The organism is Caldanaerobacter subterraneus (assembly GCF_004345675.1).
GTDB lineage: Bacteria > Bacillota > Thermoanaerobacteria > Thermoanaerobacterales > Thermoanaerobacteraceae > Thermoanaerobacter > Thermoanaerobacter subterraneus.
The window spans coordinates 56,512-114,182 of record NZ_SLWU01000001.1 but is presented as its reverse complement, the minus strand read 5'-3'; the positions used below and the strand labels follow the sequence as shown (position 1 = coordinate 114,182).

Here is a 57,671-nt window from a genome sequence, read left to right as displayed (position 1 = left end):
CTTTTCCCTTCTTTAAAATGCATATTGCCAATGTTTATTTCTTTTATTGGTAACCCCTCTTCTACAAGTTTCAGTAAAATACTCACATCCCGAACAATGATCAACACTCTTTTATTAAAAGATATTTGAGATATTTTTTCTAATGTCCCATCCACCGTCAAGTATAGTGTCTCTACATCTTGTGGCGCTGCTAGGTCTAGCAGCATCTGTTGAGTAGGGTCTCCTGCTACTTCATCATCCACCACTATTATCATATCTGCTTTCACATGCGAAGCCCAGACCACTGCTACCTGCCCATGAATTAATCTATCATCTATTCGCGCCAAAACTATGTTCCCCAATAATACTCATCTCCTTTTACTTTAGGTTTTATCATATTCAAGTCCTTTTGTAAACTAATTTTTTTCTGAATATTTAGCGATTTCTTTTAATAGCTTCTCAGTTAAACTTTCTTCCGCTCTCAAATTCTTGTATCTCAAATAAGCGTAATATGCCGCTCCAAAACAGGGCTCCATCCGAGGAGGAATTAATAGAATTTCATCGCCCAATTGCCCCAGAAAAGTCCTCAATGGCTGTAAAATTAATTCCCCTGCTTTAAATACTCCTCCTACATATGAAACCAAAATTGGTTTAGAAAATCTCATCTTTTTTGTCAACCCCTCTACATGCAGAAAAAGTTCATACGCTGCCTTCTCAAAAATCTCTGCAGAATATCTGCATCCTTTCTGCGCCGCCTCAAATGTGTACAAAGATAGCTCTGCTATTTTATCCCTCTTTAATTTGAATCGGTTGTGCATTATATCGATTATCTCAAATTTATCTTTTATCCCGTATTTTTCATCAATTATATCCACAAGCACTGTTTTTGGTAACCTTCCGTCTTTCTGTTTGCTGTACACTTCCAGTGTTTTCTTCGCAATCCAATACGCGCTCCCTTCATCTCCTATAAATTCTCCCCATCCCCCAATCCTTTCCCTGCGACCTTCTTCATCCACTCCAAACGCAATAGAACCCGTACCTGCTACTATATTAATACCTGGCTGACAGGCAAGTGCTCCTGCCCATCCCGCTTCCGCATCGTTTACGATATGATAATTTGTAAATCCAAATACTTCTTTTACAGCCCTCTCAATTTGGGTGTCGTTAGTCTTAACTTCGGTGTAGCCCGGCATTCCCAAAACTGCATATTTTATTTCTTCTTTGCATATCCCTTCTTCAAAAAGTACTGACTTCAATCCCTCTTGAAGAACCCTTACAACCCCTTCTATCCCTACCTGTGCTATGTGGGATGTGGTCGTTTCAAAAGTACTATAAATTTCCAATTGATCATCAATGAGTGCAAATTTTGTTTTCGTTCCTCCTCCATCTACTCCCAAGAAAAACATCCTTTCAACTCCCCTATCTCAAGTTACATTAAAAATCGACATTTCTACTCATTATCTTATAACAAAAAATGTGCCAAACAGTGTAATAAAATTCTTTATCTCCCTTATAACTAGATTATTCCTCCTCTTTACAGCCTATTTAAAGATTGCAGACTATGACACTGATAAAAACAGGATAAGAATTTCTATGTGTCTATGACACTAGGTTAAATGTGTTAAAAGATACTCTAAGCAGCAGGCTCAAATAATAACATCACTCACTTCTTAGGAGTTACACTTGTTATAATATAAAAAGGTCAAGATAAAGCTTATTCACAACCTCAATACTAGTCTGCCTGAAAACCAGGTCTACCACCCTATATAATGTAAAAAACAAAGAGTAATTAAAGCTTCCATATCTGCTTCATAATTTGCAGGTACTCCTTCATTGTTTAGCATGAAAAGAGCTAAACATGGACTTATTGGCAATTTCCTATGCCTGTTCGGTTAAGGCATATCTATGAATTTTTGGTTGCAATAATTTTATTTTCTTATATTTTCCCCTCAAAAATTGCACTAAAAACAACTGAAAAGCAGGCGCTTTGGAAAGTTTAGCACCCGCCTTCTTTGTACATTTTTTAAACAAACAATGACAAAATATACCCTGCCACTATTCCTCCTAAAATCCCTCCCACCAAATGAGGAAGAGCTTTTTTGAATTTCCCACCACGCACTATTGAAGCAGTAAAAAGGCCTGCGCATAGTCCCCATGTCATATCAACCCATGGCCCCATTTGGGGTATCAAGTTCAGACCATGATTCACTATCCATACTGTTCCCACAATGAACCCTGCACCAATCCATCCCCCCATCGGTCCCCACAATCTTACCATCTCATGCCACAATAATTCTATAAGAAAAGGAAAGATAAATCCCGCTACAAATGCAGTGATGATGCATTCATACTTCATACCTTCTCCTCCTCCGTTTCTTTTGCCATCCCTTGTTTTACAAACACCGCGAGATAGCCTCCTACAATTCCTCCTGCGATGACTGCAAGCAAAACTGGCAAGACTTTGAAAGCAAAGCTGAAAGAATGAACCTTAAATAGATCTCTCACCAGCCCCGCCACAGCAATGCCTATTGCCATATCAATCCATGCTCCATCCTTTTCATTTTCAATCAACCCCAGGTAATGATTTAGAAACCACATAGGACTTATTATGATGAAGGCCGCAAACCATCCCCCTATAAGCCCGTAGGCCTCTACCAGCGCTACCCATGCACTTTGAACTATTAACCCTGTCAAAAAACATCCAAGGAATGTTCTCAGTATTTTCATGAGCATTTTTTCTCATCTCCTTCTTCTTATACGTTCCATACTACAGTACAGTTAAGTAATATAATATATTATATATCCTTCACCAACTCTACCTCACTGGAAATTGAGATTTCCAGGCCATACAAAAGGCAATGGAAACACTCTTGAGAAAAATTCTTTTAGGCGAGGTCCTACTCCATCAAGGGCTATTCCAAATCCTTTGTCTCCAAAAACTAATTTTGTAAGTTTCTCTACCCCATCCAATGTCAGAGTTTCTCCATTGAATTCTATAGTATATTTACCCTCATCCTCGACAAATTTCAAATTTTTTATAATTTCTTTTTCTACATACTGAGAAAAGTATGGAACTAGTTTTTCCATTAGTTGTTTGAAATTCAAAACTTTAACTGTTCCTAGAAGATTAATTTCTTCAAAAGGAATATTTTCTTCTTTTATGACTTCTACCATTTTTTCATTAAAAGTACAGGGTACTCGAATATGGGTCAGAGAATGTACTACTGCCATCTTTTTTAAACTCTTAAGCACAGTCCTCTCGTCGCCCCCGTATTCAACTACATATCCTCTTTCAGGGTTTTCGTGAATTATACGAAGAACTACATATCCTTTTAAAACATCTCCTCTCTTTACAAGATAAGTCTTGTAAGTGAAATTTCCCCATGGTGTAGTTGCACCTTTTAGAAGGTTTTTGAATTCAAACAAGCTTCTATAATATCTAGTAGTTTGTTTATTGTACATTTTCGCCATTTCAATCAAATACTTATCTTCAAATTCCACAAGCTCAATATCCTCTCCCAATTCTTCAGGGTATACATCAAATCGGATTGCCCATCCAGCTTTACAATACCCCCTTCTCAAGTACAGGCTTCTATCTCCAGAGACAAGCACAACATCTACTCCCTTTTTCTTCATCTCTTTTTCTGCATCATCCAGTAACAGGGAAGAATATCCCTTTCCTCTGTAGTCCTCATGAGTACAAACTGCTCCTACTGAAGCAGCTTTTATAGGAGTTCCTTCTATTAGAATCGTGGTGATGTAGAAATTTACAATAGATACTATTTTCCCATCCTCTGCAATTACCCTCATGTTTTCCAGATTATCTTCGCTGAGAAGTAGAGGAAACTCCTGCCCCATCGTAGGCTCGTGACCCTGAGTAATGCGAAATACGTGGTTAATAAGATCTAATGCTTCTTTAAATTCCTCTTTTCTACAAGCTCTTGGACCTTCCATTACATTTTTTACCTCCTTATTCAATAACGATAGTTTTATTTATATTTCTATCTTTACAGGCAAAACTCCTTCACATTTTATTTCTCCTTTTAAAACTTTTCTAACACTTTTCACCGATAAAGGAGTATGTTCATAAGCACAAATGCAGGTAGAAACATATTCCTTTATCAGAAGAAAATCATATGGATTTCCAAGTAAAATCGTTATTATATCTTTTCCCAAGCAAGATAACCTGCGCACAAGCTCTACTTGCCCCGGGTTTAAATTCAGCGCGGAAACTCCTATTACTATTTTGTCACTCTCTCTACACTCCTCAACCACTTTTTCTAGCTCATTCTCCTCCGGATTGAAGGAAATCACTATTGATTTTCCTCCAAACTCCTCCTTCAAAACTTCTGATAGAGTATACTTCCTTCTGACAGCCTCCCATATCCCTCCCATAAACATTTTCGGCTCTGGAGAAATGAAGACAATTCTCATATCTTTAGCATCACCAAGAGGTATCAGCCCTTTTTCATCTTTTATGAGGGTAATACTTTTTTCACTGAGTTCTCTAGCAAATTCTATATACTCTTTGCAACTTAACACTTCTTTTGCTCTGATCAGGTCAGGATAAGGATTTTCAAAGAATCCATACTTTTTCTTTATCCTCAATATCCTCTCTACTGATTCATTTATCCTTTCCTCAGGAATTTCTCCGTTTAGAACAGCTTCCTTTATAGCCTCTATGCACCTTATCTGTACATCCAGATGATGGGATATAACTACCATATCAGCACCAGCATTTATCGCCTTGACTGCTCCTTTTTCCGAACCGAATTTCTTTGAAATTGCATTCATCTCTATACAATCAGTTATGGTAATCCCCTCAAAACACATATCCTCTCTCAAAAGCTTTGTGAGGATGTTGTAAGATAAGGTAGCAGGAATTTTTTCAGTATCCATTGCCGGAAAATATATATGAGCTGTCATAATTGCATCCACACCAACTTCCACTGCTTTTCTGAAAGGATAAAACTCCATTCTTTCAAGCCTCTCTCTGTCATAAGGGACAACAGGCATATCAAGATGGCTGTCTACCGACGTATCTCCGTGACCTGGAAAGTGTTTTGCTGTAGCAATTACTCCTTTGCTTTGCATGCCTTTTATAAAATCAATCCCTAGTCTAGCTACTCTCTCAGGGTCATCCCCATATGACCTCACGCCAATTATGGGGTTTTTAGGATTGTTATTCACATCCAGTACAGGTGCTATATTAAGATTTATACCCAAGGCTTTGAGACCTTCTCCTACTATCTCTCCTTCTTTCAATGTGCTTCCTTCTATATTTGCAGCGGATACTGCCATATTCCCTGGAAAAAATACAGCCTCTTCCCTAACTTGGCTGACCATCCCTCCTTCTTGATCTGCTCCTATAATAGCAGGTATACCTGATTGTTCAAGGACCTTTTTTTGAATGGTCTCGGTAAGACTGACAATCTCTTCTACAGAACCTATATTTCTTGTAAACAATACAAAATTTCCTACCTTGTACTTGCTTACAAGTACGTCAATGTGCTCATCATAATAATTAGAAGGGAAACCTGCCATAATCATTTGACCTATTTTCTCATCCAAACTCATCTTATTTATTTCCACTTTTACTCCCTCCCTATGAGTCCATAAAGTAAAACCCCATTAAAAAGCACAAGCCAAGGGAGACCTTTGTGTCTAAAGCCACAAAGGTGCTCCCCATCAATCTCTTAGTATTGGTTGTAGACTCTTACTTCATAGTACTTGTCTGTTACGTAAAATCTAACCTGGGCAGGTTCTACATCCTTGGGTTCTTCCCCTCGAACTGATATGGCAATTTTCAATGTTCCATTCTGTGGTATACAAGGATTACCTGTTATTATAACTACTTTTCCACTCTCAGAAATTTTGGCAGAGATTTCTGAACTTGTTTCCACGATCTCCTTTGCTACATAGTTTCCTTTAAGCTCTATTTCAACCTTCGTAATGTCGACATTCGGTGAATTATCCTGGTTTAAAGGATTTGTCATAATCACGGTCATCACTTTTTCGCCATCTTTCGCCTCTTTCACTGCAGTTTTACTTAAGCCAAAAGTCCCAAACCTGAAGAAAACTATTCCTTCGCTTTCACTTTGTCTTATATAATTTACTGCATCACAAAGGTCATAAGTTTTAACAGGACTGTATGCCTGTAATCCAGCATATACTCTCTTATTATTATCAAACATTTCTACTGCATTGTTATAAAGTACTGCAGTCCATTGGGGTGATTTGCCATAGTCCCCCCAATAAAGCATAGGCACCGCAAAGTCATAAATGGAAGAAGCATCTTTATAATCCTGTCCATAATGCACTAATGCAAAGGTTCTAGAATCATTCTGGGCTGTTAAGAAGTTAGAATCATATGCTCCTTCTGGCATCAATGCAGCAGAAAATTTCACTTTTCGACTGTAGGACTTCACTACTTCCTTTATTTCCTCTGCAAAAGATTTTACGGCGTTTTTCCTCATTTCTATCCATCCAACAACATCTTTATCTCCTCTATCATACGCTTCAAATATAGATTTGCCATCTTTATCCGTATAGAAAGTGCGATCTATCAAAGATTTTATTTTATTCATATCTATTCCTATTTTTACTGCTTCTGTAACCTCATAATTCTCATTAAATCCAAATACCACGTGTGGATATCTTATATAATCCAGGTGAATTCCATCGACCTTATAGTTTTCCAAGACTTCTTTTACAAGATTCTTTACATATTCCCTGTAATTTATAGATAATGGAGATATCCTACTATCATCGGGCCCTTTCTTGATGTGTACCATCCTATCTTCGGGATGAAGCGTTGCCCACTGTTTATCAGAGTTCACAACAAACCAGGCATGAACTCTTATTCCCTTTTTGTGTGCTTCCTCTACTACTTCTTTTAATATATCCCTATCGGGATGAGCTAGTCCCAAAGCTATTCTGCTATTATAATCAACTCTCCCTGCCGTCCCTTTTACAAGAAGAAATATATCGGTAAAACCATATTCTTTCATCTGATCTGTTATTATCTTCGCTCCATCTACTCCCAAATTGTACACTGTGCTTCCCCACAGCCATGCCCCTTTGACTTTCACATCATGGCTTTTCTTTAACTTGAGAGGATACTCTTCGGGAGAAGTTTTTGCACACCACAATACCGCTTGCATAAGCATTTTTCCCAGCCCCGCAGTATATTCGGGATGAAAGCTGAAAAGTACTATTCTTCCTTCACCATATTCTGAAGCAATTAAAGCCAGAGTGTTAGGCGTAATTCCTTCCGGTCCGTTGTCATGAATATCGCTGATGTAGGAAGCCAATTCTACGTAAGATGGCATACCTGGTACATCAATTTTTTTCAAAATAGGTCCGTTTTTATAGTGGACGGTGAGAGTTCCATAATAACCAGAAATCACAGGATGCTCCAGCGATTTTACCTTAATTTGGACGTCACCACATCCCCTGTTCCAGTGTTCAATATCAACGACTTGAGCATTCACAATTCCAAGATAGGAATCATATTTACCCTCGCCCTTGGTAGCGAGATATGTCCCTGCACAAATTCCGATGTATCCTCCTCTTCTTTTAACAAATTCCTTAATAGCTTCCCGACCCTTCTCTCCCAGGGCTTCTGCCTGATTGAGAGACCTTCCTCCAGGTATGACAATTACATCGAATTTCTCTAGTTTGTCCTTTGCAACCTCCTTTGGTGAAATTTTTTCAGCTTTTATTCCATATTCCTTTAACACGTGAATGACTTGTTCTACACTTTTTGGAGTTGTAGCTTCCTTCGCTTCTAATACTGCTACTCTCACTTCTTCTCTCCCCTCTTTTTCTTTGGCAATGGCACTGCTTTCTTTCAGACTGATGAAAGTCATCACCATACATACCGAAATAATTAAGCTTACAACCTTTTTACACCATTTCATAATATACCCCCCCCTCAACGCTTTTAATCTTTCACAAAACCTTTATTCGAAGCCTGTACTTTTCAAGAAGGTGTTGGTTAAACTTTTCACCTTCGTCCGTATTGGCACTTATGAATACTGGAGGTGTTATACCCCAGGACAATAATTTCTCCACTACGTTGGTTATTATAGTGTTTATTATAAGAATTCCAGCAATAGAAGAAGTAGGTCCTACCTTCTGAGAAAAGCCTTCGTATTCCACTATTGCATCTCCAGGAATTCCACAATTATCTATTACATAATCCGTAAGTTCATAGAGGTTTTTGCCACTTCTGTGCCTGGAAGAGAAGGTCTTTGAATGTTTTAGAGATGTAATGGCTACAGTGATAATTCCCTTTTCTTTTGCCTCGATAGCCATTTCTATTACTGCAGAATTTCTACCGGAATTTGAAATCAAAAATAGTACATCTCCTTCACTTGGCCCACTGTTTTCCAGAAGTATCTTCCCTATCCCTTCTACTCTCTCCATCAAGGTGCTTTTATATCCTCCCTCGTGGAGCATAAGAGAAGGTTCCAATATTGGATATACACATGCAAGGCCACCAGCCCTGTAAAAAGGCTCTTCGCACATCATATGTGAATGTCCAGTCCCAAAGAAATAAAGAAGTTTGTCGTTTTTTATTGCCTGTGCACATACTTGGGAAACCTGTTCTATTACCTGCCACTGCGTCTTTTCAATCTCATCTATTAATTTTCTGATACTCTCTATATATCGGGTATTCACCTAGAACCCTCCTTCCGCTATCCTTAGTATAATTCTGGCAGCCAGAGCTACTTTAAATGGGAGGCTATCCACCAAAACAAATTCTGCATCTGTATGAGAATCTTCCCCCTCTGGTCCAAGTCCATCTAGCACCGGTATACCCCATACTGCCGCAAAAGAGGCATCCCCCCCTCCACCAGTTTTTCTTCCAATAATTTCTCTTCCCAATTTTTGAGCTTCTTCTTTAGCAATTTCAAATAACTTCCTACATCCCTCATTGGCAATTAAAGGAGGCCTTTCTGAAAGTATGACAATATTTGTGCTTGTTCCTTCAACAAAAGAAGTAGCAGTTATTTTCTCAATTTTCTCTTTTATCTCCCTTTCATGTTCTCTTTGAAAATACCTTACTTCCACTTGGGCCCTTGCTTCTTCTGCAACTATATTTATTTTGTCTCCTCCCTGCACATATCCCACGTTCACACTTATACCTTTTTCTAAGTCTCTCACTTCATCGTAAAGAGTACATATTTTGCGAGATATTTCTTCTATCGCACTTTTTCCCTTTTCATAGTTTACTCCCGAATGGGCTGGAATTCCTTTTACAAACATTTCAAAGCTAAAAATTCCCTTTCTTTCTACTGTAAGAGTCCCGGGTTTGGCAGGTTCAAATGAGAGACACGCCACGGCCTCCTTTGAAAGGTCCATAATGTAATCTTTGCTGTAAATCGAACCAATTTCTTCGTCGCTGTTTAAAAAGGCCACAAGTTTTACTCCATCTGGAAGGTCATCAATAACTTCTTTAAGGGTATACAGAAGAACCACAATTCCCCCCTTCATATCAAGTACTCCAGGCCCGAAAGCCATGCCATCTTTTACCCTGAAGGGCCTTTTTGAAAAAGTACCTGAAGGAAAGACTGTATCAATATGCCCCAAAAGAAGAATCTTTTTCTTTCCTTCTCCTATAGAACATTCTAAAAAATCCCCAACATCTTGCTGTTTTATTCGCTTTACATTCATTCCCAGATTATAAAATTCTATTTCCAACCGATCTACAAATCTATCAGTATACTTTTTTTCTCTACTTGGACTCTCTATTCTGCTAAATTCTTCTAACAACTTCAATGCTTCTTCCAGCTGAAAGTATTTCATTTTTCACCACCGCTCTAATTTAGTTCTTTTCTTAGCGCTTCAAGCATTTCTTCTTCTGCATCTTCTTCAAAGGGAGATGCGATTACTTCATAGGAAATTCGAGAAAAATTCTCTGAGGGAGGGATATAACCTTCATACCCACCACAGTATCCCAGTACCAGTACTACAGCTTTTTTATATTTTTCCTTCACCATTTTTTCAATTTTAAGCCCCGTATCATAATAAATTTCAAAAGGAACCCCTACAAAAACAATATCTCCCATTTTCCATAGACTTATTTTTATTTTTTTTAGAAAATCTTCCCCTCTTTTAATAACTTCAGGAATTTTTGAAAAGTCCCTATCCGGCCTTTCTAGAACTATCAATGCAGACTCCAAGTCTCTTCTGGCCCTCTTATCATTTATCTGAGCAAGAATTTGCAGTATTTCAGCTTTTTTGCGCTCTTTTTCTTCTTTCGAGAAATTCCTTTTGTATTTCAATAAAAGCTCAATTTCTTTTGCCCATTTTGGCTCGTTAATCTCAATTTTCTTCATCCGCGGTCTTTCACCTAATATTTCTTTCCCCAGTACACGCCCCAATCTTTCCGCTTCTTCAAACGTAGATTCCTTTTTGTAAAATCGGGTACTTATATCCCCAGCAGCTCCATTTATAAATACAAACTTTTTTATCTTATTTTCCTCCAGCTCCAACTTTAATCCCTGGACTAAATCTTTGGAATAGTAAAGATTATTTTCATCTAATACTGTAAGGTGGCAAGGAAAATTAACTATGGCAATCTCATCTTTTTCCCTTCTTACTTCAAAAAATTTGCATTTAATGCCTTCTTCTCTTCTTTCAGCGCTGTACGCATTTCTTTTTGAACCAATTCCATAAATTTCCTTCTTTCCGTACCATAAAGCAGACTCTTTCAGGTCATTAAGTGCTTCTTCAAAACTATTCTTACATTGTGAAACTACAAAATTCCAGTATTCAGGGTTAAAATTATCTTTTCCCCAAAATATTTCTGAAGGACCGCTATGGGTATGAGTAGCACATACAAGAATGTGCTCGCCAGGGATATTCACAAGAGATTTAACCTGCGTTTTTATTTCGTCAACAAGTTTTTTGTCCACCCCTAAAACGTCAAGTGAAAATAAAACAAATATTTCCTCTTCTTTTTTAAAAACCAAGCATTTAACATAAAGGTCATCATGAACTCCTTTTGCCGGGCTTTTTCTTTTATCATATCCTGCCATAATTCCCAGGAAAGGAGGTGTAATCACTCTTTCTCCATATCCTCCTAGAATACGCAATTTTGATCCACCTCATTGTTGTTTTTGAATCGGCATAAGATAGCCTGCTTTATCTTCTCGTAATCTTGATGTTTTACTTGGCTGTAAGAAAGTAACAGCGCTGAAACCTCAGGAGGTATGTGAGGGAAGGTGAGGCAGAACTTTTCCACCCCACGCTCTATAAGTTTACTTTGAAGAAGATCTAGTAATTTACTTCCTCCTCCGTAAAATACTCCTCCCGATACTCCTATTTTGATAAATTGGTTTCTTAAATCCAGCGAAGAATAAACTGCATATATTGAATCGGCAATCTGAGAAACTGCCTTATCTATGAGTTCTATCGCTAAACAATAGTTGGCATCGAATAATTTAAAAACACATGTGGCAGCAGAAGCTACTATCTTCACTCCTTTGTAGGGGTCCTGATACAACATTCCTACAAGGTCTCTCATGGAATCCAAATTAAAAAACTTTGATATCTCCTCTTCAAATCTATTTTTTTCAATTATTCCATCATATGACTTCACTGCTAATTGAAGAGCTTTCCTCCCTAACGAATATCCTGAGCCGTCATCTCCTATAAGATATCCCCATCCTCCTACCTTTTTCCAACTCCCGTCTTCGCGTATTCCGTAAGTCACTGCCCCAGTACCTGCTATTGATATGATTCCTGTACTTCCAAAAGTAGTCCCATACCAAGCTATATAGGCATCGTTGTTTATCCCCAGATGCTCTGCATTAACACAACTCCTGAAAAAGTTATAAATCCTTTCATTTTGAGAAAACAACTCAACAGATGCTGACCCTATATAGGCACTGTAAATTTTTTGATCTTCTTCCAAACCCGCCTTTATTAGAGCCTGTCGGGTGCATTCCTTTATGGATTTTCTTGCAATTTCATAACCGCAAGAAAGAAAATTTGAAGGCCCCTCTTCCGCACTGGCCAAGATTTCTCCATTTTCATCTGCAATAATGCACTTTGTTTTACTGCCTCCGCAGTCGTACCCAGCAAAAATTTTCATGCTATTTCGACCCCACTTTTTAGCCTTTTAAAGAGCCTGCTATCAAACCACTTGTAAAGTATCTCTGGAAAAGCAAGTATACCAAAATAGTAGGCAGTGTTGCCATGGTCATACCTGCTGTAAGAAGTCCCCATTGAGTCACATTAAGACCCCTAAACATTGTAAGCCCTAGCTGCAATACCTTCATCTTGATATCTGTAGTAACGATCAAAGGCCAAAAGAACATGTTCCATGACCACAAAAACTTTAAAATTCCCATTGTTGCAAATGCTGGCTTGGCAAGAGGCACTATCACTCGGGCGTAAATCCAGAAGTCTGAATAACCATCTATTTTTGCAGCTTCCTCCAATTCAATAGGAATTGTCTGGAAATATTGTTTAAACATGTATATCCCAAACCCAGATGATAGGAAGGGAACAATTAAACCCTGATAGGTATTAATCCAGCCCAATCCTTTAACTATAAGAAACATAGGTATTGCTGTAACATAAAAGGGAATCATAAGGGTTATAAGGGCAGCATAGAAAAACAAACTTCTTCCCGGGAAATCCTTTCTAGCAAGAACATATCCCGCCAGCGAGTCAAAAAAAAGTCCTCCTATAACAAGACATACCGTCACTATTATGCTATTCAAAAAGAATGTGCCAAAAGTCACATCTTTATTGAATATACGAGGAAAATTCCATGCTTTTACATAATTTTCTAAAGTAAATTCTTTTGGGATAAGGCTTGTAGATACAATTACAGAGTCCTTAGAAAGCGAAGTAGATACCATCCATAACAGTGGGGAAAGCATCAAAAAGGCAATTAAAGTCAATATTAAATAAAGCAACAGTTTTTTCACTTTGCATCCCTCTCTTCAGGTAAATTTTCGTATTCTCGTCATTTAGTCGTAAGATACTTCTTCTGCTTTAGAAAGTTTGTTCTGCAGTATGGTTAAAACAAGTAACACCACAAATAACAGGTATGCTACTGCACATGCAATTCCCATCTCGTATTCTCTAAAACCTTTATCATATAGGTAATTTACTATAGTAGTACTACTATAGCCCGGTCCTCCTTCTGTCATCACATAAATTGGAGTAAATACCTGGAATGAATCTATCACCTGGGTGATAAGTATAAAGATCGTTGTTGGTTTTAATAAAGGCCATGTAATATACCAAAATTTCTGCCACGAGCTCACGGGATCTAATGCCACCGCTTCATAAATTTCATCGGGAATTGCCATAAGCCCTGCTAAGTAAATTACCATAATATAACCCAAATCTTTCCATATTACTAGCAACATCACTGTAGGCAGCGCAAGTTTAGAATCTGCTATCCAACCTAGCGGCTGAATTCCAAATTTTGAAAGCAAAATATTTACTACTCCATTTGGACCCGGGTTGAAAAGAAGCATCCACACGATGGAAATTGCTACCATAGAGACTACCACAGGAATATAAAAGCAGGTTCTGTAGAAAGCTTTAAATTTCAAATCCTTTCTATTGAGAAGCATTGCAGCCAAAAGGCCTAAAAACATCTTCACAGGAACAGTACCTATCACAAAAAACAAGGTGTTTTTGCAACTTATCCAGAAAACCTCGTCTTTGAGTAAATATAGATAATTCCTCAATCCCACAAATTGTGGAGAAGTAATTGTAACTATGTTATATTTGAAAAAAGAAAGATACAAAGAGTGAACCACAGGCCAAAAAATAAATACTGCAAAAATCAAATAGGCTGGCAACAAGAATAAGTAATATCCAACTTTCTCTTTTCTATTTGTAACGATCATCTTTTCCTCCACCACTTTCCTAATATGAATTCTCTCTTCCGCAAATTTCTTCTGGAAACAAGATCAATTTGTAGGCACCTAAATTTATTACAGGAGAGAGGAACAAATTCTGAATTAAGGCTCCCCTCTCCCTCATTTACTTGAAGTGTTAAGAATTTAGAAGTAAATCTATGGCTTGTTTTGCATCTTCCAAAGCTTTTTGGACTGACTTTTTACCAGTAATAGCATTCTGAATCTCTGCACGCAGTATCGTAGTTATACCATTTGCCTTGTCTGACTTCACATAGAATTTACCATGTTCAAGAGCCTGCAAGAAGCCTTTTTTAACAGGGTCATTTGTAAAGTAAGGATCGCTAGCTGCTGACTTAACTGCAGGTAAGAATCCCACAGTCTTACAATACTCTAGCTGGTTCTCCGTGGATACTAGGAATCTTAAAAGTTCCCAAGCTTCTTTTGGATGCTTAGATTGCTTAGTAATCACAAAAACATCTGCTCCAGCAAAAGCTGTCTGATATTTGTCATGAGGCATCTGTCCAACACCTATTTTATCTTTTAAGTTGGGATCTTTCATGAGCTCTTCTACATAGTCCTGTGTGGTTACAAACATTGCTACTTTTTCCTGTGCAAACAATTTCTGAATCTCTGCCAAGTTAACATTTACCGAACCCGGCATACTAGCTTTGTTGATAAGCTCAATGTAATATTCCCATGCTTCTTTCCATTCTGGAGTAGTAATAGTTGCTTCTGTCATTTCCTGGTTGAGTATTTCTCCACCTTTGTCCCATACAAATGGCAACCATTGGGATGCATATCTTCCAGAAGTGCCAAATCCGTACACGCCATCTTTTGTGAGTTTCAAAGCATTTTGCTTAAATTCTTCTAATGTCCAAGATTCTGTAGGCTCAGGCACTCCTGCTTTCTTGAAGATGTCTTTGTTATATACAATCGTTCTAACATCACCAAACATAGGTATAGAGATTAATTTGCCATCAAGGTCCTTGTTCTTGCCGTGATAAATTCCTTCTCTTGAAAAGACATCCATCAGATCTTTTTTCAATTCTTCATCTATAAACTGGTCTAAAGGAATTATCGCTCCACTGCTTGCGAGAACGTGGTCAAAAGGAGATCCTACTATCAGCAAATCAGCTACTTCACCGCTTACTATAGCTGTCTGGAACTTATTATGAGGTTCCTCTGCCCATGGAATTGCCATATACTCTACCTTAATGTTTGGATGTTTCTCTTCAAACTTTTTGATGAGTTCAGACATTTTTTCAGCTGCACCTGCTGTGTCTCCACCAGCCTGCCAGAATTTTATAGTGACTTGCGGCTGAGTGGGCTGTTGAGCCTCCTGAGAAGGCTGCTGCTCTTTTTGACTGGTTTTAGTAGCACATCCTGCCATAGCACCAATTATCAACGCCATCACTACTAGTAAAGCAATAAATTTTCTCATTATAAATGGCTCCCTCCTCATGTAAAAATCTTAAAATTTGAAAAATCTAAAATGTTTTTCTTCTTCCCGCCCTTCTCCCTCCTTTTTCTTCAAACTGTCAATCGTTTACTGAAAATACTTGCTGTAGTCCCACACTTTCTCCATAAAATAAGCATATCACATTTTCCGCTAAAAAATAATTGCAAAAACCATGCCAACAAGTGTAGTAACCGTTGGCATGGTCTATATCTATTTAACAATCAACAATTTTTTATTACACTGCAAAGAAATTTAAAATCCCGAAGAAAAGTGTCTATGACACTGTTCTGCTTTCTCTCCCTCCCTCAGTATTACCAAAAGCCTAAATCTCGACCATGCTGTATCGAAGGACAAGGGTGTAAATTTTTAGGATTAGCCCCACTTGCCGGATCATTGACTACTACATATTTTACATTCCCATTTTCATCAGCTTCCAACCCACAAACAACTACCCAGTGTCCCCCTGTAAAATTGGTATATACTGGCTTGTCATCCAGATAATACCGTGGATAATCTCCCGCTCTTATCCTGAGATATACAATACAGGGATTTCCTGAAGCTATGGATTTTTTCAATTCCTCCCATCCATATTTTAATTTCGCCTCTTTAAACCCAAAATGCCGAGCAGCCTCTACTATTGTATCCCCTCCTACACCTCCATAATATAGGCTGTTTCCAATTTGCTCCATATAAAGTGCAATTTCTTCTAATGAATGCCATTCATTGTAATACCCCATAAGCATTCTGAGAGAGGTAGGACCACAGGTAAAGGAGTAAAAAATATGCCAGACAGTGTAACACTGCTGGCACTTTCAAATAGCTACATCTTTTACCTTTGAGCGGATTATATCGTATATAAACCCAATTTCTGATAGTGGAATATCCACTTTGTAGGTTTCTTCTATTACACTACAAGAAGATTTTACACCTTCTATGAAGTGTCTATGACACTTTTCAAATTCTTCAATATTTTCGTAACAATTGATAGGGTCTTTCATTATCAATCTTTCTATCATACAACTCACATGAATATAAAGACTTATCTTAAGACTATTTGGAAATTTGAATCCCAGATAAATTTCCAAATCACTGATAGCTTTTTCTACCTGGTCAATTATTTTAGCAGGATTAAGGAACGTAAGATATTGAAGCACATTCTGCAACGAAAAGTGTTTGACTATTGCCTGATTTACCTTTTCTATAACCTCATTATCGACAACCCCTTCTAAAACCCTCTTTAACAATACCTCCCCGTTCCCTGTGATTAAATCCTCTAAAGATAAATAAGGTACATCCTTTATTCCCGGATCCGCAGTACCTATAATTAGTTTCACATTATAGGCTTTGAAAATCTCATCCCCAATACCATTTCCTCTTAATCTGTTAAAGTCGTATGCAATTATTTCTATTTTTTCACCTTTTAAACATTCGTATAGTAAATCCCTTATCTTAACTGCAGTTCCAATTCCTGTAATACAAGTTGTAAGTATAGAGATTTTCTTTCTCTCTGTTTTAATAAACTTATAGGTAATACTGTTCCTCTGTATCGCCTCTGTAACAATCTGCTCCAGAGGCTGATTTTGAAGTATTCTATTCCCAACATCCAAAGCCAGCTGCGTTGTTATGTTGTTTATAATCGCTATATCTCCTTCCACAATGTCAGTTAAAGATTTGTATATCTCCTCTAAAGAACCCATGTCAACAAGAATGATAACTCCTCTTGAGGTATCAATATTTTTTAGATACTCCTGAACCCTTGCCATTACCTCCTGTGTAGACATCTCAATTGGCATGTCAAAAGCTTCAAAGACAAACTGTCCCAAAAGCCTGTTAGCAACGCTGGCAATGCTGCTGGCAGTAGAATACCCGTGAGCGATTATTATGGAATTTATCAAATTTGCTGACTCAGTCTTGTTTAAACTTCTTACATAAAGTGTAAAATATGCCACAGCAATCTTGTTGAGTTTAATATCGAGGTTTACCTCTATCAGATCCGCCATTTTGTTTGCTATTATAAACTCTTTCGGGAAGATATTTTTCAATATCTCCAAAGCTGACTCTATGCTCTCAGAATACTTCTCATAAGTCACATCACTCAAAAGGTAATTGATAAAATGAGACAGGACAAGAACAGAATTGCCATAATATTTAATTCCATACATGTTTTGCATTATATTGAGAACATTTTCTACAACATTTTTGATAGCGTTAAAGACTATTGAATCTATATAGCTGCTGTCATTCTTGAAAATTATAGTATCCGTCAGTTCGTTTAAATAAACCAACACGTTTTTCTTAAACTCTTCAGAAGCAATGCCATTATTTTGATATTCCTTAAAAAGTTCAAACATTTTGTTTAAAGCACTGTATATCTCTCTATTGTCATCCTTTTCCCAGGACAAACCTTCATCCTTTTTATTGTGAGAAATGAGCATTCCATTGAAGTGGAAGTTACTTTTTACTATATCAAGGTCCGTCTGCATTTCCTTAGGAAGGTCATAAAGGTGAATTCTTAAAATATTGGTTTTGCTCTTGATAATATGGCTGTAAGCCTGGGCACAGCTATATTTTATGACATTTATAAGTTTACCGATATTCCCTGAAACCTTTGTCTTTAAAAGCACATTCAAAACCTGTTTACTTATTAAAATATCCATCCCTAAATTTCTTGCTTCATTTCTGTAAAAATTGTAAATTAATTGCAATCTTTCGTGCAAAGGCCTTTCATCAAAAGAAGGTATGTGGACCACCAAAGGAATCCTTCTTAAAAAAGTTTTTGTAAAAGTCTTTTCAGGGTCTTCAGTAGTAGCAAATACAAATCTTACCTTTGCCGTTCTCCAGTTGTTCGTCTCTCCCAGCCTTCGGAATATGCCTTTGTCCATAAAGAGGAAGAGTTTTTCCTGCCCTTCAGGAGGTAACCTGTGCACTTCATCTAAGAACAGATAACCTCCATCAGCCTCTTCTAAAAGGCCTGGTTTGTCCCTGTCAGCCCCTGTAAATGCCCCTTTTACATAACCAAATAAATTAGCAGACAAAAGTTCAGGATTATTTGCATATTCTGCGCAGTTAAATATCACATACGGCGCATTTTCATCTATAACTCCTATATACTTGGCGTACTCATAAATTAGCTGAGCAATATAGCTTTTCCCTACTCCTGTACTACCAGTAAGCAAAATAGGAAGTCCGTTTGGCGGGTATGAAGCAGCAGATTTGCACAGTTTTACCTGTTCTTTTAAACTGCCGTTGTAGCCTACAAGCTTTACAAAAGGATCTTCTGATGAAGATTTCAAGGAAGTGCTTACATCCTTTGTAGTATCCTTAAACTCCTTTGCCCTCTTTTCGTAAATTTCCCTATCTACAAAATACACAGGCCTTGTGTTAATTTTTATTAACTTACCTTCCTTGTGAAGTTCGTTTAGAAGGTGACTTGCTACATTTCTTCTCAGATTTAATTTCCGGGCTACCTCCTGAGCAGTTATGCCCTTTTTCTCCTTTACATTTATATTCTGGGATAGCTCTTTGACCAGATTAAAAACTTTCTCCTTATTTGTCAAGGAGAATCTCCCCTTTTTTCGTGTATGTTTAATAAAAAGTATACCATAGAAAGCGAAAAAATTTTAGAGGAAAATAAAACTGCCCCTGCCTATAAAGCAGGAGCAGCGTAAAACTCCCTAAATCTTGTAAATTTATTTACTTCCTGAGCAGCTCTTTTGCCTCTTTTACTATTCTGTCCACTGTAAACCCGTATTCCTCCATCAGTTTTTCTCCCGGAGCAGAAGCGCCAAATGTATTTACCCCCAATACTTTACCCTCATCTCCTACATAGCGCTCCCATCCAAGAGGTGCTGCCGCTTCAATAGCCAGTCTCTTTTTAACATTTGGAGGCAGTATGTAGTCCTTGTAGGACTTGTCCTGTTCCTCAAATCTATCCCATGAGGGCATGCTCACCACTCTTGCGTCTATCCCTTCTTCTTTTAACTTCTTTTGCACTTCAACTGCTAAAGATACTTCTGATCCAGATGCCAAAAGAAGGATATCAGGAGTTTCCTTTTCGCCGTCTGATACTATATAAGCACCTTTTGCCACGCCTTCTTCAGCTCTTTCTTTTGTTGTGGGAAGAATTGGAAGTTTTTGCCTTGTCAAAATCAAAACCGTGGGTACATTCTTAGACTGCACTGCTAATTTCCATGCAGCTCTTGTCTCATTCCCGTCTGCTGGCCTTATAACTGACACATTTGGCATTGCGCGAAATGCCGCAAGATGCTCTACTGGCTGATGTGTAGGCCCATCTTCTCCTACAGCGATTGAGTCATGTGTAAATACATAAGTTACAGGTACTCCCATTAAAGCTGAAAGCCTTAAAGCGGGGCGGAGATAGTCGCTAAATACTAGGAATGTTCCGCCATAGACTTTAAGTCCTCCGTGGAGTGCCATCCCATTCAAAGCTGTAGCCATTCCAAATTCCCTTACGCCAAACCATATATTTCTTCCAGTGTAATTGCTGGTAGGCCCAAAGGGCTTTTCTCCTTTTATAGCTGTCTTGTTAGAACTTGCAAGATCTGCGCTGCCACCTATGAAGTAGGGGATATTTTTTGCTAAAGCATTTATCATCTCTCCAGATACATCTCTCGTCGCATAAGCCCCTTTATCATAAGAAGGCATGTCTTTGTCCCAGCCTTCTGGAAGGTTTCCATTTATGGCATCTTCTAACTCTTTTGCTAATTCAGGATATTCTTTTTTATAAGCCTCAAACAGTTTATTCCATTCTTCTTCTGCCTTTTTGCCTCTCTCAAGAACTTTAGCTCTGTAATGCTCGTATATTTCTTCTGGAATAAAGAAAGGTTCATACTCCCATTTATAATATTCTTTTGCCAAACGAGCCTCCTCTTCACCTAGTGGAGCCCCGTGTGCATCAGATTTGCCTGCTTTATTGGGAGCCCCGTAACCCAAGACGGTCTTTACTTCAATTAAGGTAGGCTGTTCTGTGTTTTTCTTAGCTTCACTTATAGCATTTCTTATAGCGTCAAGGTCATTGCCATCATCGACTCTTAAAACCTGCCATCCATAGGCTTTGAACCTATCTGCAACACTTTCTGTAAAGGATAAGTGCCTGTCTCCATCCAAGGTTACATCGTTAGAATCGTAAAGCACAATCAGTTTGCCAAGCTTTAAATGGCCTGCCAATGAACCTGCTTCGTGAGATATCCCTTCCATTAGGTCTCCATCGCTTGCAATTACATATGTATAGTGGTCTATTATGTTGTAAGAACCGCGGTTATACTTATTGGCAAGGAAACGTTCAGCCATTGCCATTCCTACTGCCATCCCAAGGCCCTGCCCTAAAGGTCCAGTCGTCGCCTCTACTCCATCAGTAAGGCCGTACTCCGGATGCCCAGGAGTTTTTGACCCCCACTGGCGGAAATTCTTTATGTCTTCCATGGAAACTTTGTAGCCTGAAAGGTGCAAAAGCGCATACAGAAGCATTGAAGCATGTCCTGCTGACAGGACAAACCTGTCGCGGTTGAACCATTTAGAATTGAGAGGATTGTGATTCATAAACTCTGTCCAAAGCACATACGCCATAGGAGCTGCTCCCATTGGCATCCCGGGATGGCCTGATTTCGCCTTTTCAATGGCATCAATAGACAGCACTCTTATAGCGTTTATGGCCAACTGCTCTATTCTCTCTGCCATGTTTTCTCCTCCTTGAACTATATTTTGCCTTATTTCTTTAATATTATTATACACGAAAACTGCTGAAAAACAATGTAAAATTCCCTTCCCCATTATTATAAGGGAAGGGTAGATTTTAAAAAAATCATTGTTATATATCTTTCCTTCTAATTTTATCAATTTGTTCTTTAACTTCCTCCAGAACCCTGTACGGCTTAGTGACAATCCTTATGGGAAGTGAAAGTAGAAAAGCAGTAAGGTCTTTTTGCAACTCCTCAGTCATACGTTGTGGTTTTGTAAATATTCTATTTATAAAATCTTCTGTATAGTTTTTCTTCGCCTTTTCCTTGTCTATCTCCAATTCTGTTCCACATTCATCGCACTTTATCTTTTTTATCATATCTCCTTCATAGACTATCGTATGTTCAGTCTCCTTTTTGCAGTAAAGGCAGTAAAGCATTCCTTTCATGTAAGTGTACATAAAACTCACATCCTCGCTTTTTTTACAACATAAACTGTAAGGGATCTTCTAAAATTTCTTTTATCCTTCTCAAAAATTTAGCCGCGAGAGCACCGTCTATTACTCTATGATCTGAAGATAAAGTCATTTCCATTATCGGCTCTATTTCGATTTGTCCTTCTTCTACAACGGGAATTTCCCTTACTTTACCTACAGCTAAAATCGCTACTTCTGGAGGATTAATTATGGCTGTAAATCTTACTACATCAAACATACCTAAATTAGAGATTGTGAAACTTCCTCCAGTATACTCATCAGGTGTTAATTTTCCTTCTCTTGCTTTCTGAATAAGTTCTTTTTCTTCCCCTGCTATTTCTTTCAATCCTTTTTTGTCTACTTCCCTTATAACAGGTACAATTAGTCCTTCATCCAAAGCTACCGCCAATCCTATATTTATTTCATTCCTTAAAATTATCTGGCCTTCCTCTACATAAGAATTAAATATCGGATAATCTTTTATTGCTATTCCAGCAGCTTTCATAAGCAGGGTATTAAGGCTAATTTTTGCTTCATCCTCTTTCAATTTACTATTTAATGTCTCTCTCAATTTTAAAATTTCTCTCATCTTTACTTCCATAGTAACATAAAAATGAGGAGCTGTATTTATACTTTTTTGCATTTTTTCTGCTATTATTTTTCTCATTCCTGTGAAAGGAATAACTCTATAAGAGGGTATTTCTTCTTTTTTCTCTACTTTTTGTTCTACTGTTACTTGTGAAGGCACTATTTCAGTACGCTTTCTAATATATTCTTCTACATCTTTCCTATGAATTCTGCCGTGAGCTCCAGAGCCTATTACTTCTGACAGGTCTATCCCATGTTCCCTTGCTATTTTCCTTGCTGCCGGTGTAGCTCTTGGTTTAGATATTTCTTCTCTTTTCACCTCTTCTGGCTTCTCCTCTATTTTTACTTTTATCTTCTCTTCTTTTTTCTCTTCTTCAACTCCCTCAGAGACTTTTAACGTTTTTAGTATCTCTTCTATGTCTTCTCCTTCTCCTCCTATTATAGCTATAGGCTGATTTATAGGAACTTCTTCTCCCTCTCTTACAAGAATTTTTAAAAGAGTCCCTGTGTAACCTGCTTCTTCTTCCATTGTAACTTTGTCAGTTTCTATTTCCAAAAGAGGCTCTCCTGCTTCTACTTTTTCACCTTCTTTTTTCAACCATCTAACTACTTTGCCAGCTGTCATAGTCATACCTAACTTAGGCATAAGTTTTACATTTGCCATCCTTCAATCACTCCTTGCCAAATATAGCTTTTACTGCCTCTATTATGTCTTCTACTTGAGGTACAGCCGCTCTCTCTAACTTGGGATTGTAAGGAATTGGCACATCCTTCCCACCCAATCTCTGTATTGGGTAGTCGAGATAGTCAAAAGCATCACTTTCTACAATTCTCGACAAAACTTCCGCACCCCAACCATAGCTTTTGTTGTCATCCTCTACTATCAGCACTTTACCTGTCTTTATTACTGAGTTTACTATAGTTTCTGTATCAAGTGGTGACAAGCTCCTTACATCTATTACTTCTACATCTATTCCTTCACCTTTTAATTTTTCTGCAGCCTCTAGTGACCTTATTACTGTTATAGACCCAGCTATTATGGTTATATCTTTCCCCTCTCTTTTCACATCGGCTTTTCCTATTGGAACTATATAGTCTCCTTCAGGCACTTCCCCTTTTGTCCAATAGAGGAGTTTATGCTCAAAAAATATTACTGGGTTGTCATCCCTTACAGCCGCTTTAAAAAGCCCCTTTACATCATAAGGAGTTGCAGGCATCACTACTTTAAGACCCGGTATGTGGGCAAACATGGCAGGCAAACTTTGAGAATGCTGTGCTGCTGCACCTGTCCCACTACCCATAGGAGACCTTATTACAAGAGGTACTTTAAGTTGTCCTCCTGTCATATACCTTAGTTTTGCAGCCTGGTTTACTATCCACTCCATCGCATCCATCATAAAGTCAGAAAACATTATTTCTACAATAGGTCGCATACCTACAAGAGCTGCACCTACTCCTGCACCTACTATGCTAGCTTCTGAAATTGGTGTCTCTATTAGTTTGTCTTTGTACTTAGGATACATACCCTTTGTTACTCCAAAAGCTCCTCCATATATTCCTATATCTTCGCCCATCATAAAAACGTTAGGGTCTCTTTCAAACTCTTCTTTTATTGCTTCTGCCAGCGCTTCTATATAGAGCTTTTCTGCCATCTTTACTCTCCCTCCTCTGCATAAACGTATTTTGCCAGGTCTTCTACCATGGGTTCAGGACTTTCTACTGCAAATTGATAGGCCTCTTCTATCTCTTTTGCAACCTCTTCGTCTATTTTCTTTAATTCCTCTTCTGTTGCCACTCCTTCTGAAAGCAGTTTTTCTGCAAATCTCTTTATAGGATCTTTTTTCTTCCATTCCTCTTCTTCTTCTCTAGTCCTATATACTCTAGGATCACTCTTAGAATGTCCAAACCATCTATAAGTCTTTGCTTCTATAAGTGTAGGCCCTTCACCTTTCCTTGCTCTGTCCACTGCTTCTTTTACCGCTTTGTATACCTCTAACACATCATTCCCATCTACTATTACACCAGGCATATTGTAAGATGCTGCTCTGTCAGCAATATTTTTTACAGCAGTAAATTTATTTACTGGTGCAGACATAGCATACTGATTATTCTCGCAGAAATATACAACTGGTAATTGCCATATTGCTGCCATATTTAGAGATTCATTAAATGCTCCTGTATTTGCTGCACCATCACCAAAAAAGCATAACGTAACTCTTTTATCTCCTCTTAATTTAGAAGCTAAAGCCGCGCCTGTAGCTATGGGAATTCCTCCAGCTACGATTCCATTCGCACCCAAATGGCCTGTAGAAATATCTGCTATGTGCATTGAACCTCCTCTTCCTTTGCAATGCCCCGTCTCTTTGCCAAGAAGCTCTGCCATCATCCTCTTCAAATCCGCACCTTTTGCTATTGTATGCCCATGTCCCCTGTGAGTACTCGTTATATAGTCCGTGGGCTCTAATGCGGCACAAGCTCCAACTGCAGCAGCTTCCTCTCCCACGTACAGGTGGTATGTCCCCCATATCATATTTTTCTTATAAAGCTCATCTGTCTTTAGCTCAAACTGTCTTATTTGAACCATTTTTTTGTACATCCACAGCAATTTTTCTTTTGAAAGTTCCATAGTCAATTCTACCTCCTTTTAATTTCACTTTCTCCTTCTTCTGGCACTATACATATAAGCTCAAGTACCTCTTCTCCCATGTTTACAAACTGATGAAGGGCATTAGAGGGTATATAAGCAAAAGACCCTCCTGTTATTTCATACTCTTTCCCATCTACATAAAGCATTCCCTGGCCTTTTATAATGTAATTTATGTGAGGCCAAGGATGACTGTGTTTTAGTGTATAACCTTCCGGACCTATTTCAAAATGTCTCATAACCCAGCCTTCCCATCCATCCTGGGGAGTAATTAAAATTCTTTTTACTACGTTTTTTAATTCCCCTTCCAATTTGGAAGGTGTTTTTTTGTCTTTGTGAGATACAATCATTTCTTAACCTCCTTTTACTTGGAAAATAAATCTTTCTTTGTTTTCATTTAAAAATAGTGCACTTCCTACCACTACAATATCTACCCCCACTTCTCTCAGTAAGTTTATATTGCCTAAATTTACTCCTCCATCCACCCCTATGGGAATAGAAAACCCCATCTCTTTCAGTTGAACTTTCGCTAATTTTATCTTGTCTATGGTAAAAGTTTCAAAATTTTGTCCCCCAAACCCGGGTTCCACACTCATGAACAACAAATAATCCACATCATTTAAACACCATCTTAAGCTTTCAAAAGAAACACATGGGCTTAAAGCAACACCAGCTTTTTTACCTAAAGCCTTGATTTTTCTTAAAATTCGCAAAGGATGGCTACAAGTATCAAATTGGACTATTATAATATCTGCCCCAGCTTCTGAAAATATTTCGACATAGTTTTCTGGATTTAATATTTCCAAATGAACTTCTATTGGTAAGTCAGTTATTCGTCTTAAATCTTTAACAGTTTTAGGGCTAAATCCGAAATTATTTACATAGTGACCGTCTATAACATCCACATGAATAAAATCTATACCTAATTTTTCCAGTTCTAAAACTTCCTTACCTAAAAAAGCTGTATCAGCGGCCAATATAGAAGCTGAAATCTTCATTTTTGCCCTCCATAAATTTAGTAACAAATGTTCCTATTGATATCAATCGTGCTCCTTATTATTTAGTTTAACTTATCTTTTTTAAAAAGTCAAGCAAAAGATAGACAAAATCTTGTAATAATTACTTGACTGTGATAAGATTAAGGAGAGCAAATTAAACAAAATTAGACGGTGATGAAAACAATGAAAATAGACAAAGATTTACATCTTTTTCAAAAAATAAGTTTGGTAGCGGAATTGTATTATACTTATGGTCTAACACAGCAGCAAATAGCTGATAAGCTACAAATTTCTCGGCCATGGGTTTCAAAACTTTTAAAAAAGGCGGAAGAATTAGGCCTTGTTAGAGTAGAGGTCCTAACATCTACATCTGGGGTAAAAGAACTTGAAGAAGAAATCCAGAAAAAATACAGATTAAAAGGCGTAAAAGTGATTAAAAAAGCTGTTATGTCGGATGCTGATATTGTAGAACTTGGAAAAGCAGCTGCTAACTACTTTATTTCCATACTAGAACCTAATGACGTAATAGGCGTGTCCTGGGGTAAAACTCTTTCAGCACTTGCAAACCACTTAATACCTATTTACTACCCTGATACTACAGTAGTACCTTTAATAGGTGGAATGGGACATACTCCATCTCTCCTTAGTAACCACATTGCCATGCAGATATCTTCTGCAATAAGCGGAAAATGTCTGTTACTACACGCTCCTGCTTTTGCAAGCAATAAACATGAAAAAGAAGTCTTTTTAAAAAATCCACTTGTAAGTCAAGTAATTGAGAAAAGTGAAAATATAGATATAGCTTTGGTAGGCTTAGGAAGCCTATGGAATTCTACAATTCTGGAATACAACTACATCACTGTCGATGAAATAAAAGATCTAGAGAAAGTAGGAGCAATAGGAGACATTGCCCTGCACTTTATTGATGCAAGTGGCAGAATAGTATCTCACCCCATCCACGAACGATTAATTGCAGGCAATTTATCTAAAATACGTAAAAGTGCCAGAATCATGATGGGTGTAGCAGGTGGCCTTCATAAAAAAGAAATTGTAAAAGCTGCTTTAGTAGGAAAATGGATAGATATACTTGTCACAGATATAGAAGTAGCTCACTATTTAATTGAAAATTAAATGGGAGGAAGCCCTCCCATTTTTTAAAATAGCCTCATTATCTGCAAAATCACCCATGTCAAAGGATTAGCACCATCGCATATGCTGGATATTTCTGTAGCTCCAGTTGGGAACTTGAAGGCAGCTTCTGCAGCAACCTGAGTAAACAAAGGAGCCACATTTGTTGCAATCCACAATCCCACTCCTATAACTATTGTACCAATCAATATAGACCTAAAGACATTACCCTTAGTTACCGGTACAACCATAACTACCATAAAAGGAATTGTAGCCAAATCACCAAAAGGCAACACATGGTTACCAGGCAATATTATTGCAAGAAGTATAGTTATGGGAACTAATACCAATGCTGTGGCTATTGCAGCAGGGTGTCCAACAGCTATTGCAGAATCAAGTCCAATGTAAAATTCTCTGCCTTGAAATCTCTTTTGCATAAAAGCTTTTGCTGCTTCAGAGATAGGGATTAATCCTTCCATTAAAATTCGTACCATCCTGGGCAGTAAAAGCATTACAGCAGCCATTGAAATACCCAAGTTTAAAATTCCTTTCACATCGTATTTTGCCAATATACCTAGAACAACACCCAAAATTAATCCTATCACAATAGGTTCACCAAAAATGCCGAATCTTTTGTTTATTGTATCTGTGTCCGCTTCAATTTTGTTTATAACTGGGATTTTGTCTATGAGTTTATTAAGAGGAATGGCTATTGGAACATAAGCCGCAGAAAATCCGTGTGGAAGTGATATACCTGGTAAGCCATAGAAATCCTGTACCATTTTTGCTGTCCAGTCGGCTAGCAATAAAACAATCGCGGCATTTATTGCTGCTGCAACCAATCCCCATGTTAGGCTTCCTGTAGCAGCTGTCACTAAAGCTCCAGTGAATGCGAAATGCCAATAATTCCATAAGTCTACGTTTACAGTTTTTGTAAGTCTGGTAGCAAGCATTATTATATTTACTAAAAGACCTATAGGAATAACAAAAGCTCCTACTTTTGAGGCAAAAGCAATTGCTGCAGAAGCAGGCCAACCGACGTCTATTACGTTAAGATGAACTCCCATATGTTCTACCATTGCTTGAGCCGCAGGACCGAGGTTATTAACGAGTAATCCAATTACTAGATTTATCCCCACAAAACCTATTCCTATAGTAAGTGCTGATCTGAAAGCTCTACCTGGTTTTTCTCCTAATATAAGGGCCAGTAAGAAAATTATTATTGGAAGCATTACTGTTGCTCCCAAATCCAAAATATATTTGATAATACTCATAGATTACACCTCACTTCTTTATTTCTTCAATAATTTCTTTCAATACTTGTTCTTCTCCTATACCTGTTATAAGAGGAAGTGCATTTATACTTTTTTTCCCAAAACTATCTTTTAGTATTGTCGTAGTGACTATAAAATCTGCATCCTCTGCGTAGCTTTTTATCTCAGATACTTTACACTGTATGATATTTACATCCAAGTTCTCCTTTTTTGCAGCTTCCAATATTTTTTCTGTTACCACCGTAGAAGTTGCAATTCCCGTTCCGCATGCCACTAATATTGTCTTTTTCCTCATACTAACCATTTTCTCACTCCTTTTCTAATGTCTGATAACTTTCTATTATTTTTACAACTTCATCACCACCTTTCGCTTTTAAAATTTCTTCAAGTAAATTTTCGTTTTGAATCATTTCAACAAGTCGCTGCAATAGCTCTACTTGACTGTGAGCTGCATTTAGAGCTATCATAAATACTATATTTACATTTACATCTTCTTGAGGATTAGCCATATTTTTAAATACCACTGGCTTTGAGAGAGTAGCTACTGCAATTGCAGGTTTTAAAACATGTTCTGGATCTGTATGGGGAATAGCAACATTATTGCCATTTAAAAGAAGCCCTGTGGGAAAATTCTTTTCGCGGGTCATTATCCCTTCTAAAAAACTTTCTTTTACGTACCCATTCTCTAATAATTTATTAAAGAGAACCTCAAAAACTTCTTCTTTGTTATTGGCCTGTAAATTAGTAACAATCAATTCTTTGTGGAAAAACTCTGTAAGCTTCATCAAATACAACCTCCTCGTTATCTCGCAAATTTTATATAGCAAGAATTATGCCATCTTTTTGACATGTATTGTACTAACTCGTAAGAATCTCTCTTACTTCATCAGGATTTCGCGCTCCCTTCAATTTATTTATGCTATTTTGATCTGTTAAAACATGATATAGATACATAAAATACTCTTTCGACTCCTCTTTCAACGCTATCATAAATACTAAATCTGCCATGAGGTCCTTTTCCCAATATATAGGCTCTTTCAATTTTGCAATAGCTATGGCTGGTTTTATGACATGTTCTGGGTAACCATGGGGTATGGCTATTCCATCGTTTAAAATAGTAGCTCCCATAGCTTCCCTTTTATATACGCTTAATAAAAACCTGTCATCCACATATCCTTTTTCATAGAGTTTTTCTGCCAGCAAATCTATCACGTCGCTTTTGACAAAAGCATCTACATCTAAGAAAATTAGCTCCTTGTCAATTACCTCTTTTAGCGGATTTTCCTTTTTAAGCCCTATTATCTTCTTTATCTTTTCTACCCCATCTCCTTTTAAAACTTCTTCTACAGATATGAAGGGTATACTTTCTATGCCGGGATTTATTGTACCTACAAATGCTGCCACATCATTTTCTTTTCTTATTTTTTCTATCTCTTTTGCTATATCCTCTTGTCTTAGCATACCGACAGGAATTACTTTGTAATTTTCTTTAAGTTCTGGAATCAAATCTTCAATGTACTTTTTTATTTTAAGGGCTGTACCTTCTCCAGTTATACATACTGTCACAATAGCTTTGGAAGGCTTTTTGTCAAAAAGTGTTTCTACCTTCCCTACATATGACTTTTCACTGTCTATAGCATCTGCTATTTCATCTAAAGTAGTCTCAGGTATAATAGCTCTTCTCACTGCCTCTAACACCATCACAGTATCCACTCTTGCTACAACTCTCGTAGGTATTCCAGTTCTTTTTGTTATAATTTCACCAAAGGTTACAAGAGAACCCATATCTACTAGTATAATGCAACCCTTACCTTCATCTATTCTTTTTACAACCTCAATTGTCCTCTCAAGAACTTTTTCGGGTTTTTCATCTAAAGCCATGTCTATACCTATAGCATGATTAACTCCCAAAAGCCTATTAGCCACCTCTGCCATACTGCTTGCCACATGTCCGTGAGTCAAGACAATTACCCCCACTCTTCCCCCTTCCACGGGCTTTTCTCCTGAAAAAGTCTTTAAGTACATAGCTATAAACCCTATCTCTTCCTCGGGAAGCTCAATTCCAAGCTCTTTATTTATTTCTTTAGCCATAATCTTAGCTGTGGAATACTCCAAAGGATATTCTCTGATTATGTTCTCCAGTTGAGGATTAAAGATGGGCTTGCCGCCCAATATCCTTTCATACGTCGCGCTCAAGTGAATAGCAAGAGAGTAAAAGAGATTATCCTCCAAATTCTTAAAACTTCTCTTAGCGATTTCATAGGCTTTTTCGACTGCATTCACAATCTTTTCTCCTACTACATTTACAAGCTCTTTCTTTGAAATTGAAATGCTGGTTTTAACACTTGCAGCAAATTTTTTAAGCTCTATCTCCATTTCCTTGCTTAGAATTTTATCTATTTCTTCTTTTGTAAGCCCCTGTCTTTTTAAGTCAATAAACCTTTCTTCTATAAATTGGTATATTTCGTCAGGAAGCATATACCTGTCTTCTTTTGGAAATATTTTTACCTTCTTGTCAGGATAGACGACAAGGTCCTCTCCCAAATACCTTTCTATTTCAGGATCTCTTTTATTCAGTCTAAAGAGGCCCATTTTGACGTGATTTGGAAGGTCAGAAACATCCACAACTAAAGAAGAACTTTTACTACCAAGTGACGCTAGAAAGCTTTTTGCGCAGGCAACCTGAATATCACTCCGCAATTGTCCTAAATTACCTGGGCACTCATATAGCATCAAAGCCTTTAAAGCCTCTTTTTTAATCACAATAGTCTTATTAAGACGCACAGATTCCTTTGTGAAAAAGTTATAGATTATCTCATATCTTTCATGAGGAGGTCTTTCGGAAAGAGATGGAAGTTCAATCAGAACAGGAATTCTTCTTCTAAAAGTCAGAAGAAGTGCTGATTCTGGATTTTCAGTGGTAGCAGCAATGAGCATAATTTGCGCTTCTCTAGTACTCTCTGTTTCCCCTAATCTCCTAAATTTGCCTTTATCTAAAAGATAAAAGAGTATTTCTTGCCCTTCACTAGGAAGCCTGTGAACTTCATCCAGAAAAAGTATGCCTCCATTTGCTTTTTCTACTAACCCTCTTTTTTCTGTATCAGCTCCGGTAAAAGCTCCTTTGACGTACCCAAAGAGCTGTGCCATTAGAAGTTGTGGATTATCTGCATAATCGGCGCAGTTAAACACAACAAAAGGAGCACCTTCTTTAAAGCGGCCTGATTCTACTGCAAAATTGTACATAGCTTCAGCAAGCTGGCTTTTTCCTGCTCCAGGGGGACCTACTATCAAAGTATGAAGACCATGGGGAGGATAAAGTACTGCTGCTTTTGCTAAACTTATCTGTGCTTTAAGACTTCCTTCACTGCCAATTATATCTTTGAAAGACAATATCTCTTCTTTTTGACTTTCTACATCTTCTTCTGGTACAAAGTTTTTAAGATATACCTTCCTTTCCACTTTTATTTCTTTTAAAATTTCTTTTTTCAGCTGTGACACTACAAATCGAGATATGTTGTAGCCTAAAAGATTTAGCTTTTTAGTAAGATTTCTATCTGAAATACTTGGGTCTTCTTCAATTATTTTCTTTAAATCTTCTAACAAATAGGGTTTTCTTCTTTCCCTTGAATCAGGGATATTGTTTTTAAGTCTAAATTGCGTAACGTCTTCTCTTTTGATATTAAGAAGAGCAGCAATTTGCTCATCAGTCAAAGGATTTTTCTTATCTTCTTTTTGTATAATTTCGAAAATCCTATCCAGCATAATGAATGCCTCCCCCTTTACATTTCACTTTGCAAAAAGTATACCACAAATGTGGCATGAATTGTGGCGAATATTTAGTAAACTAGAAAACTCATGAACAAAATTTTTTAGATAAAATAAAAAAGACCTTGAAGTAGGTCTTGTGGAATAAAACGTAAATGGTCATTCCTAAATTTAATCCTCAGAACAAATAGGATAAAAGAAAAACTACTTTAATTCTGCAAAAGCTGCCATACTTCCTGTTATGCCTTTATCTCTCCTGTAAGAATAAAACTCCAGATTGCAGGAAGTGCATATGTGGCTTACAGTGATGTTTTCATCAGGTATCCCATTTTTTACAAGTTCGATATAATTAGCATGTTGCAGATCTAATAGCCATTTCCCATCAGACTTTTTAACAAGAACCTCTTTCCAGTCCTCAATCGCTTCTTTTACTCTTTCTGCCACATCTTCCCCCACTTCATAACAACATTTGTATATGGAGGGGCCTATTCCTACCAGTATGTCTTTTGGATTTGAACCATACTCCTTTCTCATCACTTCTACTGTATTTGGTCCAATATAAGCCACTGTTCCTCTCCACCCTGCATGAGAAAGAGCGACAACTTTTTTAACAGGGTCTAAGAAAAACAAAGGCACACAATCGGCATGAAATGTAACAAGTGGAATTCCTCTCTCGCTAGTTACAAGCCCATCTACTCCTATAATATCATTTTTTCCAAAATTTTTGCCCCTATCTTCATATGTGATTTTTCTCACTACATTACCATGGACCTGGTCAGAAAAAACCATGTTTTCACATGTAAATTCCCCTATTCTGCATATTATCTTGAAATTTTCGTATACCTCTTCTTTCGAGTCATATCTTTTAAGGCTCAAGTTTAAAGAAGCAAATTTGCCCTTGCTCACACCACCTATTCTCGTAGTAAAAAGGTGCTTAACAATTCCTGTCTCTTCAAAGGAAGGTATAGTGTAGAAAACCACTCCATTTTTTTCATTTCTCTTAAAGCCTATCTTCAACGACACCCGCTCCTTCTACTCTTCTTTTTTATCTTCCACACCTTTTTTCTCTTTTTCTTCCTTTATCCCAAAGATTTTATCCGTCCACTTTATAAAAAGCACCTGTATAAAGAAAAGCAGTGCCACTGTTATCATTGAAATTATAGGAATTATTATAAAATACTTTTCCATTAAATTCCTCTCCTTTGTAGATACTCCCTTTCTATTAATATAATACAACAAACGTTATCAAAAATCATTAAAAATTTTAAAAAAATAGCAGGATAAACCTGCTATTTCAGTTCTATGAGCTCATAATCTCTAGTACCTAAGCCAATCTCTTCTCCGTATTTTAGCTGCAGCTCTCCTTTAGTCTCGGGATGAAGCGCTTTAAACTTGTCCTCTCCCGGATCCATTCCATACCCTGCTTCTTCCAAAGCTGTACCTCTATGTCCAAATTGCTGGTTTACAAGGTCATAGCTTGCCTGGTCTATAGCAACAGGGTCAAAAGAAGCCAGTATCCCAACATCAGGAACAATTGGCGCATCGCTCCAGGGAGTACAGTCGCAAAGCGGTGTGACATTCATCACAAAGTTTATAAAAGCGATTTTACCTTTTTTAACAGAATATGCCCCATAGGCGTATTCTGTCATCCTCTCTATAAAAGCGTCCATATCTGTTCCCCATTGAGGCTTAATAACTCCATACTGGCACATTGAAACGCATTCTCCACACCCTATGCATATTGAATGGTCAATATAGGCAGAACCGTTAACCAAAGATATGGCACCTACAGGACAATTCCTTATACACATCTGACAGGCGGTACAGCCTTTGCCCACTACAGGCTTTACAGTGGAGTGCTGCTGCTGTTTCCCTGCCGCAGGAGCGCATCCCATGGCCAAATTCTTTATAGCACCGCCAAATCCCGCAAGTTCATGACCTTTGAAGTGAGACATGACAATCATGGCGTTAGCATAGAATATGTCAGAAGCTATCTTTACTGTATCAAAGTGCTTCTTGTTAATTTTTACCTCAATGGAGTTTTTGCTCAAAAGTCCGTCTGCTATTATTATAGGAGCATTTACAACAGCATAGGCAAAGCCATTTTCAATGGCAGTAACCAAATGGTCTACCGCATTGGAACGACTGCCTTTGTAAAGAGTGTTTGTATCTGTCAAAAAAGGTTTTCCGCCGTAGCTCTTGACCTTGTCCACTATTTTTCTTACGTATATTGGATGTATGTAAGCATTGTTCCCTTTTTCTCCAAAGTGAATTTTTATCGCTACCAGGTCATTTTTGTTTATTATGCTTTTAAAGCCTGCCAGGTCAAAAATTCGCGCCACCTTTGAAGCCAAACTGCTGGATGCCTTATCTGCCCTCATGTTATAGTAGTACACTTTTGCCTTCATTGACTATCCCTCCTATAATCTAACAAATTTAGCATTTATAAACTTAATTCCTTTTTTGAAATAATTAAAGGCATTTTTATCACTTAATAGAACAATTGGAATATAGACCAAAGCCCCAACTATTATGGTCATAAAAAGTGTTAAGGCCTCATAAATCTTTTTATCTGGAACTCTAGCTGTTAGGTGGTTGTAAACAAAATATACAGTAATTCCCATTACTAGAGAAGCCCCCATCGCTTTTAAAAAGCTTATAAGCATTTGTTTTCCATTTATACTGCCAATCTTCTTTTTCAAAGAGTTAAAAAGAAGAAAAGTAGCAAATATTGCAGCGATAGAAGTGGAAAGGGCAAGTCCTCCTAGTTCAAGATACCTCACCAGTATTAAATTAAGGATTATATTTACCAAAACCGCCAAAGCTCCATTTATCATAGGAGTTTTTGTATCTTTCATAGAATAAAAGCTCCTACTTAAGACATCTCTTAAGCCATAGGCCGTCATGCCTATAGCAAAGTAAAAAAGTGCAATGGAAGTAAGATAGGTAGACCTCTCATCAAAAGCTCCTCTTTCGAATAAAACCCTTATTATGGGGACTCTAAGCACCATCGCTCCTATAGACACCGGCAGAAGTATGTATAAAATTCCGCTTACTGCAAAATTAAGGCTTTTTACAAACCCTTCTTTATCTTCCTGAACGGAATGCCGCGACAGGACAGGGTATATTACAGTGGTAATTGCTGTAGAGAAAATCCCCAGTGCAAACATATTTAATCTGTTCGCATAATTTAAAGCGGCAATACTTCCATCCGGCAAAAAAGAAGCAATTACTCTATCTACATAAACATTTATAGTCTGTATCCCTGTGCCAATTAAAACAGGAATCGCTAATACAATAACCTTTTTTACGCCTTCATCTTTAAAGTTTATTTTCAGCCTAAAGCGATAGCCCAATTTATACAAAACAGGCAATTGCATCAATGCCTGAATAAATGTCGCAAATATTATGGAGTAGGCTATTGCAATTATCCCAAACTTATGAGCGTATAAGATAGCCGCTCCGATCACCACAATGTTATAAGGAATGCCTATCATAGCAGGCACAGTAAAATGCTCCATTGCCTGAAGTGCGCCAGTAAAAATGTTGGAACTCGCTATTAAAACCATTGTAGGCAAAAGTATCTCTGTAAGCTTAACAGTAAGTTCAAACTTTTCCCCTGTAAAAGCCGGAGCTACAAACTTTACAAGATAAGGAGCAAATATAATTCCAATAAAAGTTAAAACAATAGTTACAACACCTACTGTACCTAACAAATTGTTTATGAAATCAAAAGCTTTCTCCTTACCCTCTTTTTGATAGTATTCGGTGAAAATAGGTATGACAGTTGTAGCAATAGCAGCTGTGACTGCTGCAAATAATATCATAGGGATCACAGTTGCCATGTTGTAAGCATCCATGAATACAGAGGTGCCAAATTTAGCAGCCAAAGTCACATCTCTAAAAAAACCAAATATTTTGCTTATAAGGGTCAAGACCATTATGAGAGAAGCTGCCTTCACTGTCTTTTTAACAGTAGACATACTGCCACACCTACTCTTCAGTCATCACAAACATGAGTTCAGCAGTAGCTGCGATTTCCTCTCCCACTTTTGCAACGCCTTTAGCTTTGACTAATCCCATCCTAATTGACTCTATTGAAACCTCTAAGATGAGTTGATCGCCTGGCCGCACAACTTTTTTAAAGCGGCATTTATCAATGCCTGCAAAAAGCCCCAGCTTCCCTTTAAACTCTTCTACATTCATTACAGCAATCCCTGCCACCTGTGCTAGCGCTTCCACAATCAAAACTCCCGGCATTATGGGGTTATCTGGAAAATGCCCTTGAAAAAAGGGCTCGTTAGCTGTAACATTCTTTATCCCGACAGCTCTTTTCCCTTCTTTAAGCTCTATTATCCTATCTACTAGCAAAAAAGGGTATCTGTGGGGAAGAATTTTTCTTATGTCTTTGTTTTCCACTCATCCTTCACCCCGCGTATTACTTTCAGTTGATATTCATTATACCACAAGTTGCAGAAAAAACAAAAAAGGGCTTTTCACCCTTTAAACCTTTTTAGAAAGTTGGTTGTAAATCTCTTCTGCCAATCCAAAGCCTCCACTTTGCGCCATCAATTCCGCATATTTATCATAAAGCATTGAAGTAAATATATCATTGGCCAAACTATTTCCCGTTAGGGGGTCTTCTGGAATTGTCTTTTTCATTTCTTTCAGCATAAGGCTTATAAAACTTGCTTCTAATTGCTTACAAGCTTCCATGAGCTTTTCTTTATCTTTTTCCTTCATCGCCTTATCGATTACCTTTTCGAAATCCTCCACCTGCTGATTGCCCCAGAGAGGAAGCATATTTTTTATAGCACCTTCAATAGGGTTTATCTCCATCTATTTTCCCCTACCTTCTCAAATTGTTGGCAATCCCCAACATTTCATCTGCTGCCTGTATAGCCTTTGAGTTTATCTCATAAGCCCTTTGGGCAGCAATCATATCCACCATTTCTTTCACTACCTGTACATTAGAGGTCTCTAAAAAGCCTTGCATTACTTTGCCCATTCTTCCTTCAAAGTCATCTCTAGTACCCGGCTGTCCTGAAGCTTCTGTCGCTTCATACAAGTTGTTACCAACGCTTAAAAGCCCTTGTGGATTAGTAAAGTTGTATATTCCTAGTGTCGCAACTTCTTGAGTAGTGCCATCAGGATTTTTTACCTGTATAACTCCCAAAGGAGACACAGTTATATCATTGACATTTCCGTCAAACACAATCGGGTTATTGCTGTCATCCAGAACAGGATAGCCATCGGCAGTCACAAGCATAAGGGTATTCCCATCAGGGCTTAATTTGAAACTTCCATCTCTTGTATAGTACACCTTGTCATCAGGTCCCAAAACCGCAAAAAAACCGGGCCCGTCCAAAGCCAAATCCAGCAGATTGCCTGTCTGGTAGAGATTGCCTTCAGAAAAGTCCTTTACTACGGCAGAAGGTCTTACACCTACTCCTACCTGCATATTGACAGGACGCCCTTGACCGCCGTAGACATTTTCCCTCTGCAGAGTCTGATATATTAAATCCTTGAACTCTGCCCTATCTCTTTTAAAAGCAGTTGTGTTAACATTTGCCAAGTTATTTGCAATTACGTCAACATTGAGCTGTTGGGCAGTCATTCCAGTCGCTGCAGACCACAAAGCTCTCATCATACACTCATGCCCCCTTTACACTCTCCCAACTTCGTTTACCGCTTTCCCTAGAGTCTCGTCAAAAGCAGTTACCACTTTTTGATTTGACTCATAATTTCTCATCACGCTTATCATGTTCACCATCTCTTTTACAGAGTTCACATTAGACCCTTCTAAAAATCCCTGCTTTATTCTGCCTGTAGCTGGAATAATTTGAGTATTTACAGCATTATCCAGATAAAATAAGTTATCTCCTTGCTTTCTCAAAGCATCATAATTGTCAAAATCCACAATTCTCAGCCTGTCCACCAACTGGCCATTGTTTATAATATTTCCATTCTCATCGACTGAGACATCTCCTTGGGACAGGCGTATTGGTCCATTTTCTCCCAAAACTAGATACCCGTCCTTTGTAACCAGATATCCATCGGCATTCATTGTAAAAGCACCATCTCTGGTATACCTTTCCCCTTGAGGGGTATTGACCACAAAAAAGCCATTTCCGTCTATTGCAAAATCCAGTTTCCCTGTAGTCTCCATGAGAGGTCCTTCTTCAAAAACCGTGTGAAAAGTGTCTATCAAAACTCCGTATTCTATTCTACCCACTTTTCTGTCAGGAGGGACGTTGTCTCCTCCCTCTCTTATCGTCTCAAAATTTGGAAAAGATGACAAAACTACTACGTCTTTTTTGTATCCAACCGTATTTACATTTGCCAGGTTGTTTGCCAAAACGTCCATCACTTTGGTCTGGGCAAGCATACCAGAGGCGGCAGTGTACAAACCTCTTATCATCGAATCACCTTCTCACCTTATCTTATGAATGTCTATCACAGTTTCCGATTTTTCAAGAAGTTCCAAAGATTCTAATGCCTTCCCTGCTCCCAATGCCACGCAACTTATAGGGTCATTTGCAAGGTACACAGGTATCTGCATTCTTTCTCTTAACAGCCTGTCCATCCCTTTTAGCAAAGCCCCTCCTCCTGTCAGCACCATCCCTTTATCGCTTATGTCCGCTGCAAGCTCTGGAGGAGTTCTTTCCAGCACACTGTGAACAGCTTCTACAATCTGCTCGAGGGGCTCTTGCAAAGCTTCACAAATTTCACTGGAAGTGACTTCTACATTCTGTGGAAGGCCTGATAACAAGCTTCTCCCCTTTACTACCATTTTTTCTTCTTTTCCGTCAAAATATGCTGTACCTATGTTTATTTTTATCTCTTCTGCCATCCTCTCCCCTATTATTATGTGATACTTCTTCCTCATGTACCTTATAATAGCCTCGTCAAAGTTATCCCCTGCCACTTTGATATTTTTAGATACCACAGCACTTCCCAAAGAAATTACGGCGATATCAGTGGTACCCCCTCCGATGTCTACTATCATATTACCGCTGGGCTGGGAAATATCAAGCCCCGCTCCAATTGCGGCTGCAATAGGCTCTTCTATGAGATAGGCTTTTCTGGCTCCTGCCTGCAGTGCAGCGTCTATCACGGCTCTTTTTTCAACCTGTGTAACTCCACTAGGTATGCATATCATTATCCTGGGTCTTATCAAAAATCTACTGCCACAAGCTTTGTTTATAAAATACCTGAGCATTTTTTCAGTGATGTCATAATCAGAAATGACTCCTGCTCTCAAAGGCTTAATAGCCAGAATATTTCCTGGAGTCCGGCCTACCATCCTCTGGGCTTCTTCTCCTACTGCCAGGATTTTGTTGGTATTCCTGTCTATTGCGACAACTGATGGTTCGTTTAATACGATCCCCTCTCCCCGCACGTAGACCAGGACAGATGCCGTACCAAGGTCAATCCCTATGTCTCTTGAAATCGCAAACATCAAAACTCACCTTTCTCATGTATTTCGACACAAACGGCATCTACTTTAATTATCGACATCGATGCCGAAATGTTTAATCTATCATAAATTATTTAATTCGATACAAACTCCCAAATTCCTTTTTATTTTACGAAATTTTATTATTGAGCTTTTGGTATTTCATTTTTGTGGCTTTTCCTCCTCTTATATGCCTTTCTGCCTTGTTTTTGCTCAAGACCTCCCTAACTTCCTTGTAAAGCTCAAAATTTATCTCTGGAAGCCTTTCAGTGACATCCTTATGGACTGTGCTTTTGCTCACACCGAAAACTTTTGCCGCTTCCCTCACTGTGGCTTTATGCTCCACTATGTATTTTGATATTTCCAGAGTCCTTTCTTCTATATAATCTTTCAAAACTACAACCCCCTTTAGACTTTTTCAAATCTCATTAATATGTATATGCCCGAAGAAAATCATTAGAATACTATTTCAAAAACAAAAAAGGCCTGAATACAGAGTATCCAAGCCTTTTTTTCACTCGCCAAAATAGGGGGTTGGATCGATGGGAACTTCATTCTCCCTCAGTTCAAAATGAAGATGAGGCCCTTCAGCTATTTCAAATTTAGCCGTATCCCCTACTTCACCTATTTGCTGCCCTTTTGTAATTTTATCTCCTTCTTTCACTTTTATATTATCACCCAAACTCGCGTACACCATTTCCCATATTCCATTTTTTATGACCACTGTGTTACCCAACTTGGGGTCCTTGTACACCTTACTGACTATTCCGCCTGAAGCAGCCACCACTGGCTCTCCTAATTTACCTGCAATGTCTATTCCTTTGTGAGTTGTCCATTCATTTAAAGTCTTAGAATACACTAATTTGTCCTTTGCAAATTCCATTACCACTTTGCCTTCCAAAGGCCTTAGCAATACCAATCTAGTTGATATAGAAGTCTTCTTATCTGTCTTTGCAGGAGAAGGCGTGACAGTCAATTTTTTCGCCTCTGTTGAAAACACTTCTTTGGTTTTTATTTGCTCAGATTTTGCTTCAGGCTCTGCTTCCTTTTTCTCTGGCTCCTTTTGAGCTACATTGAAATCTTGCCCTACTGCCGGCTTTTCTTCTTTTGCTCTCTTCATCTCCTCTTCATAGTCATAGTTTAAGTTGCTCTCCACTGCAGAATTTATTTCTTCCTGCTGCGCCTTTCTAATCTCTTCTAATTTTTTTAAGTTGCTATCAGTAACGTAAACTGCTGTAGCAGCGATTACCACAATTGAGAGGAAAAGCACTATGTAAAACCCTTTTCTGTCAAAGAACCTAAGAAAATTTTCTCTGTTTATCCTCATAAATTCTCACCTCCAAATGGTATTTTAACCACTGTGGAGGCTGTTTATACAAAAAAATGAAAGGTTGTCTAGTGTTTACCTTTCAACAAATCCTCAATTTTCACTATCTCAATTCCCTGATAGTAGTATTTTAATATCTCATCAAACTTTTTCCCCTCTTTTGCTAATGCATTAGCTCCATACTGGCTCATTCCCACTCCGTGACCGTAACCTATCACCGTTATTACAATGTTCTCTCCTTGCTTGCTGAAGGTAAAATTTGTAGAATTAAGCCCAAAAAGCTCTTTTATCTCTTTCCCCTCAAAAGTTACATCCCCAATTTTTAAAGTTTTTACATGACCTGCCTGTGTCCTTTCTATGTCCTTTATTTCTGACAAAATATCCTTGCCGGTCAATTTCAAAGAAGGTTGCCTTTCTTTTAATTTTTTTACAAAGTCAGCCTGAGAAACAACTACAGTAGTTTTGTACTTTGAAGCTACTTCTTCCCCCGGAGATACGACGCTTCTTAAATAGGGTATCTTTTTCTGCCAAACATCTTCAGAGTTTTCAGTCCTGCCACCGCTTATTGCGTGATATACAGGCAAAATCAAAGCATCCTGATACACCATCACAAATCCTCTTGTTGAATCCACTGCCTGGGATATCTTGCTATAGTATTTTTCAAAGTTTTCTCCCCATTTTTCCTTAAGCTCCTCTACGGATTGCCAAGCCTGACAATGTTCGGGGTCTGTACACACATCAGCCCCTTCATGCAAATCACAGCCCTTCCCGCCTAAAACTACCTCTTTTGCCAGGGCATAAGTCCTTGCTGCAACTGCTTGAGCTTTTAAGGCTTCTATTTCAAACTCCGCAGGCATCTCTGCCGCCACAACACCTTTTACATAATCTTCTAGCTGCATTTCTTCAATTTTATTCTGATTTGTAATAAAAACTCTTATAACTTCATAAGGGGGGAGTTTGTCAAGCTTTACTGATTTACCTCCCTCAACCAATACTAAATTTTCTTCTACTGAAACCTCATGAGTTGAAAAGCCAAAAATTACAATGGAGGGCAAGATTATAAGGCTTAAGAAAATGGACAATACCCCGTAAAGTAGATATCTCATCTTCCTCTTGGTTACCCAAACTGTACAAAAATGTACAGTTTAGATAGCTGGGGTATTTCTAGTCCGCCCTTCAGACTTTCCCTGCCCCAGCAGGCGGTTTTTGGGAAAGCCATAGCCCCTGCCCCAAGAAGCAGGAACTTGCGCCCTTAAGGGTCTCTCCACTTACCCTGAATTAGTAATCCTTTCAGGGTAGAGAAGTCTCTTTTTACCTTCTCAGGAGAGAGTGACGTTACCACCGCTACCTTGAGAACTTGCCAGAAATCATAGGCACTAAAACTTGTTCCGTACAGAGATTTTAGTACCCTTTCTAACTCACTCTCAAGGCTTTGTATGAGTTTTATTACTTTGTTTATCTCTTTTAAGTGCTTTTTCTTTAAATGTATGTTTTTGACTGTGTTTTTTATATGGTCTTTTAATTCTTCTAATTCCTTTTCAGTCAATGTGTTGAGAAAGTTTATATAGTTATCCGGTATTTTTTCTTCTCTGCCTAACCCTCTTCTTGCTATTACATAGGCCGCTGCTACATCTTTTGTTATCATATACTGAGGTGCATATTTTAACATCCCTATTATTGAGGTGTAAGAAGGATTGACTTCTATTACTTCTATCCCTTCTCTTTTTGCTAGTGTTTTTATTTTTGAAAGAAGTGATTTATAGCTAAAGCTATGTCTTATTCTTCTTGATTTTCTCCCTGAAAAGTCTCCTCTTTTGCCTTTTTCTTTTATTTCTAAGTCCTCAATTACTATCGCTTTTCCTTTCTCTTTTGCTATTTTTACTATCTTGTGAGCATATTGCCATCTGAAATATTCTTTTTTGTCTTTACTGCCACTTGCAAGCTCTGGCATTGGTATATTCCCATAGCTTATTAGATTCCCTTTTTCATCTACTTCTGTCCATGATATGTTGTCCGGATATGCGTTTATGTCTATTCCTATGACTCCTTTTTCTTTTGTTATTTTTATTTCTGGATATTCTTCTTCAATAGAAAAATAGGCGTATATATTGCCATTTTTAAGTTTTAATTCTACAGAGTATGGTATGTTTGACATGGAGATTTGCTGAAGTATCCCTTCTCTGTTTTTATTCTTCTTCCATCCCGCCTGTATCTTCGCATATACATATTTTCTTTCCCCTACATTTATCCTTAAGAAAGTGCCATTTTTTTCTACTTCTATTCTTGTGTTGAGATTTCCTTTTTTGCTTTTATCTCCTCTTGAATAGAGATTTCCTTTTCTTCTTTCTTGCCACTTTGTTTTTAGCTTTTGATATTCTTTCCCATTTATATGGCGCTTTTGAAGTTTTCCAAATAAGTCTCTTCCTCCAAAAATGACTTTCTTTGGACTCTTACCTAATTCTCTAGCAGATTCTAGTGTGCTTCTTGCTTTCATTATTGCATCATCTACATATCTTGAGTTTAAGTCAAATGTTCCCTGAAGGTCTCTTTTTAATGTTTTTCTATCATAACCTTCTAGAAGCCTTTTGTATGCAAATCTCATGCAGGATGACCATCTTCTCATTAAGTCTAATACTATTTGTTTGTCTTGTTGGTTTAGAAAAATGAGTTTAGCCTGTATTACTATCATGCTTTTTGCCCCTTTGCCCGTAAATTCTTGCTGCGAAAGATGTTACTATTGCTATTAAGTCTTCTGCTAGTTCTTTATTCTATTTACTCCACTTGCTATCTCATGTATAACTTCACACTGCTATCTTTCTTCCTTTTGGTGTTCTAACTGGGGTTATTAATCCTTCTTTTCCCAGTTTATTAATGTAATTCTGCTTATATCATACAGCTCTTTAACCTTTTTTATAGTTAATAACATTTATCATCACCTAATCAAAATTATGTCATTTTTTACTACTAATTTCAACTGTTTTGACTTCCCATCTTTGAGCCTACATAAAAGTATATGTCAGAAAAGATACTCATATTACTTCAAAAAATATATAAAAAGGACCCCATAGTAAAAGAGGTCCTTATCTAAAATTCAATACTCTTTCCACATAATCAAAAGTCAAATCCTTCATCATAAAATCTATCATACGCGAAATCATTGACGCGGCTTCTTCCCTTGTCACATAGCTTTCAGGATTAAACCTCCCAAAGGTATCTCCGCCCACAAGCCCTATTTCACGGGCCACATATACACTTCTTTTTGCCCACAAGGGAATTGAAGAATCATCTAAAAAACCTGTTTTGAAATACCCCTGTGGCGCCAGATTTTCAAGCCCCAAAGCCCTTATAAATATCACGGCTGCCTGAGCCCGGGTAAGAGGCAGGGAGGGCCCAAATTGAGAAGGTCCAATCCCACTTATAAGGCCTACATCATTTGCAGCTTTTATATAACCGTAATTGGGGTCATTTGTCGGTACATCCTTAAAAGGCGAAACTTCGACCGGCATTTTCCTCGCAGAGTAAAGAGCATTTTTGGGAGGCTCATAAGGAGCAATCCCAATAGCTTTTGCTACCGCTACAGCAAAATCTGAACGAAGTATGTAAAGCTTGGGACCAAAGTACAAAGAATCCTTTGGGAAAATTTCTAAGCTTAAAAGCTTGTTTATGTCGTCTTTACCCCATGTCCCGCTTATATCTCTAACCTCCGGGACAACAAGCCTATTCTCTGTATAAATTCCATCCAGCCTTAAGCTATTGCTACCAGTATTTCTGCCTATTTCATTCCCATTCTCGTCAAACTTAGGGAGGTTGTAAGCATAAGTCATAACATCTTCGCTGTTTCTCCTTAAGAGATAGCCCCCTCTAAAGCTTATATACTGCGGGTCATTTTCCACATACTCTATAGAAGACTTATCTGTAAAAGAGACATTTACCTGCACCTCTCCAACCCATTTTTTTACGTTATTCCCCGTTCCAATTGTAGCTTCAATTTGATAGTACATCTGGTGAGTCTCTGCACTGCCATATTTGTGGGAAAATCCTACGGTCTTGTCTTCTATACTCACCTTTACAGTACCTTTATTTCCGTTCATCCTGTAGACCTTTGAACCAGAGTAATTCCCTGCGTAATAGGTAACAGCTGGATTTATGCTTTTCACCTCAGATCCCTGGTAAATATAGCCGTTATTTCTGTCGAGGGTATAAGTATCTCCCCCAATTTTTATACTTTCAGTGTAGTTTTTAAGTGTAGTCTCAGCTATAATCTGATTATATTCAGGTTTTTGCTTTTCTTCCGTAACAAATGTAAGAGTCCTTGTAAGCTTGTCCCCAGAAGGAGTAGAAAGGGTATACCTGTAAGTAGTAGTGGTAGTATCTCCTCTTTTAGAGCTTGTCACTTTTAAGAAGCCGCTAAATACAACAGGTTCTCCTGTTATGAAAACTACCTCTTTGTACTCCTGCTCATTTGAAATTCCCGCTTCAAATCCAGAATTATAGGCAAAGATATTAGCAGGAAACATAGAAAAAAGAAAGACAAAGAAAAACGCAAAAGCCAATTTTTTCATTTCCCATTCCCCCGCTTCTTATTTGACAGTTACAATTATTCCCCTGGAGGCGCTTCTTATCATGTATATAAAATCTCCTTTTTTGAGAGAAGAAACATCAACTGTGCCACCATCCTTCACAATAACTGCCTTTGAAAGGTCTACCACCTCTAAGCTGGTGTTAAGATTCCATATGCCCTCTACTTCATTCCAATCCTTTACTTCAGAAACTGTAACTTTAGTCCCTTCTATACCCTCAACTTTTGCAGTAGACACCCTCTCATTATTATCAGAAGGCATTATGTTAATGGCAACAGCATTATCGCCATTAGCAACAACATAAGCAAAGGCGTCCTTAAACTGTGAACTTCCGTATCTTATATTGAGAAGTTCACTGTAAGGAATCACTTTACTTTCTTTATCCCTATTGTCTACTACAAAAGTACTATCTCCTACGTAAAATACCCTAGAACCTGAAACAAAACTCCACTGGTTATTGCTTATTTCATAATAGCCTGTCACAGTAGAGTAGTAAGAACCTCTCCACGGAACATCTCCAACTGTCACAGAATTTGCTGTGGCGTAGAACAAATACCCTTTAGCGTAATAGTAAGATGGAACATCAACAGTATCTATTACTGATACGAAATTGGCATAAAGGTTGTCTTCTTTTGAGAATGAAACATAAACTTGGTTGTTCTTAAGGGTACTTGCCGGCACTCTCCTTCCATCCTTCATCACAATTGTGCCTTCATTGACAATTACTTTTCTCCCATCAGAAAGGTTCAAAGTCATAGAATATGGATCAAAAGTGGCAACCCCCTGATAAGCCATTGTAAAGGGTGAAACTATATTTGCAAAGGTTATATATTCTTTGCCAAAGTGATTCTCTGTAGTTATGTAAATTGTCCTGCCAGTGTAATTTTTAAGACTTGACTCATCAATTTTCAAGCCATTTAGATAAAACTCTGCCTTCTCAAAAGGATATGAAACATAATCATACACTTTCTGCCACGTACCTTGGTAATACTTTTCTATATTGCTCAAATTAATAACTTTACTAAGAGGCATTACACTACCCAAAGTCCCTCTGAATACACCAGTAATATTGTAATAGCCGTTGTCTACCAAAACTTTTATAGGGGTATCGCTATAAGGGTCATCAAAAATGAGATTTACATAATCCCCTACCTTCAAAGAAGATAAAGAGGCAGAAACTCCTCCTTTTACTAAAGGAGTATTTGGAGATATGTAGTAGGTATCCCCACTATCCAGCGTTATATCAATTCCACCTTTTCTTAAATCTCCCTGTGAATTTTGAATAGAAATTATACTACCTGTGACCTGCCTGGAACCTGCCTCTATCTTATCAGAAGCGTATTCTTCATAATTGACATCTATCCTGTAAGCAGTGCCTCCCTCAAGATAGGCAAGGATAGTCTGCCCTACTCTCAAGTCTTTAGTAGAAGCTGGATAATCGTTTATATACACTTCAGTATAAGGGGTGTAGGAAAAAGTATTGCTGTAATTATAGCCTCCCTTCAAAGCTATTGTAGAAGGCGTTATATTAACTATCTCGCCATACACCACCGTCTCATTCTGAGGCAGTTTCTCTGCAAATATCACTTTGCCATCTTTTATATAAAATCTGACTTTATCCCCCACTGTAAAGGCCTGCGAATATACTGGCTTTCCATTAGAAATGGTTAAAAAATCCAAAAGATGCCCCCCACCGTTTGAAGAAGGTCTTACTTTAGTAACTACAAAATTTTCCTGACCAATTTGACTTGAAATTACAAAGGTATTCTTCATAGCTCCTTCTCCAACCAAATTTTCCTGCAAAATATTCTTTATGGTGCCAGTCAAAACGGAGTATCCCATCAAGGAGTAGGAATAATTAAAGACTCTATTGAGGACTGAAGCCATCTGTTCTCTTGTAATATTTGTCTTGGGTCTAAATTTTCCATCGCTGTACCCTGACATTATACCCCTTTTTACAACAGCACCTACATAGGGAAGGTAGGAAGAATTAATATCTTTTACGTCCCGAAAGGTGTAAACCTGCTGCAAATCAGTGCCGGATAAAGGCTGAAAGCCCAGACCTTTTGCAAGCCAGTAAGCAACTTCTTCTCTTGTGGCATTTAAAGTAAAATCAGTATCAAGTTCATCCTTTGTAAGCAAATTGGCCTTTAAGGCTGCATCAATTACTCCCTTTGCCCAATCGTCCACTTTAAATTTGGGGGGAAGAGTGGCAGGCATACTTCCTGCCATTCCTGTAGAGGAGGATGTAGTAGTTTGCACAATCTGATCTTCTAATCCCATAAGCCTTATTATATAAGCCAGAGCCTCTTCTTTTTTTAAGTAGCCCTTCGGATAAAATTTCTGATTTCCGCCGCCTTTTATAACGGCCAAAGCCACCATCTTCATTATGTCATAACTGGCAAAGCTATTTTGTATATCCTTAAATGACATATTGTAATATATGCTCGGAGCATATTCCACTCCGTAGTAAGTTGTCTGAGCATAAACTGAAGAATTTAATGGAAGTGAAAAAATCAACACAAGCAAAAAGGCTATAAATTTTTTCCCCTTCATCCTTTTCACTCCTTAATATGTTACAGCAATCTGCCCTGGCGAAGAAATTTTGGCCGATACAGTATTTTTATCCTTCTCTACTCCATACATAAACACGGAAGGATTAGAACTGTACGGCGAATAATAGGCAATGTAAGAGATTTTTGCACGGTTTATATCTTTCTTCCACAATCTATTATTTTCTACACTTATCAACACGTAAATGTTATTTTTGAAATTGTTGTAATTTTCCGCCTTGCCATTGGTTATTTTTTCATACTTTATGTCGTATATATCTGACAGAATTGTTATATTTTTAGGCAAGTTTTTCACTATATCGTCGTACTCTTTCCCCGTAATTCTGGTTATCGTTACCCTATCATAATCTCCATTAAGGTAAAGGTCAGTTAAGTAAAATTCCATCTCAAATTTTTGAGTATAAATCTTAACCTTTTTTGCTGTATTTTTATACTTGGAAGGTATATTTATTATCCATTTGTTTACATTTTTATAAACATCGTCTTTAAAGTTCAAAACGTACTCGCTTTCAGAAGTATCTCCCAGTGTCACAACTAGTGATCCATTTGATGTAGAAATGGTCGTCTTATTCTCCTTTGCCCCTTCAACATAAGTGTCATACTTGCTGTTTGAGGACCTGTCAGTTGTATTGGAAGCTCTCACAAAATCACTAGGTCCTAATTCATTGACAGCCCGCAGCGCAAACGTGTATTTTGTATTTGGGCTCAAATTTGTTACATAGTATTCCAGTTTGTCAGTAGAAGCTATAAATTTATAGGTACTGTCCGAAACCAGGTATATCTCGTAATACTTTGCCCCCTTTGTCTCCGACCAGTGAAGCCTTAAAGTATGGTCATTTCCCGGTATATATTCCACCCAGAAGCCTACAGGTTCATCAGGGACAGTCTGTACATAGGTAAATCCCTGCGGAAAAACTGCATCGGCATAGTCAGGGTTTCTGACAATGACATCTACTTTCCCTTCTGGATGAGAAGGAGTAGTAGCAATAATCGTGTTATAGCTTTTTACAACTACATTCAAAGCTTCTTTTTCTCCAAAAAATACTCTCGCTCCCTGCCTAAAATCATCGCCTGTAATTGTCACTGTCTCTCCGCCTTTGGTAGAGCCCGTGTTTGGAGTAATAGATGTGATCTTGGGCTTGGTCTCTGTTGCAATATATGTAAATCCGTTTTTCAAAGTAAAGCTTCCTCCATCCTCTTCGTTAAAGACTGTTACATCAACTGACCTATTTATATCTTTCTGAGGGTCTCCAGGCGGTGTAAGTATCACAATTGTGTCTGGAGAGACAGAGATTACTTTCGCCTCATAGGCATCAAAGTACACTTTGACTTTATCTCTAAAGTCTTTTCCCTTTATCACCACATACGTCCCGCCATTTATACTGCCTCTGTCTGGTGTAATAGAATATATCTGAGGATGTGTGCTGGGAGACACATATTCTACCTTAAAAGTAGCCGTGCCACCGTCAGGATTGACAACTTTTAACTCTTTCGTTCCCACTTTATCCACTGGTGGAGCGATAAATTTTATCATTGTGCTGTCGACAACCTGCACGTCTTTTACCTCCACCCCATCTATGTAGACAGAGGAGCCAGGAAGTATCAATTTGTCCTTATCATAAACGGGTACTGAAAAATCGTTTCCTACTATTATTCCGTAGGTTCCACCGGTTTTGTCAAATTTAGGAGGAATTACCTGCTTAATTTGCGGCTTTGATTGAATGTAAGTATATCCTCCCTCAAGGTATCCTAACCCTCCGTCGTAATTTACCACAGTAACTCTCACTTTCCCAGGTGCATTGGGAGGAGTTATGACTTGAAGAGTTCCATAGTCTATATATACGACTTTTTGTGCTTTTACATTCCCAAAATACACATCAGGGCCTATCGGGTTGCCATTTTCATCTTTTAAAATGTTCCCTTGTTCATCTTTAGAAATTCTGAAATCCTGTCCGTATATTGTGACCTCCTGACCTCCATAGGTAGAGCCTTTGTCAGGCTCGACTTTTGTAATTACAGGCTGGCTGTTTGGAATTACATAAGTAAATCCCGTTTCTCCCTCGTGGATTCCATAAGTGTAATTCCCACCGTCATAATTTACAACTGTGACATACGTCTTGCCAGGCTTGCCCGGAGGTGTAATTGCTGTTATCGACTTGCCGTCAGGGCTTACCACCACATTTGTGGCTTTATTTCCTCCTATGAAAACTTCTGCCCCTCTTCTAAAGTCCTGCCCTTCAATCAAAATAGCTGTACCGCCATTTACCGTACCAAAATTAGGGGTAACAGAGGTTATTACGGGATTGCTCTCTGGTACTAAAAAGTGGAATTTTTCAGGAGCCACTGCCGTAGCGGTGTCTGGGTTTACTACTTTTATTTCATAAAGGCCGGTGTACTTCATATCAGGAATAATGCCTATTATAGTGTTTTCATCCAGCACATACACATTTTCAAGGACAGTATTGCCTATATACGCTTTTGCTCCTTCACTGTCCCCTACTTTTTTAGAAAAGTCACTTCCAAAGATGTAAATCAATGTGCCTTTTCCACCATAATTTGGAACTACCTTTGTTATCTGAGGCTTTGTCTCAATAAGCACGTACTCAAATCCATCTACAAGCGAAGCCACTCCTCCATCAGAAGGATTCACAACCTGAACTATTTTTTTGCCCAGAGTGCCCGGAGGTGTGGTAGCTTCTATCTCAGTGTTTCCGCTTGAAACCTTTTTAACGCTCGCCTGCACTCCGTCTATGGTCACAATGCTTCCTTTTTCAAAATTGCTGCCTGTAATCTTAATGAGGGTTCCCCCTTTTGTAGGCCCTTTATTAGGGTCTACAGAAATAATGCTGGGTTTTTTCTGAGTATCTTTTATCTCAAAGGCGTTTGGCAAAGTAACGCTTCCACCTATTGTCCCGTTTATTCCATCGTAGTTTTTAATTGTGACATCGTACCAACCTACAGGATATGGAGTAGATGTCTCCGGTATTAAAGCCTTTATCTTTGTACCTATGTTAAACTTTTTCCCATCTATCAAATTCCCATCCTTATCTTCAACACTTATCACTTTAAGCTGTATATTGCCTATTCTGACATCCGGGTATTTAGGAGAATAAACTCCATCTACCACTGTTTGCCCTACAAAAAAGTCTGACCCGTAGATGGTAATGAGATTACCCCCATATTTCGACCCAAAATTTGTAAATATACTGCTTATAGAAGGAGCAGTGTAGTAATAATAGCCATTTTCGTACACATAAAAGCCTCTCTGTGAATCAGCATCTTTATTTACTACTTTTACATCCACATAACCTAAGGCAGTAGAAGGAGGTGAGATGACTGTCAATACTGATTTATTATCTCCTCCTGTTGTAAGGTCTTTCACAGTTGCCAGTTTATCTCCAAAATATACTTTTACTCCAGGCCTTATGTCAAAGCCCTGTATAATTACTGTATCTCCTCCCGCACGGCTTCCCGTATTTGGAGAAACAGACAGAATTACAGGATTTGACGGCAAAGGCTTATAAGTAAATTTGGAAGGAGGAGAGCTCTGTTCAGAATACTGCATGACTACATTCCCGTTTGTATCCTTGACTGTCGTTTCAACTGTGACGACTACATCTACAGGCATATTTTGTCCAGGAGGATTCAAGGTCACACTGGGAGATAATACATTTAAAGTCTGCTGTCCTGTCTCAGGTTTATACACATTTTCAATTTGCGCCTTATTTCCTCCAAATGTCACATAAAGCTTTCTTTCTCTGGTACCCGTAACATAATTTCCAGTAACAGGATCTTTGTAGGTGTAATTTGTATTAACATAAGTTATCTCTGTCTTATCTTCGTTATAGGTATAGGTAGAAGGGTCATCATTTTTTTGAAAATTAAATCCCCAAAGAGTAACTGGCGTATTTCCGCTTTCATACCCCTCTGTTGGGTTCATATCTATTACTACCATAGTATCTTCAACAGCCAAATAGAAAAAGGCATTTTGCTTAGTAACAGTATAGCCCGTAACAGGGTCTACAACCGTCACATCGACTGGACCTGACTTCGAATAAGGAGGTGTCACGACTTGTATAGCCCTTTGATTTTCTGTAAGGCCAGGTAGTGTAATACTCTGAACACTTTTTGCAGCTACACCGCCAAATTTCACGATTAAATCCTCTCTCAAATTCTGCCCAACAATGACAACCTTTGTCCCGCCAGAGACAGAACCTGCATTAGGAGTAATATTATCTATTGTGAATATGGCAGGTGTAGGTATTATTTTCAATGCTCCTACTAAAGTAGCAGTAGAACCGTTTGATGCGACTATGTCTATATTCTGATACTCCAAAGTGGTATCTTTGGGAGCAGGAACTTTGACTGTCATCTCTGTATCGCTTTTTATATTGATATCAGATGAATTAACGAGGTTATTCCCTATATATACTTTAAAATCGCTTCCTAAAGAATTAAAACCCCTACCATATATTGTAATTTCATCCCCTACAATTGCTACATATTTAGAAAGCCCTGTTATGTCATGATTTACAGCATAAATTTGAGTTTGTTTGGTATCAGACCCTCTGTATATGTTTGTAACAGTCACCGTATATGTAGAAGTAGGGTCTATAAAAATATTTTGAGGAATAGTAGTTATGAGTACAGAACCACTTTGAGAAACTACTGAGGCAGTTTCGCCGTTTATCTGAACAAGCCCTACATCGTTAAAATAACTCCCTTCCATCCTTATGTAAGATTTACTGGTTCTACCCACTATGTTCCCGTTTGAATCTTTCACTAGAGTAATAAAATTGTCAAGCGCAACCTTAGAAATGGAAGGATTATTTACATAAGTAAAACCGTTGAATATAGCAGCACTCTGCCCATCACTTCTGTGAACTATAATCGTGTAAGGAATATTTGCAGAAAGTCCAATAGAGGTAGCAGGAGGAACTTTAGCGTAAATTGTATTTTCATTCACACTCAAAATAGTAAGCTTTTTCGATGTGTCAGGAGAATCTATGTAGACATAATCGACAGAAGCAGTGACATTGCCACTGGCATCGTACGTTACAAATCCGCTTCCCGTAATTTTTATGTCGGTATACTTATCCACTGGGCCTTTAGCAGGTGAAGCCATTGTCCCGTCAAGTCTTAAGGAATAAATTGCAGTTATATTAGGGGGATAAGCACCATAAGCTTTCGACATATTTCCCGGGAAAAGAGAAAAAAGCATTAAAATAGCTACAACCATCGCTAAAATTCTTCTCATGACCTTTCTGCTCCCTTCAATTCTCAAGATAGCTCACTTTATTTTATCGGTATTAAAAGACCTAAACTTTAGCTCAAGATAAAAAAATAGCTGCTCTAGAGCAGCCTACATTGGGTTGGGGGTGCAGAATATTAAATTTTATGGGGAAAAGGGGAATCATTCTTACAGTTTAGATTATATTACACTATTTTGACATTTTAAATAGGACTTATGTCTCATTTTTTTACATAAATCGACTTATTTTTCATTAGATATCACATATCCCACCATTTTCTCACCGTCTAAATAAGCATCAAACCTGCCTTCAAAAATTTTTACCCCTGTGTCGATATAGCTGCCTTTTTTGAACCACTGTTCATTGAAGATGTTATTTTCATATCCATCAAAAACAGGCATGTACAAAATGTTGTCGGCATCCAAATCCGCAAAAAAGTGCGTTCCATAGGAAAGTTCAGGCATAAAATCCCCGTTTTTTATCCCAAGCTCAACAATCATAGCCGCATTTGATATTTCATTGTAAATCACAGGAACACCGAGATACGGGTTGGAAGAACCCCATCTGCCAGGCCCTACTAATATATACCTGTCCCCTAAGCTTTTATTTATGCGCCCTATTATGCGCGCAATCTCATGTTTATCTTTGTAATTACTGTAAACTTCATGGTCTACATATACAATATACTTTATATTTTTCAAAACCCCATTTGTTAGCATTCTATCTCCTTTTAATAAAACACATCTTTTGTCAATGTCCTTAGGTATGTGAACTTTTCTGAAAGTTTCATAAGAACTCAAAGGCCGTGCCTGCACAAGATAGAACTCTCCAGTCTCAAGGTCATAAGTAAATTCTATATCTACAGGTACTTTCATCTCACTTTCCAAACACTTAAATAGAGCCGAAACCGTGTTAAAGAAAGCTTTGTGCCTTCTCGGAAAATTTTCAAAGGTAAAAATGTACTTTTCTAACCCGCTTTTAGAACTTAACATATTAAGGTCAAGAATTGCATTATCTTTTCTCGAGTAGACTTGAGCTATATCGCTTATTCTCGGATGATAGCTTAAAAACTGAGGAACGTCATTTATATCGTAAGTCTCAAGCTCTCCTGTCATCAAATTCAGCACATCAAAGGCTTCCTGTGAATTTTTGGCGATTTCTTGAGGGTTATTGCCTTCGGGCCTTAAGCGAAGATTTGTAAGGGAAAATATTCTTGCATACCCTCTCCCTGTACACTTTGTACCCAAGCCAAATACCAGTCTCACCACTCCGTCTTCTATCTTAATCCTATCTGTCCACCTTCTATAATTTCTGGAAAATCCCACTCCTGACACGTCAGGATAGAAGTATATTCCCTTTTGACTGCCAATCAGCCTCTGCACTATAACTCCCATAAGCTCTCTCTGTCCTGATGCGTGTTTCTTCCTGTAAGTTACAGCATCAGGTCCGTACACGCTTAAATACACTTCTTTAATGGCTTTTTCCAGCTGTTTTAGCCTTTCCCTCTCTGTTCCCCTGTTGGATATAAAAGTTGTGTAGTATTTACCAGCAAAAGAATATTTTATATTGTCCTCCAGCAAGGAAGAAGACCTGACCGCCAGAGGATAATCCATCACCTGTAAAATTTCTTTTAACATTTTTTTGTACTCCGGAGGAAACTCCGCTTCTTTAAACCTTATTTCAGCCTCTTCATAAGGGGTATTTTCATCTATGTCTTCAAGGCGGTTATACTCTAAAAACATTTCGTAGTAATCGGTGGCTATAAAAAAGCTTTCAGGAATTTTTACAGTTCCTTTGAAGTCTTTATAATATTTTTCTAAAACTTCCTCGGCAAAAGAAAGCCCGGAAGCTTTGCCCCCAATAGATCCGTTCCCAAAAATTTTATATTTTTTACCTGAGAAAATTTCTAACATTTTCTCCACCGCCTAACACATTTTAATTTTAAAAAAATTATATCATGAGATTTTTCAATAAACAACAAAAACCTCCCACATTTGTGGGAGGCCAAATAACACTTACGCTTTATTCAAAGCTTCAACGGGATCCACATACTCTAATCCTTGCGCTTCTGCCACAGGTTTGTATGTCACCATGCCTTTGTAGACATTGAGCCCTTTTAGAAGTGCTCTATTTTCAAGCAACGCCCTCTTGTAGCCCTTGTTAGCAATTTCTAATGCGTAAGGAAGTGTGACATTCGTGAGAGCAAAGGTTGAAGTCCTTGGTACAGCTCCTGGTATATTAGGAACTGAGTAGTGAACAACTCCGTGCTTGATGAAATATGGATCTGTGTGGGAAGTAGTTCTGTCACATGTTTCTACGCATCCACCCTGGTCTATTGCTACATCCACAATTACAGCGCCCTTCTTCATTGTCTTGACCATTTCTTCCGTTACAAGCTTAGGCGCTCGAGCACCTGGGATAAGAACAGCACCTATCAATAAGTCTGCCTTTTTTACGCTTTCTGCAATATTAAAGCTATTTGACATTAAAGTTGTCACTCTTCCTCCAAATATATCGTCAAGGTAGGCAAGCCTTGCAGGATTTACATCCAGTATAGTAACTCTTGCTCCCATGCCAACTGCTACCTTTGCCGCATTGGTGCCCACTGTTCCGCCGCCTATTATGACTACTTCTGCTGGCTCTACTCCAGGAACCCCGCCCATCACAATACCTCTGCCTTGATTTATGCTAGTCAAAAGGTAAGCTCCTATGGTGACAGCCATTCTACCAGCAACTTCGCTCATGGGTGTTAACAAAGGCAAAGAACCGTTGTCAAGCTGTACCGTCTCATAGGCGATTCCTACTACTTTCTGTCTTAATAAAGCTTCTGTCTGCTGTTTATCGGGTGCTAAATGTAGATAAGTAAATAAAACTTGTCCCTCTTTTAAGTAGTCGTATTCGCTTGGCTGTGGCTCTTTTACCTTCATTATCATGTCAGCTATGTCGTACACTTCTTTGGCAGTTGGAAGTATTTTTGCCCCTGCCTTTTCATATTCCTCATTTGTGATACCGCTACCTAATCCTGCGTCCTTTTCAATGTACACTTCATGTCCATTCTTGACAAAAGCCTCTACTCCTGCAGGCGTTATGGCTACACGGGACTCTGCAGTTTTTATTTCTTTGGGAACACCAATTCTCATAAATACTCTCCCCTTTATCAATTTTTTATCAAAAGCTTTTCAGTATATAAATTCTACACATGCTGCCAAAAATCCTTCTACAAAAAATAGAAATAGTAAAAATTTTTAATAAGGTCTTATTTAGTATCCCCCTTTTTTGAAAAATATATCCAACCTCTTCTGTTTAAATATCTCATGAATAAAGATAGCCTTTCATATAAAGGTTCAACTCTTTCTCCAAACCGTTCCTTCAACTGCTGCCCTATTTCATAGACATTTTTCTCCCCGTCTATAAGCTCCCACACTGCTGTTCCAATGTCATCCAGTTCTAACGTGGTCACTCTAGGCTTCTTCACAAAAAGCCTGACCATTTTTTCTATTAATTTGTCGTGATAAAACAAAAACATTACCTTATCTCCTCTTTTTTCCCAATTGACTTTTTCGCTTTTTTTAGGAATATAAAGCAAAAAATTGTCTTTCATTTTTACCCCCTCTTAAACTGAGTACTCCCTGTGGGTGGGAGTGCTCCAAGTTTGTTGATAAAGCTTTTCTTAATTAAGTGGCATTTTGTGTTAATGCTCCAGAGTTACAAAGCGACAAAACTAAGGCTCGCTTGAGAGCTACGGCGGAGTACCGGCCAATTCGCCTAACGGCTCAGGTGGCCGCTCGCTTCGCTCGCCCCGCCTCCGCTTCTCAAGCTTGCCAAGTTTTGTTACCGATTTGTAACAAGTCGCATTTACACACAAAATGCCACTTTTCTAATTTTATCAACAGTCTGAGCACTCCCTGTTAGTGGGAGTGCTCCAGTTTTATTTCTTATCATTTTTAACAGTATAGTAATACAGGAAAAGTCCTACTAAGAGGAACATCAAGAGAGAAAACCATGGCGCAAAGGAAGAGGTGTTTGTAGCCCAGTTGGAGGCAAAGTCTATACTTATTTTTGCTCCTGCGAATATGGCTATTACAAGTCCCATAAGCGCATCTCCTGCCACAAGTCCCGACGCTACAAGTATACCCTTTTCGACTTTCTCTTTTCTCAACTGCTCGTCCTTTCTGTACTGCTGGTCTACAATCCACCTTATAATCCCACCAATAGCAATAGCAGCACTTAACTCGAAAGGCAGGTAAAGCCCTATAGCAAATGGAAGAACCGGAACGTGCATCATTTCAGCCATTATGCCCATGAATATTCCAGCAATTATGAAAGTCCATGGGAGGTCTCCTGTCATAATGCCCTTTACTACCATTGACATTATAGTAGCTTGAGGAGCTGGGATATCTTTTGTGCCAAAACCGTAAGCATTATTTAGAAGTATCAAAACTAGCCCTGCAAAAATAGAAGCTACTGCTATTCCTACATATGTGAATATCTCGATATATTTAGGCGTTCCACCTATGATGAAAGTAGTCTTTAAAGACTGAGCATTAGCTCCTGCTATAGCAGCTGCTACGCACA

48 protein-coding genes and 2 pseudogenes (2 of these 50 only partly in view) are annotated in these 57,671 nt (G+C 38.2%); 1 reads left to right on the top strand and 49 read right to left on the bottom strand.

The annotated features are described in order from the left end of the window. From EV203_RS00575 to rpe, 23 genes are all read right to left on the bottom strand, one after another. On the bottom strand, positions 1-341 hold the 5' portion of the coding sequence (locus EV203_RS00575) for a PTS sugar transporter subunit IIB (protein WP_132038845.1). It extends 142 nt beyond the left edge of the window; 341 of the gene's 483 nt are visible here — the first part of the coding sequence; it begins with the start codon at positions 339-341; its stop codon lies off the left edge, out of view. Between the two features lie 54 nt (positions 342-395). Beyond that, complete coding sequence (locus tag EV203_RS00570) at positions 396-1,385, bottom strand: N-acetylglucosamine kinase (RefSeq protein ID WP_132038844.1); 990 nt, start codon at positions 1,383-1,385, stop codon at positions 396-398. Between the two features lie 617 nt (positions 1,386-2,002). After that, positions 2,003-2,335 (bottom strand): Lin0368 family putative glycerol transporter subunit, encoded by a 333-nt coding sequence (locus EV203_RS00565; RefSeq protein ID WP_132038843.1) that lies wholly within the window; start codon positions 2,333-2,335, stop codon positions 2,003-2,005. Continuing rightward, positions 2,332-2,706, bottom strand: coding sequence for a Lin0368 family putative glycerol transporter subunit (locus EV203_RS00560; RefSeq protein ID WP_132038842.1), 375 nt, complete (start codon positions 2,704-2,706; stop codon positions 2,332-2,334). Before EV203_RS00560 ends, EV203_RS00565 begins: the two co-directional genes overlap by 4 nt. A gap of 93 nt (positions 2,707-2,799) precedes the next feature. Next, on the bottom strand, positions 2,800-3,933 hold the full coding sequence (locus EV203_RS00555) for a GNAT family N-acetyltransferase (protein ID WP_132038841.1): 1,134 nt from the start codon (positions 3,931-3,933) through the stop codon (positions 2,800-2,802). 39 nt (positions 3,934-3,972) lie between these two features. Then, positions 3,973-5,571, bottom strand: coding sequence for a glycoside hydrolase family 3 protein (locus tag EV203_RS00550; protein ID WP_341765399.1), 1,599 nt, complete (start codon positions 5,569-5,571; stop codon positions 3,973-3,975). Between the two features lie 104 nt (positions 5,572-5,675). Beyond that, on the bottom strand, positions 5,676-7,901 hold the full coding sequence (locus EV203_RS00545; protein WP_132038840.1) for a BPL-N domain-containing protein: 2,226 nt from the start codon (positions 7,899-7,901) through the stop codon (positions 5,676-5,678). 31 nt (positions 7,902-7,932) lie between these two features. Further along, the gene (locus EV203_RS00540) at positions 7,933-8,664 is read right to left on the bottom strand and encodes a sugar isomerase domain-containing protein (RefSeq protein ID WP_132038839.1); all 732 of its coding nucleotides are present in this window, start codon (positions 8,662-8,664) and stop codon (positions 7,933-7,935) included. Next, positions 8,665-9,792, bottom strand: coding sequence for a M20 family metallopeptidase (locus EV203_RS00535; RefSeq protein WP_132038838.1), 1,128 nt, complete (start codon positions 9,790-9,792; stop codon positions 8,665-8,667). A 14-nt stretch (positions 9,793-9,806) separates the two neighbouring features. Beyond that, positions 9,807-11,084 (bottom strand): neutral/alkaline non-lysosomal ceramidase N-terminal domain-containing protein, encoded by a 1,278-nt coding sequence (locus EV203_RS00530; RefSeq protein WP_132038837.1) that lies wholly within the window; start codon positions 11,082-11,084, stop codon positions 9,807-9,809. Further along, positions 11,072-12,085: an N-acetylglucosamine kinase gene (locus EV203_RS00525; protein ID WP_132038836.1), complete on the bottom strand. Its 1,014-nt coding sequence runs from the start codon at positions 12,083-12,085 to the stop codon at positions 11,072-11,074. Before EV203_RS00525 ends, EV203_RS00530 begins: the two co-directional genes overlap by 13 nt. Positions 12,086-12,104: 19 nt before the next feature. After that, complete coding sequence (locus EV203_RS00520) at positions 12,105-12,929, bottom strand: carbohydrate ABC transporter permease (protein WP_132038835.1); 825 nt, start codon at positions 12,927-12,929, stop codon at positions 12,105-12,107. 42 nt (positions 12,930-12,971) lie between these two features. Next, a complete protein-coding gene (locus EV203_RS00515; RefSeq protein ID WP_132038834.1) occupies positions 12,972-13,877 on the bottom strand; it encodes a carbohydrate ABC transporter permease in 906 nt (301 codons plus the stop codon). Positions 13,878-14,013: 136 nt separating this feature from the next. Further along, positions 14,014-15,318, bottom strand: a complete 1,305-nt coding sequence (locus EV203_RS00510; protein WP_165911569.1) for an ABC transporter substrate-binding protein — start codon at positions 15,316-15,318, stop codon at positions 14,014-14,016. A 329-nt stretch (positions 15,319-15,647) separates the two neighbouring features. Continuing rightward, positions 15,648-16,118, bottom strand: coding sequence for a C39 family peptidase (locus tag EV203_RS00505; protein WP_279432241.1), 471 nt, complete (start codon positions 16,116-16,118; stop codon positions 15,648-15,650). A gap of 30 nt (positions 16,119-16,148) precedes the next feature. Beyond that, on the bottom strand, positions 16,149-18,893 hold the full coding sequence (locus EV203_RS00500; RefSeq protein WP_132038831.1) for a sigma-54-dependent transcriptional regulator: 2,745 nt from the start codon (positions 18,891-18,893) through the stop codon (positions 16,149-16,151). Between the two features lie 136 nt (positions 18,894-19,029). Beyond that, on the bottom strand, positions 19,030-21,033 hold the full coding sequence (gene tkt, locus EV203_RS00495) for a transketolase (protein WP_132038830.1): 2,004 nt from the start codon (positions 21,031-21,033) through the stop codon (positions 19,030-19,032). Between the two features lie 130 nt (positions 21,034-21,163). Then, positions 21,164-21,493 carry a hypothetical protein gene (locus EV203_RS00490; RefSeq protein WP_011024689.1) on the bottom strand — a complete coding sequence of 110 codons (330 nt, stop codon included), beginning with the start codon at positions 21,491-21,493 and terminating at the stop codon, positions 21,164-21,166. 22 nt (positions 21,494-21,515) lie between these two features. After that, entirely contained in the window at positions 21,516-22,760 is a 1,245-nt protein-coding gene (locus EV203_RS00485) for a dihydrolipoamide acetyltransferase family protein (protein WP_132038829.1), read from the bottom strand. A 7-nt stretch (positions 22,761-22,767) separates the two neighbouring features. Next, positions 22,768-23,748 carry an alpha-ketoacid dehydrogenase subunit beta gene (locus EV203_RS00480; RefSeq protein WP_011024687.1) on the bottom strand — a complete coding sequence of 327 codons (981 nt, stop codon included), beginning with the start codon at positions 23,746-23,748 and terminating at the stop codon, positions 22,768-22,770. A gap of 2 nt (positions 23,749-23,750) precedes the next feature. After that, on the bottom strand, positions 23,751-24,722 hold the full coding sequence (gene pdhA / locus EV203_RS00475) for a pyruvate dehydrogenase (acetyl-transferring) E1 component subunit alpha (RefSeq protein ID WP_132038828.1): 972 nt from the start codon (positions 24,720-24,722) through the stop codon (positions 23,751-23,753). 8 nt (positions 24,723-24,730) lie between these two features. Next, a complete protein-coding gene (locus EV203_RS00470; protein WP_022587529.1) occupies positions 24,731-25,090 on the bottom strand; it encodes a cupin domain-containing protein in 360 nt (119 codons plus the stop codon). Positions 25,091-25,093: 3 nt separating this feature from the next. Further along, positions 25,094-25,738: a ribulose-phosphate 3-epimerase gene (gene rpe, locus EV203_RS00465; protein WP_132038827.1), complete on the bottom strand. Its 645-nt coding sequence runs from the start codon at positions 25,736-25,738 to the stop codon at positions 25,094-25,096. Between the two features lie 174 nt (positions 25,739-25,912). On the opposite strand from rpe, the gene EV203_RS00460 reads away from it, so the two are divergent. Then, a complete protein-coding gene (locus EV203_RS00460) occupies positions 25,913-26,869 on the top strand; it encodes a sugar-binding transcriptional regulator (protein WP_243700538.1) in 957 nt (318 codons plus the stop codon). Positions 26,870-26,892: 23 nt separating this feature from the next. Here EV203_RS00460 and EV203_RS00455 read toward each other — a convergent pair whose 3' ends face one another. From EV203_RS00455 to EV203_RS00340, 26 genes and pseudogenes are all read right to left on the bottom strand, one after another. After that, entirely contained in the window at positions 26,893-28,140 is a 1,248-nt protein-coding gene (locus tag EV203_RS00455) for a PTS galactitol transporter subunit IIC (RefSeq protein ID WP_011024683.1), read from the bottom strand. A 10-nt stretch (positions 28,141-28,150) separates the two neighbouring features. Further along, positions 28,151-28,435, bottom strand: coding sequence for a PTS sugar transporter subunit IIB (locus EV203_RS00450; protein ID WP_201766462.1), 285 nt, complete (start codon positions 28,433-28,435; stop codon positions 28,151-28,153). A 13-nt stretch (positions 28,436-28,448) separates the two neighbouring features. Further along, complete coding sequence (locus EV203_RS00445) at positions 28,449-28,925, bottom strand: PTS sugar transporter subunit IIA (protein WP_031313992.1); 477 nt, start codon at positions 28,923-28,925, stop codon at positions 28,449-28,451. Between the two features lie 73 nt (positions 28,926-28,998). Next, the gene (locus EV203_RS00440; protein ID WP_132038825.1) at positions 28,999-31,902 is read right to left on the bottom strand and encodes a sigma 54-interacting transcriptional regulator; all 2,904 of its coding nucleotides are present in this window, start codon (positions 31,900-31,902) and stop codon (positions 28,999-29,001) included. Between the two features lie 207 nt (positions 31,903-32,109). Next, complete coding sequence (gene pgeF / locus EV203_RS00435; RefSeq protein ID WP_022587532.1) at positions 32,110-32,922, bottom strand: peptidoglycan editing factor PgeF; 813 nt, start codon at positions 32,920-32,922, stop codon at positions 32,110-32,112. A 15-nt stretch (positions 32,923-32,937) separates the two neighbouring features. Then, positions 32,938-33,093: a hypothetical protein gene (locus EV203_RS13350; protein WP_022587533.1), complete on the bottom strand. Its 156-nt coding sequence runs from the start codon at positions 33,091-33,093 to the stop codon at positions 32,938-32,940. 101 nt (positions 33,094-33,194) lie between these two features. Next, the gene (locus tag EV203_RS00430; protein WP_043883728.1) at positions 33,195-34,313 is read right to left on the bottom strand and encodes a DUF362 domain-containing protein; all 1,119 of its coding nucleotides are present in this window, start codon (positions 34,311-34,313) and stop codon (positions 33,195-33,197) included. A gap of 12 nt (positions 34,314-34,325) precedes the next feature. Continuing rightward, positions 34,326-35,888 (bottom strand): murein biosynthesis integral membrane protein MurJ, encoded by a 1,563-nt coding sequence (murJ, locus tag EV203_RS00425; RefSeq protein WP_132038824.1) that lies wholly within the window; start codon positions 35,886-35,888, stop codon positions 34,326-34,328. 10 nt (positions 35,889-35,898) lie between these two features. Continuing rightward, positions 35,899-36,324, bottom strand: coding sequence for a 3-hydroxyacyl-ACP dehydratase FabZ (gene fabZ / locus EV203_RS00420; protein WP_022587535.1), 426 nt, complete (start codon positions 36,322-36,324; stop codon positions 35,899-35,901). Between the two features lie 84 nt (positions 36,325-36,408). Next, positions 36,409-36,744 (bottom strand): rod-binding protein, encoded by a 336-nt coding sequence (locus EV203_RS00415; protein ID WP_022587536.1) that lies wholly within the window; start codon positions 36,742-36,744, stop codon positions 36,409-36,411. A 10-nt stretch (positions 36,745-36,754) separates the two neighbouring features. After that, positions 36,755-37,555, bottom strand: coding sequence for a flagellar basal-body rod protein FlgG (flgG, locus tag EV203_RS00410; RefSeq protein WP_132038823.1), 801 nt, complete (start codon positions 37,553-37,555; stop codon positions 36,755-36,757). A 15-nt stretch (positions 37,556-37,570) separates the two neighbouring features. Beyond that, on the bottom strand, positions 37,571-38,326 hold the full coding sequence (flgF, locus tag EV203_RS00405; RefSeq protein WP_132038822.1) for a flagellar basal-body rod protein FlgF: 756 nt from the start codon (positions 38,324-38,326) through the stop codon (positions 37,571-37,573). A 12-nt stretch (positions 38,327-38,338) separates the two neighbouring features. Then, positions 38,339-39,367 (bottom strand): rod shape-determining protein, encoded by a 1,029-nt coding sequence (gene mreB / locus EV203_RS00400; RefSeq protein ID WP_009609604.1) that lies wholly within the window; start codon positions 39,365-39,367, stop codon positions 38,339-38,341. Positions 39,368-39,494: 127 nt separating this feature from the next. Beyond that, positions 39,495-39,758: a sporulation transcriptional regulator SpoIIID gene (spoIIID, locus tag EV203_RS00395; protein WP_011024671.1), complete on the bottom strand. Its 264-nt coding sequence runs from the start codon at positions 39,756-39,758 to the stop codon at positions 39,495-39,497. A 120-nt stretch (positions 39,759-39,878) separates the two neighbouring features. Then, on the bottom strand, positions 39,879-40,691 hold the full coding sequence (locus EV203_RS00390) for a M23 family metallopeptidase (protein ID WP_132038821.1): 813 nt from the start codon (positions 40,689-40,691) through the stop codon (positions 39,879-39,881). A 68-nt stretch (positions 40,692-40,759) separates the two neighbouring features. Further along, on the bottom strand, positions 40,760-41,797 hold the full coding sequence (gene spoIID / locus EV203_RS00385; protein ID WP_132038820.1) for a stage II sporulation protein D: 1,038 nt from the start codon (positions 41,795-41,797) through the stop codon (positions 40,760-40,762). Positions 41,798-41,943: 146 nt separating this feature from the next. Further along, entirely contained in the window at positions 41,944-43,380 is a 1,437-nt protein-coding gene (locus EV203_RS00380; protein WP_132038819.1) for an IS200/IS605 family accessory protein TnpB-related protein, read from the bottom strand. Then, a pseudogene (locus tag EV203_RS14255) lies at positions 43,361-43,459 on the bottom strand (IS607 family transposase); the annotation flags it as partial. The pseudogene EV203_RS14255 and the gene EV203_RS00380, both read right to left, overlap by 20 nt. A 45-nt stretch (positions 43,460-43,504) precedes the next feature. Beyond that, positions 43,505-43,617: pseudogene (locus EV203_RS14250) on the bottom strand (MerR family DNA-binding transcriptional regulator); the annotation flags it as partial. A gap of 154 nt (positions 43,618-43,771) precedes the next feature. Then, a complete protein-coding gene (locus tag EV203_RS00370) occupies positions 43,772-45,253 on the bottom strand; it encodes an S-layer homology domain-containing protein (protein ID WP_009609606.1) in 1,482 nt (493 codons plus the stop codon). Between the two features lie 18 nt (positions 45,254-45,271). Further along, positions 45,272-47,827 carry an S-layer homology domain-containing protein gene (locus EV203_RS00365; RefSeq protein WP_132038818.1) on the bottom strand — a complete coding sequence of 852 codons (2,556 nt, stop codon included), beginning with the start codon at positions 47,825-47,827 and terminating at the stop codon, positions 45,272-45,274. A 12-nt stretch (positions 47,828-47,839) separates the two neighbouring features. Next, the gene (locus EV203_RS00360) at positions 47,840-53,101 is read right to left on the bottom strand and encodes an IPT/TIG domain-containing protein (RefSeq protein ID WP_132038817.1); all 5,262 of its coding nucleotides are present in this window, start codon (positions 53,099-53,101) and stop codon (positions 47,840-47,842) included. 237 nt (positions 53,102-53,338) lie between these two features. Continuing rightward, entirely contained in the window at positions 53,339-55,009 is a 1,671-nt protein-coding gene (locus EV203_RS00355; protein ID WP_009609661.1) for a PEP/pyruvate-binding domain-containing protein, read from the bottom strand. A 102-nt stretch (positions 55,010-55,111) separates the two neighbouring features. Then, complete coding sequence (gene ald / locus EV203_RS00350) at positions 55,112-56,236, bottom strand: alanine dehydrogenase (RefSeq protein ID WP_009610961.1); 1,125 nt, start codon at positions 56,234-56,236, stop codon at positions 55,112-55,114. Between the two features lie 116 nt (positions 56,237-56,352). Then, positions 56,353-56,697 carry a PqqD family protein gene (locus tag EV203_RS00345; protein ID WP_043884191.1) on the bottom strand — a complete coding sequence of 115 codons (345 nt, stop codon included), beginning with the start codon at positions 56,695-56,697 and terminating at the stop codon, positions 56,353-56,355. 327 nt (positions 56,698-57,024) lie between these two features. After that, positions 57,025-57,671, bottom strand: partial view of an OPT family oligopeptide transporter gene (locus tag EV203_RS00340; protein ID WP_132038816.1) — the 3' portion only. The gene runs 1,297 nt beyond the window's last position; only the last 647 of its 1,944 coding nucleotides appear in the window; its start codon lies beyond the right edge, outside the window; its stop codon occupies positions 57,025-57,027.

Bases quoted from the DNA above. Each gene is read 5' to 3' on its own strand.
- EV203_RS00565 (WP_132038843.1), bottom strand. From the start codon at position 2,335: ATGAAGTATGAATGCATCATCACTGCATTTGTAGCGGGATTTATCTTT.
- EV203_RS00370 (WP_009609606.1), bottom strand. From the start codon at position 45,253: ATGAAAAAATTGGCTTTTGCGTTTTTCTTTGTCTTTCTTTTTTCTATG.
- EV203_RS00535 (WP_132038838.1), bottom strand. From the start codon at position 9,792: ATGAAATACTTTCAGCTGGAAGAAGCATTGAAGTTGTTAGAAGAATTT.
- EV203_RS00560 (WP_132038842.1), bottom strand. From the start codon at position 2,706: ATGAAAATACTGAGAACATTCCTTGGATGTTTTTTGACAGGGTTAATA.
- tkt (WP_132038830.1), bottom strand. From the start codon at position 21,033: ATGGCAGAGAGAATAGAGCAGTTGGCCATAAACGCTATAAGAGTGCTG.
- flgG (WP_132038823.1), bottom strand. From the start codon at position 37,555: ATGATGAGAGCTTTGTGGTCTGCAGCGACTGGAATGACTGCCCAACAG.
- EV203_RS00460 (WP_243700538.1), top strand. From the start codon at position 25,913: ATGAAAACAATGAAAATAGACAAAGATTTACATCTTTTTCAAAAAATA.
- EV203_RS00360 (WP_132038817.1), bottom strand. From the start codon at position 53,101: ATGAGAAGAATTTTAGCGATGGTTGTAGCTATTTTAATGCTTTTTTCT.
- EV203_RS00480 (WP_011024687.1), bottom strand. From the start codon at position 23,748: ATGGCAGAAAAGCTCTATATAGAAGCGCTGGCAGAAGCAATAAAAGAA.
- EV203_RS00440 (WP_132038825.1), bottom strand. From the start codon at position 31,902: ATGCTGGATAGGATTTTCGAAATTATACAAAAAGAAGATAAGAAAAAT.
- EV203_RS00455 (WP_011024683.1), bottom strand. From the start codon at position 28,140: ATGAGTATTATCAAATATATTTTGGATTTGGGAGCAACAGTAATGCTT.
- mreB (WP_009609604.1), bottom strand. From the start codon at position 39,367: ATGTTTGCGATTTCAAGAGACATAGGGATTGACCTTGGTACGGCATCT.
- EV203_RS00450 (WP_201766462.1), bottom strand. From the start codon at position 28,435: ATGAGGAAAAAGACAATATTAGTGGCATGCGGAACGGGAATTGCAACT.
- EV203_RS00545 (WP_132038840.1), bottom strand. From the start codon at position 7,901: ATGAAATGGTGTAAAAAGGTTGTAAGCTTAATTATTTCGGTATGTATG.
- EV203_RS00485 (WP_132038829.1), bottom strand. From the start codon at position 22,760: ATGGCAAATGTAAAACTTATGCCTAAGTTAGGTATGACTATGACAGCT.
- EV203_RS00570 (WP_132038844.1), bottom strand. From the start codon at position 1,385: ATGTTTTTCTTGGGAGTAGATGGAGGAGGAACGAAAACAAAATTTGCA.
- EV203_RS13350 (WP_022587533.1), bottom strand. From the start codon at position 33,093: ATGGAAAAGTATTTTATAATAATTCCTATAATTTCAATGATAACAGTG.
- EV203_RS00555 (WP_132038841.1), bottom strand. From the start codon at position 3,933: ATGGAAGGTCCAAGAGCTTGTAGAAAAGAGGAATTTAAAGAAGCATTA.
- EV203_RS00345 (WP_043884191.1), bottom strand. From the start codon at position 56,697: ATGAAAGACAATTTTTTGCTTTATATTCCTAAAAAAAGCGAAAAAGTC.
- flgF (WP_132038822.1), bottom strand. From the start codon at position 38,326: ATGATAAGAGGTTTGTACACTGCCGCCTCTGGTATGCTTGCCCAGACC.
- EV203_RS00355 (WP_009609661.1), bottom strand. From the start codon at position 55,009: ATGTTAGAAATTTTCTCAGGTAAAAAATATAAAATTTTTGGGAACGGA.
- EV203_RS00365 (WP_132038818.1), bottom strand. From the start codon at position 47,827: ATGAAGGGGAAAAAATTTATAGCCTTTTTGCTTGTGTTGATTTTTTCA.
- EV203_RS00510 (WP_165911569.1), bottom strand. From the start codon at position 15,318: ATGAGAAAATTTATTGCTTTACTAGTAGTGATGGCGTTGATAATTGGT.
- EV203_RS00490 (WP_011024689.1), bottom strand. From the start codon at position 21,493: ATGTACACTTACATGAAAGGAATGCTTTACTGCCTTTACTGCAAAAAG.
- ald (WP_009610961.1), bottom strand. From the start codon at position 56,236: ATGAGAATTGGTGTTCCCAAAGAAATAAAAACTGCAGAGTCCCGTGTA.
- pdhA (WP_132038828.1), bottom strand. From the start codon at position 24,722: ATGGAACTTTCAAAAGAAAAATTGCTGTGGATGTACAAAAAAATGGTT.
- rpe (WP_132038827.1), bottom strand. From the start codon at position 25,738: ATGAAGATTTCAGCTTCTATATTGGCCGCTGATACAGCTTTTTTAGGT.
- EV203_RS00430 (WP_043883728.1), bottom strand. From the start codon at position 34,313: ATGAAGGCAAAAGTGTACTACTATAACATGAGGGCAGATAAGGCATCC.
- EV203_RS00445 (WP_031313992.1), bottom strand. From the start codon at position 28,925: ATGAAGCTTACAGAGTTTTTCCACAAAGAATTGATTGTTACTAATTTA.
- EV203_RS00470 (WP_022587529.1), bottom strand. From the start codon at position 25,090: ATGATTGTATCTCACAAAGACAAAAAAACACCTTCCAAATTGGAAGGG.
- murJ (WP_132038824.1), bottom strand. From the start codon at position 35,888: ATGTCTACTGTTAAAAAGACAGTGAAGGCAGCTTCTCTCATAATGGTC.
- spoIID (WP_132038820.1), bottom strand. From the start codon at position 41,797: ATGAGATATCTACTTTACGGGGTATTGTCCATTTTCTTAAGCCTTATA.
- EV203_RS00380 (WP_132038819.1), bottom strand. From the start codon at position 43,380: ATGATAGTAATACAGGCTAAACTCATTTTTCTAAACCAACAAGACAAA.
- EV203_RS00415 (WP_022587536.1), bottom strand. From the start codon at position 36,744: ATGGAGATAAACCCTATTGAAGGTGCTATAAAAAATATGCTTCCTCTC.
- EV203_RS00525 (WP_132038836.1), bottom strand. From the start codon at position 12,085: ATGAAAATTTTTGCTGGGTACGACTGCGGAGGCAGTAAAACAAAGTGC.
- EV203_RS00390 (WP_132038821.1), bottom strand. From the start codon at position 40,691: ATGAGGATAAACAGAGAAAATTTTCTTAGGTTCTTTGACAGAAAAGGG.